Here is a 57,671-nt window from a genome sequence, read left to right on the forward strand (position 1 = left end):
CCACCATCTCGCGGCCCCCCTTGCGCTCCAGCCTCCCGGCAACAGTGATCAGCGGTGCCGGTTCAACCACGTACAGGTGGTCCGGCCAGGGGATGACCACCTTGACCGCACCCTTGCGGGTGTTGCAGGCGCGGTGCGCGAGCCGCTCGGCGACCTTGGCCTTCCGGTCGGCGGTCCGGCTGTCGACGCTCGGCCCCCGCGGGTCGTTCACCGACTCCTCGGGGTCGACCGCTTCGTCGCACACCCAGCATCGCCAGCCGTCGCGCTCTGCCACATCATCAAGGAGACTCATCCGAGCAAACTAGCCTGCCCGGCCGCCGTTCCGGGCACCAGGGCCGCGACCGGTCCCCGCTCAGGCGGGCCCGCCCACGACCGTCAGCAGGTCCACGACGAAGATCAGCGTCGAGTTCGCGGGGATCAGCGAAGAGGGTGACTGCTTCCCGTAGGCGAGACGCGGAGGAACGATGATCTCGCGCCGGCCGCCGGGCCTCATCCCCCGCACTCCACGGTCCCAGCCCTTGATCGCCTTGCCGCCGCCCACGGCGAACTTGAACGGCTGGTCCCGCTCCCAGGAGGAGTCGAACTCCCTTCCGGACGCGAACGTGACCCCCACGTAGTGAACCCGGACGACCCTGCCGGGCTGCGCCTCGGGCCCGTCGCCGATCACGAGGTCCCGGATCGTCAACTCGGTGGGCGCGTCAACCGGGGGAACCTCGACCTCGGGCTTCGTCGGTTCGCTCATCACGGTCCCCTCGCTCGCCACCGGAATCTCCCGCCACGGGGCCGGCCCGCCGGACGGACCTTCCGTGCGGCAGGCGTCCACGCTACGGCAATGCCGTTGCTACGCGGCGCAGTCGTGTCCAGCGGCCGCGCGCGCCTGGTCGCGCCGTCCTGCAGCGCCGTCGCCAGGTCTCCCCGTCGGCCGTGGGAACCGCCCCTCGGCCCCTGTTCGTCACCCGCTTCGATCCGTCGTGCTGCCCTGCGACTAGTTTGGGTGCAGGACGGACGGATACGCAGGCGCGTAGCCACAGGGGTCCACGAGGCAGGGGAGGTCGGGAAGAGTGTCGCTGCGCGGAGGCGATCCAGCCGAGATCGGAGGCTATCCGCTCGAGGCGCGGCTGGGTTCGGGCGGCATGGGCACGGTCTTCCTGGCCCGTACGAGTTCGGGACGGCCCGTCGCGATCAAGCTGATCCACCAGCAGTTCGCCGGGGACGACGAGTTCCGCATCCGCTTCCGGCAGGAGGTGGCGGCGGCGAGGCGGGTGAGCGGCGCGTTCACCGCTGCCGTGGTCGATGCCGCTCCCGAGGCCGAGCAGCCGTGGATGGCCACCACCTACATCGAGGGGGACACGCTCGCCCAGCGCATCGCCGTGAAGGGGCCCCTGAACGGTGCCGAGTTGAGGAGACTCGCGATCGGGCTGGCCGAGGCGCTGCGCGACATCCACCGGGCCGGGGTCGTCCACCGCGACCTCAAGCCCTCGAACGTCGTGCTCTCGCCCGAGGGCCCACGCGTCATCGACTTCGGCATCTCGCGCGCGGCGGACCAGCAGACGCTGACCATGACGGGGCGGGTCATCGGCACGCCGCCCTTCATGTCGCCCGAACAGCTGCAGGCACCGCGTGGTGTGGGGCCGCGGTCCGACGTCTTCTCGCTGGGCACGCTGCTGGTGTATTCGGCGACCGGTCACGGGCCCTTCGACGCGGACAGCCCCTATATGACGGCGTACCAGGTCGTGCACGAGGAGCCGTCACTGGGCGCGGTGCCGGCGGCTCTGCGCGCGGTCGTCGAGTCGTGCCTGGACAAGGAACCCGAGCGGCGCCCTTCGGCGGACGAACTCCTCGTGCTGCTGCGGGACCTGCCTGCCGATCTCGGTGGAGCCGGTCCGTCCGGGGAGGGCCTGTGCGGTCGTACCCGCGACGTGATCACCGAGCATCACCTCGCGACGCATGCCACCCCGGAGCCGGCCGCGCAGGCCACCGGGAACGAAGGAACCGGTGGCACAGGTACCGGCGGCACGGACACCGGGACCGCCGGCCCCTTCGGCCGCCGCCTGCGCCGCCGCTGGCGTCCTGTGCTCGCCGCCGCGGTCGCGGTGGCGGCGATCGGCGGGGGAGTCGCCGCCATGCAGACGGGCGGCTTCGGCGGGAACGGCGGCGGCAAGGGCGAGAGCGCCGCGGCGGCCGGCGCCGTGCTTCCGGACGGCTTCGAGCCGTGGCGTACGACGGTGCCCGGGGGCCAGGAGGACATCCCTGACGAACTGCGGTGCGTCGCCCGCGGTGACGCGCTGTTCTGCGGAGGCGGGGGCGTCGTCGCGACCCGTATGAGAGCCCATGACGGCTCGCGGGTGTGGACGGCGAAGAGCCCGGGTGTTCCCGTCCAGGGCATGCACCTGGTGGGTGCCACCGGCGACACGGTGCTCGGCTATCGCTTCGCCGCCGAGGACGCCCCGCAGGATCCTTTCGGTGAGGTGGTGGCCCTGGACGCGAACGACGGCCGTGAGCTGTGGTCCGTGCCCACCGGCGCCCAGTCGACGGCCGTCACGGGCCGGTCCCGGGACGCCGTCCTGCTCGGCTCCGCCGTCGTGACCGTCGACGGTTCCAACTCCCGCTTCGAGGCCCGGGACGCGCACAGCGGTGAGATCGCCTGGACGACGCCGTTCCCCGCGGACACACGCTGTGCTCCCGTCCCGTCGGGCCCGCGGCTCCTGGCGATGTGCGCGAGGGACGCGGAGATGGACGCCTCCGAGGTGCGTCGTCCCACCCTGCACACCCTCGACCGCTCCACGGGGGCACTGGGCAGGCCCCTCGCGGTCGACGGTCCCGCCGTGCCGGTGGGCACGGCCGACGGCAGCCTCGTACTCCTTCAGGTGCGCATGGAGGGACCGGCGTCGGTCGGCTACGACGGGGTGGTGCGGGTCGACGTGGCCTCACGGAAGGTGGCGTACGCACGCCTGGCCAAGACGTACGCGGGGGCGCCCGGCATGGCGGCCGGGACCGTCTACGTGAGCGGGCATACCGGCCTCGTCACCGCGCTCGACCCCGCTACGGGCCGGAAGAAGTGGTCGCGGCAGACGGGTGTGGAGGGTGCGTCGGGTCCGGCCGCCGGAGCGGACGCGCTGTATTTCAGCTCTGCCACCGGACGGGTGGTCGCACTGTCACCGTCCGACGGCAGGCGCCTGTGGTCGACGGACCCGCAGGCCGACGGTCTGTCGGGCGAGGAGGGCGCGAGCTCGCGCGTGACCGTCGCCGGGCGTGCGGTGATCGTGGCCGCGGCCCGGAACACCGTCTTCGCCTTCGACGCCCGGAAGCCACCGGAATCCGGCTGAGCGGAGTACGGCGACGACACGGTCGGGGGGAGGGCCCGCACGCCTGCGGGCCCTCCCCCCGACGGGGCCCGCTCCGCACGGACGGGCCCCCGTCAGCGGCCGGTCAGACCCGGTCCGCCGCGATGAGCAGGTACTGGAAGGACCCGTCCCTGTAGGAGTTGATGAACGCGTCCTCGATCCCGGTGACCAGGGACGACGTGGCGCGCAACTCCCAGTAGGGCAGGGTGTCCGGGGTGAGGTCGATGACGGCCTGCGGGACGAGCCGGTTGTCGGCCATGGCGCGCATGTACTCACGGCGCGAGTGGATGTTGCACTCGAAGTGCGCGTTGATCTGGGAGACCCACTTGGAGGGCTGGCCGTACCGCGGGTTCCAGCAGCCGGTGATGGTCACGTAGCGGCCGCCGACCTTGAGCATGCGGGAGTGTTCGGCGAAGAGGTCGTCCAGATCGACGTACATGCTCGACTCGTTGTTCCACGACGCGGCGGCCGACCCGGTCTCGAACGGCGTGGCGAGCATGTTGCAGACGCGGGCGCGGACGTGGTCCTGGACGCCGAGATCGCGTGCCCGTGTGTTGGCGAAGTCGGCCTGCTTGGCCGACAGCGTCACGCCCTCCACGTCGCATCCGAAGCGCTGGTGCGCCATCACCATCGAGCCGCCCCGGCCGCAGCCGGCGTCCACCAGGGTGTCGTCCCGCCCGATGTCACCGAGGTGCCCGAGAAGGAATTCGGCCTGTGCCGACTCCAGCCGGTGCAGCTCGGCGATCAGCTTCTTCTCGCTCGCGCTGTCCCCGCTGTCGCCGAGGGCCGCGTGGTCGACCTCACCGATGCCGTAGTGGTGGTGGTAGAGGCCGTCCACATCGCCGAGCCGCAGGTTGACGGGCCTGGCCTCCCCGTCCCAGTAGCGGGCGATGTCCCCCTGGTAGGGCGTCGCCGGGCGGGGGATGCGCAGGGACGTGGAGGAGGTGGCGGTGGCGGTGAGTTCGGTGCTGGTCACGGTTGAGTCCATTTCTCTTACCAGAAGTCGGGCAGGCTGTAGCGATAGGTGTTGGACTGATGCCAGTGGTGGTTGCCGTCGACCCACGCGGCGACGCCCCGTAGGAAGCGCTGGACGTGCGGGGCGGGGCATGCCTCGGCCAGGGCGGAAGCCTCGCTCTCGAAGGCGCGCATGAGGTCGTTGTGGACCTCGACGGACTTCAGATAGGCGTCCTGGTCGGAGAGGCCCTCGCGCTCGGCGATCACGACGGGCAGGTTCAGGTGCTGACCCGGAGCGTCGAGCTCCTTGGTGTACGAGTACAGGTCGTTCACGATGGTCGTCGCGTTTCCCGCAAGAGCGATGACCTTCTGCATGGCGGCCTGGGCGTGCAGGTCCGCCGGCAGTTCGTAGCCGCCGACGGTGTCCGTGATGGTCGGGCAGGGGCGGAAGTTGTTGAACTGGCGCATCGCCAGGTACTCCCACACCTCCGGGACGTGGTCCAGCTGGGCCCAGGCCGCTTCGGCCAGGTACCCCATGTGCAGCCGGGCCATGTCGTGCCGGAGCCGGTCCGCCTGCGACGGACTCGCGGCTTCGACGAAGTACTCCATGGCGGAGCGGTAGGCCCGCCGGGGCGCGTCCGCGTGGAGCGACTTCGCCCACGGCGGCCGGTACTCCTCCGTCGTGTACAGCGGGTCCAGGGCGGTGTGCGCCAGCAGAAGGCGTTCGCCCAGGCCGACGGGCGACCCGCCGTGGTCCTCGCAGTAGCAGTCGTCCACGGCGTTCTCGGCCACCATCAGACGGGTGGCGAGCATGAGGTGGTCGACGGTGGGGGCGTCCGGATGGCAGCCGACCATGTAGCGCCCCACGGAGAAGCCGTCGAACTCCTCCTCCCAGTCGTCCGGATACAGGCTGACCTCGTCCAGGGCCCAGGCCTTGATCCGTCGGCTCACCTCCTCGACGCGCGCCGGATCGGGTTCGGGCACCGGGTGGTAGTAGAGCCCCGGGACCGGCGTGCCCTCCGCCGCGCCCGTGGACGGGGCCGGCAGCACCGGCGCCTCCTCCCGCAGGGTCAGGCGCAGGCCCGCCGTACCCAGGCCGCTGGGGCCCCGCAGGACCCGGCTCAGCGTGGCGCCCGGCACCTCGGCCGCGGGTGCGGCGACGGGGGGTGGAGAGGGGATGGACATCGTGGACGGGGTGGGTGGGGAAGGCACGCCGGGCAGGCCGCCGGCGGCGGCTCCGATGTCGCGCGCGTGGGCCGCGACGGAGGCGAGCAAGTGCTCCCCGAAGCGGGACGCGGACTCCGGCAGGCTCGATCGTGGCGGTGGCAGCTCGGGCTCGGGCATCCATGACTCCTCGGCCTTGGTGGGGTGGACGGCGGTTCCGGAGCCCTCCGGGGCATGGGCGACCGCCCCGAGCGGGTCGGGGGGTCGCGCCAGGCCCTCCGGGGCCGGGACCGCTACCTGGGCCAGTGGGCGATCTGGACGTTCTCCAGCACGCCGACCGCGTCCGGCACGAGGATGGCGGCGGAGTAGTAGGTACTGACGAGGTAGGACGTGATCGCCCTCTCGTCGAGCCCCATGAAGCGGACCGACAGCCCCGGTTCGTACTCGTCGGGCAGCCCGGTCTGGTGCAGACCGATGACGCCCTGGTTCTCCTCACCGGTACGCATCGCGAGGATCGAGCTGGTCTTCTCCGGCGTGACGGGGATCTTGTTGCAGGGGAGGATCGGTACCCCGCGCCAGGCGGGAACCCGCTGGCCGCCGAGGTCGACGTGGTCCGGATAGATCCCGTACGAGTTGAAGCCGCGCCCGATCGCCGCGATCGTCCGGGGGTGCGCGAGGAAGAACTTGGTGCCGCGCCGCCGGCAGAGCAGTTCGTCCATGTCGTCCGGCGTCGGCGGACCGGCGTGCGGCTGGATGCGCTGCTTGAAGTCGGCGTTGTGGAGCAGGCCGAACTCCCTGTTGTTGACGAGCTCGTGCTCCTGGCGCTCGCGCAGCGCCTCGACGGTGAGCCTGAGTTGCTCCTTCGTCTGGTCCATCGGGCCGTTGTAGAGATCGGAGACCCGGGTGTGGATCCGCAGGATGGTCTGGGCGACCGAGAGCTCGTACTCGCGCGGTTTCAGTTCGTAGTCGACGAAGGCGCCGGGCAGTTCGTGCTCGCCCCGGTGGCCGGCCGACATCGCGATCTCCGCCTCGCCGCGATGGTTCTGCCGCTGACGGGAGAGCGCGGAGAACTCGTCGAGGTGGGCCCGCAGACTCGGTGCGGCGGACAGCACCGACGCGAAGTCGGAGCGGGACAGGGTGAGCAGTGTGCCCGAGGTCTCGGCGGTGGCGGAGTGCTCCCACCTGGCGTCCTCGTCCAGCAGGGCGTCGTCGCCGAACCGGTCGCCGTCGGCGAGCACGTCCAGAGCCACCTCGTCGCCGTACTGGCCGGCCGCGGCCCGGCTGATGCGGCCGTGTGCGATCAGATGGAGCTTGTCGGCGGGGGCGCCCCGCTCGACGAGGGTCTCGCCCACGCCGAAGTCGCGCTGCACGCACCTGTCGGCGAGAGCGGTCAGCACCTCCTCGTCGTCGAAGCCGCGCAGCAGGGCGAGTTCGCCGAGTTCGCGGGGGATCACCCGGACGTCGGCACCGTCCTGGACGAAGTCGATGCTCCCGTCGCCGACGGTGTAGGTCAGGCGCCGGTTCACCCGGTAGGCCCCGCCCTGGGTCTCCACCCAGGGGAGCATGCGGAGCAGCCAGCGGGAGGTGATCTCCTGCATCTGCGGTGCGGACTTGGTCGTGTGGGCGAGATTCCGGGCAGCGGCCGTGCCCAGACTGGACTGCCGGGGCACGTCCAGTCCCGCTTCCGGGGTCGAGTCAACAGTCATCGGGCACGCTCTCCTTGGTCGGGGCGGTGAAGCGCGTATGAGGACGTCATCGGGCATCAGGAGGGAAAGGGGGTATGCGGACGGGAACCCGTCCAGATCGCTTGGAACACTACGGGCGGTCTCGCCCCCCGGACCAAGGAAAGCCGCCGACATTAACTCGATGCGATGATCGCGCCCGTGCGATGTTTGTCGGGCTGCCGACGTGTTTCGGCCGTGCCCGGAGACGGTTCCGGACGAGCCGCAGGCCCGGCAGCGGCGGCGCGGGAGCCGTGGGGCGGGGCACGGAAGTGCCTTACGCCCAGGGCTTTTCCGGGTGCCGGGGCGCACGGGACCACCGTCCACCGGAGCCACCGTCCGCACGTGTCGCGGCTGACGCCACCGCACGGCGTTCACATCACGACACCCTCCGGCAGGCAAGGGCCGGGATCTGCCGGGAAAGTGCCCGGCTCACGGGCGGTGTCACGCCGAGACCGGTCGCGGCGTGACGGGAAGGGGTAAACGGGGAACGGCGGACGGCCCGTGGCCGCCCGCCGTTCCCCGTCGCTCAGTGCCCGGCCGGCCTGTGGCCGCCGGGCCGTTCACCGCAGTTCAGCGCCCTGCCTGCAGAGCCGTCCAGGTGGCGGGGCCGACCGCGCCGTCGACGCTCAGCGCACGGCTGCCCTGGTAGTCACGGACCGCCTGCTGGGTTCCCGAGCCGAAGTCCCCGTCCGCCGAGACGGTGCGCCCGAGGGCGGCTGTGAGCGCCCTCTGCAGACGCTGGACCGCGGCGCCGGTGCTGCCCTGGCTGAGCGCCGGTGTGGTGCCCGCCGAGAGGAGCGCCGTCCAGCTGCGTGCGCCCACGACCCCGTCCGCAGTGAGCCCGCGTGCGCGCTGGAAGGACGTGACGGCCGTCGTGGTCTTCGTGCCGAAGCTGCCGTCCACCGTGCCCGCGTCGAATCCCTGCTGGTTGAGGAGCGACTGCACGGCGGACACCTGGGCCCCCGACGAACCGGCGCGCAGGGTGTCGTAGGACGGGAAGGTCAGCTGGACGCCGCCGCCTCCCGTGCTGCCGCCCACCAGTTGCATGTAGTACGTCCAGTTCCAGTTCGGCCCCGGATCGGTGTGGTCGTTGCCCGGTACTTCGGAGTGGCCGACGACGTGGGCCCGGTCCTTGGGTATGCCGTACCGGTTGCACAGGTAGGCGGTGAGCGCCGCGGAGGAGCGGTACATCGAGTCCGTGAACCAGCTCGGATTGTCGACGTACCCCTCGTGCTCGATGCCGATGCCGGACGCGTTGCCCGAACGGGCGTGCCAGGCGGTGTCCTTGTCGCGCACCGTCTGGGTGATCTGGCCGTCCGAGGAGCGTACGACGTAGTGGGCGCTGACCTGCGCCGAGGGATTCTGGAACCAGCTGAGCGTCCCGGCGTACGAGCCCTGGGTGACGTGCACCACGACCTTGCTGATGGAAGCCGTCCGGCCGACCGCGTAGTTCGCCGGGCTGGCCGCGACCCACAGGGCCGGCGGGTAGTCGGGGCTCTGCGCCGTCGCCACCGCGGCGTTCTCGTACGGACCGCGCTCGGGTGCGACGGGGCGGGCACGGACGGTCAGTTCCTCGCCGTCGGGAGTGCGGGCCTTCACGCCCCCGGACAGGAGGGTGTAGACCGTGTCCGCGTAGAGGCGAGCGCCGGAGGGGTCCGGTGCGCCGCCGTACCGCGCCACCAGGGGGTACCAGGCGTCGGCGTCGCGCCGCTCGGTCCGGTCGAGGCCGGCCTCGTCGGCGTAGGAGCGCAGTACGGCCGCTCCGCCGCGGATGTTCGCCGCGGTGTTCTCCCGCAGGGCGGCCGGTGCTTCGCCGGTGAGCCGGGACGCCAGCTCCAGTGTGTGCCGGTCAGGGTTGCTCACCAGGTGCATCACCCCGTAGCCGCCGGCCTGGCTCGGCAGACCGGCGTGACCGTCGAGGTGCGTCTCTCCGTACCCGAGGGCGACCAGGAGGTCGCGCGGGACGCCGTACTCCGCGGCCGCCTCGGTGAAGGCACGGCCGACGGGATCCGGGGCCGCGGTGCTCCCGGTGCGCGCCGTGGCGCCCGCGGGCTGTACAGCGGTGGCCAGGACGGCCAGGGTGCCCAGGACGGACAGGGTGGCGCGTCGCAGGGATGTGCGCGGCGGTCTGCGGTACATCGGTGTGCCTCCGGGAGGAAGGGTGACTCCGGGCGCGCGGTGGCGGAGCCCGGCTGTGCGGTGGCGTGGCCGGTCGTTTCGGGTGCCGTCCGGGAACGTGTTCCGGGTCCCGGGACGGATCGGCGCGGGTCGGCCGGGGGCGGGCCGTCGCGTCTCAGATGGTGCCGCTCTCCCACCACCAGGCCCTGCCGAGGTCGGCACGGCTGTCCACGTGCTGGTGATCGACGGTGTACCGCTCCAGGCCGGAGAACCCGCAGGTCTCCGCCTTCTGGTACACCGTGCGGTTGCTGACGCCGGGCACGCTCAGGTCGGCCGCGGTCCCGTACAGGTGCATGCTGTCGCTCGCCCCGCCGATCTCGGCGTTGTGGGCGATGCTGCGGAAACCCGAGTTGACCGTGATGGCGGTGTTGCCGAGCTTCTTGCGCAGTGCCTCCAACTTGTACATGGCGCGGCGGGCGTTCTCCCGCGTGGTGGCCGCACTCACCTTGCCGCCGTTGAAGGTGCCGCTCGAACGGTCGGTGAACTCACTCCAGTTGAAGTGCGCCGTCGAACCGTCGGACTGCTCCAGGGCGTTGAGCTGGGCCTGGGTGGCGGGCCCCGCGCTGCCGTCGACGGACAGGCCGTAGGCCGCCTGGAATCTGCGCACCGCCGCGGCCGTTCCCGCGCCGAAGTCACCGTCGACGCTCACCCGGGAGTGCGAGGCCGAGTCCGCGGCCCACCCGGCGACACGGATCTGCAGTTCCGTCACGTCGGCGCCGCTCGCACCCTGGTTCATGGTGCGCGTCCAGTTGTAGGCGTGTGCGGTGCCCGACAGGAGCAGCGGGCCCGCGAAGGCACCCACGGTGGCGACGAAGGTGCCGCGCAGGATCGTGCGGCGGTTCGGGGTAGAGGTCATGGGGGCGCTCCTTGTGGTGTGGGGGAGTGGGGTGCGTGAGGGGGGCGGCGTCAGTACGCGAGCTGGAACGGCACGACCTGCGCGTCGGTGTCGTAGGCGTGCACGCGCAGCTTGAAGCGGGTGCCGTCCTTCACGTCGGTGGCGACGGTGGCCCACTGGGGTCCGAAGGTCGAGTAGGTGTTGCCGTGGTTGCACAGCGAGGTGTGGTCGACGAAGACGACACAGGCGTCCAGGTAGACCCCCGGCGTCGACGTGTTGAGCTTGATGTTGATGTCGGTGCACCGCGAGCTCGCGGTGTAGGTGCCGAACTCCACGGCCGCGGCGGAGTACCGGTAGGTGAGCGACTTCGCACCGTCGTAGCAGGAGGCCGCGGCCGCTGTGGACTGTGCGAGGGCGGGTGCCGTGGCGCCGCCGGCCAGGAGGGCGGTCGCGGCGGCGAGCACGGTGACGGTTCTCCGGGTTCGGGTCATGTGAACTCTCCTGTTCGCGTGCGGGGCAGGACGGAGGCAGGGGCCCGGCCGCGGTGGCGCGCTGTCGGACTGCTTCTCGGTTCGGGGTCGGACGGGAGCAGCGGAAAGAGGCCCGAGCGGCGTGTGGTGCGGCGGGGACCGGTGCGACGAAGCGAGTTCATGCTCCGGCCTGCGCCCCGGGCTGTCATGCTCATTCGAACGAGATGAAATGACGCAGGTGGAAAGGGTGATGCAGTGCTTCGCTTCCACTTCTCGGCCGAGGACCTGGCCAGGACCCGGGTCGCGGCGGCACCGCATCCTCTGTGGGAGATCGCTTCCAGCCTGCACCGCTTCCAGACCCCTTCGGGCCGCTGGGCGTACGCGCACTGGTACCGCCCCGCGCGCGAACGGCTCAGGGAGGCGGGGCTGGAGAGCGCTGTGCGCAGGGTCCTGCTGCCCCTCTTCCCGCGCGCTGCCTACTTTCCCGACTTCCTGACCCCGCTGGAGGGAACGGCGGGACTGGAAGCCGGACTGGAGGCGATCCTCGCCACGCCGTCGGACCAGGTCGCTGCCGAACTCGCCGCGCTCGCACGGGTCGTGCGGGTGCCCACCCGGCTGGGCCGGCTGACGGAGCGGGAGGCGCGCGGCGAGCTGGTGGACATCCTGCGCGCCTATCACCGGGCCGTCATCGCCCCCCATGAGCACTGGGTGCACGAAAGCCTGCACACCGAGCGGATCCGGCTGGCCCGCCATCTGCTCGACGGGGGGACGGAAGGCCTGCTGGAGGGGATCGGCCCGGCCGTACGGTGGAAGCACCCGCGCCTCGAGGTCCGCCCGTACCCGACCGAGAACGACATCCGGCTCGAAGGCCGCGGGCTGCTGCTCATTCCGTCGTACTTCTGCTGGAAGGGGCCGATCTCGCTCGCGGATCCGGGGTTACCCCCCGTCCTCATCTACTCCCTGCACCACGAGGTGCCCACCGGACCGGCCAGGAGCGCGGGTCCGTCGTCCCTGCAGGTGCTGCTGGGACGGGCCAGAGCCGAGGTTCTGCAGGCCGCGGCCGCCGGGGCGACCACCACCGAAGCCGCCCGGCGGGCCGGAGTCTCTCCCGCCACAGCGACGCATCACACCACGGCCCTGCGTGACGCCGGGCTCATCACCAGTCACCGCGACGGCAACACCGTCGTCCACACGCTGACCCTGCTGGGAGCGACGATGCTGACCAGCAACCCGAGGGACCCTCTCCAGGGCTTCTCGTCGGCGCAGGGGGCGCGGTGAGAAGCGCGCCGCCGTAGCCCCGCCCCCGGCGAACCCTCCCACCGCCGTGCGGCCCGCACCGCGCCGCTTCCGGCTCCGCTTCCCGCACCGCGCGTGCGGCGGTGGGGCTCACCCCCGGGCGCCTGGGGGCCGCTCGCAGGGGGCGCCGTCTGTGAGTCAGGACATAGGGCCCGGATCACATACGAGGCCGGGTAGGAGGGTATCCCGCGCCGTGCTCGCGCGCCCGGGCCCGCGTCGCGGCGCCCGGGGCTACGTAGGCAGGTAGTAATACCGGTCATTGCCACCCCGCGGCTGTGCCGCTAACCATGGAGCGAGGCCAGGGCGCCGACGCTCCGGACCGGTCGAGCAGCCCCGCGTGTTCCACATGTTCCACATGGGCGCGCCGCCCGATCCGCAGGCCCCCTGGTCCCCCTGTCGTCTTCGCAAGGAGAGTGTTCTATCCGTACGTCCGCTCAGACCCCGACCTCTGCCGTCCGCATCCGAAAGTTCTCGGTTGCCGGGCTGTGCGCCGCCGGAGCCGCAGCAGCGGCCGTGACCCTCGTCCCGTCCCCCGCGCAGGCCTCCGAGCCGGTCTCGCACAGTGTGTCCGCCCCGGCTGCGGCCGGAGTGGCCGCGCAGGCACACGCCGTAGCGGAGAAGGCCTCCACGAAGGCCACCGACCCGGACAAGCTGGACCGTTGGATCCACAAGGCCCTTAAGATCATGAAGGCGGAGGGGATCCCGGGCAGCTACGAGGGCCTGCACCGCAACATCATGCGTGAGTCCGGCGGTGACCCCGAGGCGTCGAACGGCTGGGACGTCAACGCGCAGAACGGCACGCCGTCCATGGGCCTGCTGCAGGTGATCAGGCCCACCTTCGACGCGTACCACGTCGACGGCACCAAGCGGGACCTGACCGACCCGGTCGCCAACATCACCGCGGCCGCCAACTACGCCGCCGACAAGTACGGCTCGATCGACAACGTCGACTCCGCCTACTGAGCAGTCACAGCAGTCACAGCAGTCACAGCAGTCATAGCAGTCAGCGCAGCACCGGCGGTCAGCACTTCACGGCCACGCTCCCTGAGGGGGCGTGGCCGTTTCCGCGTGTGACGGTCCCCGCGCAGCACCCCGAACACCCACGCTGGGCGACCGGCGGTGCGGCGGCGCGCACCGGCGGGTGACACGCCCTGCGCCGCGAGCGCCGGGCGCCGGTGCGCGCGTGCCGCGCGGCTTCCGCATCGCGAGACGCCACGGCATCCGGAGCAACCGCGTCCGTATATTCGCACGCATGTCTGCAGCGGCTCCGTCACTGTGCCTCGCGCTCTTCGCGCATTCGGCGTGGTGTGTCGACGACGGACTCTGACGCGGCGGAGTCCGCGCCCGGCCCGTGTCGAGCGCGACCCGGCCCCAGTGCCCCGTCCGACGTCCCCACACTCCGGAGACCTGCCGTGACCACCGCGCCCCCCGCCGCGACTCCCCGCGCGCTGCCCGCCCTCCTCGTCCCTTCCCCCACCTCTTCGCCGCGGCCGCAGGCACCGGGCCTGCCCCCGGTGCGCAGGACGCCCCTCGTCGTGTCCGGGCTGCTCGCCACGGCACTCACCGCCTACGTCTGGTCCGTGCACGGCGCGAAGCCGGGCGTGCTCCTCCTGCTGGGGCTCGGACTCGGGGTGGCCCTCTTCCACTCCAGGTTCGGTTTCACCTCCGCCTGGCGGCAGTTCATCGCGGTCGGCAACGGAGCGGGCCTCCGCGCCCACACGCTGCTCCTCGGCACCACCGCCACCCTCTTCGCCCTGATCATCGGCACGAGCACCGGACTCTTCGGCGCGCAGCCGGCGCCGTCGGCCGGGCCGATCGGAGCCGGCCTCGCCGTCGGATCGGTCCTGTTCGCGGTCGGGATGCAACTCGGCGGTGCCTGCGCCTCCGGCACGTTGTTCGCCGTCGGCTCCGGCCAGACCTCGGTGCTGCTGACACTCGGCGGATTCATCGGCGGCGCCACCCTGGCCGCATGGCAGTTCGACCTGTGGAAGGACCTGCCCGCCTGGGAGCCGGTAATCCTGTCGGACCACATCGGCTGGTTCGGGTCCTGGGCCGTCACCATCGCCGCGCTGCTGCTGGTGGTTCTGGCTACGCGGCTCGTCCAGGCCCGGCGCAACCCGCCGCCGCTGGGGGCCGTGCCGTCGGCGCGCACCGCGGCCGTCCGCGCGATCAGGGGATCCTGGCCCCTGGCCGCGGGTGCTCTGGCGCTGGCCCTGCTCGGTGCGGGCGTACTGCTGGTGTCAGGCGGGGCGTGGGGGATCACGAGCGCCTTCAGCCTGTGGGGTTCGGAACTCGTGGGTGCTCTCGGCGGTCACCCGGAGAACTGGGCGTGGTGGAAGCAGCCCGGAAACGCGGACGCGCTGGCGGGCCCGGTGCTCGCCGACAAGAACAGCCTCACCGACATCGGCATCATGATCGGTGCGGGGATGGCCGCGGCCCTCGGCGGGACCTGGGCCCTGCACCGCGGCATCCCCTGGCGCACCGCCGTCGCGTCGGCGCTCGGTGGTGTGCTGATGGGCATCGGAGCGAGGCTTGCCGGAGGCTGCAACATCGGTGCCTATCTGGCCGGTATCGCCTCGGGCAGTCTGAGTGGATGGATGTGGGGATTGTTCGCCCTGGCGGGGACCTGGCTCGGGCTCAAGCTGCGCCCGCTGTTCGGCCTGGGCAATCCGAAGCCCGGCGACGGGGTCTGCTGAAGTGCCCTGCCCCGCCGCACCGGTTCGGGGCCTTGCCCCGTCCCGGTGCGGCGGGCGCCGGCGGGCCGCAGGCGCAGGCCTCCCGGTCAGGTGAGCAGCCGGTTGGGGTGGGAGGCGCGGCGGGCCGCGGCGAGCAGGGCGTGGATCTGCGGGCCGGCCTGGTCGATCCGCGTCACCGCCTTCGCGAACGGCAGGCGTACATCGCGGTGGGTGCCCGGGTACTCCAGGCGCAGCGTGACGCCGTAGCGGTCCAGTGCCAGCGGGAGCGCGCGCGTCACGCCCTTCGCGGGCCGGGGCTGCGCGAGGTGCAGCAGCAGGGCGACGAGTTCGCCGTGGTCGTCGACGAGGTGGGTCAGCATCGCCGCCTCGCTGCCGGAGACCGGGTCCGGTTCCGTGGCCTGCAGTTCGTCCAGTGTGACGAAGGACCGGCCCCGGTGGTCCTCGAGTACGGCCTGGCCGAACTCCATGCACGTGCTCTCCGGGGTGTCACCCCTGTACGGGGCCGACAGCAGTCCGGTCACGGTGACACGGGCGCGCATGCGGTCGCGTACGGGGATGGGGGCGACGTCGGTGAACTCCAGACGGACCGGGATCCGCCCGCCGGGTCCCGCGTGGGGGCCGGCTCCGGCGGGTTCGTGCAGGTGGATGTGCCCCATCGCGCTCGTGCCGTCGAGGCGGTGCACCTCGACGGGATCGAGCCCGTCGCTCACCACCGTCATCGAGTGCGCTGAGGTCAGGATCGCCAGTACGCGTTCGGCGGGGGCCGGCTGCGTGACGCGTGACGGGAAAGGACGCATCCAGATTCTCCAGAGGGGGCGAGCGGGGGCACTCCATGGCGTGTACTTAGGTAAGCCTAACCTAATCCATCTGGGATGTCCGGTACCTCGAGGGTTTCCGCTCGCGGTGACCGCGCGTGGGACGGCCGACGCCCCGCCACCCGGTCGGGTGGCGGGGCGTCAGTGGTGCTCGCCGGGGCGGGCGAGGTGTCGGAGGTGACCGCTCGGGACCGTCGTCACCCGACTTCCGGGAATCTCGACACGTGCGACACCTCGCACTTCGTGCCGGCCGGCACCTCGCCCACGCCCTGGGCCTTCTGCTTCGACGTCCGCCCGGGTGCGAGCGCGCTCGTCGAGGCGACGCCCTCGGCGACACGCGTACCGGAGCGGCTCACGAACTCCACGGAGATGATCTAACTCTGCGGGGCGGACGTGCCGTTGGTGATGCTCACGACGACCGACGGCCACTGCGTCAGCGAGTCGATCTCGCACGCGGACAGCGTCACGTCCGACTCGGCGCTGCTCTCCTCCGCGGCGGGGTCCGTGGACGCTTCCACCGGCGGTGCCGGTGCGGCCGCCCGCTCGTCGCACCGCACCGCCTTGCACCGCAACACCGGTGCACGGAAGCCCACTTCGTACGACGAAAGCGCCTCCGGCTGATCCGGCGGGCGGCGTTGAGCTGCGACGACGGTCTGCCGACGGGCGTGCGGCTGTGAGGACCGTTGACAAAAGTGTCACCTGCTAGAAACCTGTCACCCCAGCACCGCAAAATATTGACCGGATCACTCAAAAATCTAGGTAACAGGCGCGTTTTTCCCGGCAGATGGCCTGCTCTCCCTCCTGCCGGCGTTCCTGATCTCCCCTCATCGGTGTACCGGCAGCCCGTACCCGGCCGTCGCCGACCGCCCCGCGCAGCAGGACGTGCCCGGCGGCCGGCGGCTCGTCGCCGTGCCCTCCCGGTCCCCAGGCCCCCCGGAACAGAGGACAGCATGAGATGGAAGCAACTCCGATGGCGTCTCGTCGTGGGTGCGGTGACCACCGCGCTGATGACCGTGGGACTCCTGCCCGTGGCCGCCTCGGCCGCCGTCCAGGCGACCGATCTGGCCTTCGGTAAGCAGGCGACGGCCGGCGGATCGCACGGCGCCTACCCGGCGTCCAACGTCACGGACGGCAGCCAGCAGACGTACTGGGAGAGCTCCGGCGCCCTGCCGCAGTGGGTGCAGATCGACCTGGGCAACCGGTTCGACGTCGACCAGGTCGTGCTGAAGCTCCCGACCTCGTGGGAGGCGCGGACCCAGACGCTCAGCATCCAGGGGAGCACGGACGGGAGCACGTTCAGCGCGCTCTCGGCCTCGGCCGCCAGGGTGTTCAGCCCGTCGTCCGGCAACACGGTGACCATCGGCTTCACCGCCAGGCAGGTGCGCCAGGTCCGCGTGCAGATCACCGCCAACACCGGCTGGAACGCCGCACAGCTCTCCCAGGTGGAGGTCTACGGCGAGGAGGACTCCGGTCCGCCGCCGGCGAACGGCTCCAACCTGGCGCTCAACAAGCCGATCGAGGCCTCGTCGTACACGCAGACCTATCTGGCCGCCAACGCCAACGACGACAGGACCGGCACCTACTGGGAGTCGAACGGCCAGCCCGCGACGCTGACCGTGAAGCTCGGTGCCGACGCCGACGTCGAGGCGGTCGTCCTCAAACTCTCCCCGGACCAGGCGTGGGCCACCCGGACGCAGAGCCTGCAGGTGCTCGGCCGAGCCCAGTCCGCCACCGGCTTCACCTCGCTGAAGGACCGGGCCGACTACGCGTTCAACCCCTCCGGCAACCAGAACACGGTGACGATCCCGGTCAGCGGGCGGTACGCCGACATCCAGCTGAAGTTCTTCGCCAACACCGGCGCGCCCGGCGCCCAGGTCGCCGAGTTGCAGGTCGTCGGAACCGCGGCCCCCAACCCGGACCTGGTCGTCTCCGACCTGACGTGGTCGCCCGCGACGCCGTCGGAGAAGGACGACGTCACCGTGAACGCGACCGTACGCAACACGGGCACGTCGGCCGCCGCCGCGACGGCCGTCGACGTCAGCCTGGAGGGCGTGGTCGCCGGCAGCGCGGCCGTGGGCGCCCTCGCCGCCGGAGCGTCCGCCACGGTGCCGGTCGCCGTCGGGAAGCGGCCGATGGGCTCGTACTCGGTCTCGGCGGTGGTGGACCCCAGCGACACGATCGCCGAGCAGGACAACAGCAACAACAGCCGTACCGCCTCGTCCAAGCTGGTCGTCGGCCAGAGCCCCGGCCCGGACCTGGAGGTGCTGGGGATCACCTCCAACCCGTCGAACCCGGCCGTCGGCGCCGCCGTCACCTTCACCGTCTCCGTGCACAACCGCGGAACCACCGCCGTCAGCGCCTCGACGGTCACCCGCCTCCTCGTCGAGAGCACCACACTGAACGGCACGACGGGAGCCGTTCCCGCCGGAGGCACGGTCACCGTGCCCGTCAGCGGCAGCTGGACGGCCAAGAGCGGCGGGGCCAACCTCACGGCCACCGCCGACGCGACCGGTGTCGTGGCCGAGACGAACGAGAACAACAACGTCTTCTCGCGCGCCATTGTCGTCGGGCGGGGCGCCGCGGTGCCGTACACCGAGTACGAGGCCGAACAGGGCACCTACCAGGGCACGCTGCTGACGTCGGACCGGGAGCGCACCTTCGGGCACACCAACTTCGCCACCGAGTCCTCCGGCCGCCAGTCCGTGCGGCTGAACTCCACCGGACAGTACGTCGAGGTCACCTCGACCGTGCCGTCCAACTCGATCGTGGTCCGCAACTCGGTCCCCGACGCCCCCGGCGGCGGTGGGGCGGAGGCCACGATCAGCCTGTACGTCAACAACACCTTCGCCCGGAAGCTGACCCTCTCCTCCAAGCACAGCTGGCTCTACGGCGACACGGACAGCCCCGAGGGCCTGACCAACCAGCCGCAGACGGACGCCCGGAGACTCTTCGACGAGTCCAACGCCCTGCTCGGGCAGACCTATCCCGCGGGGACGAAGTTCCGCCTCCAGCGCGACGCCGGTGACACGGCGTCCTTCTACGTCATCGACCTCGTCGACCTGGAGCAGGTCGCCCCGGCGGCGTCCCAGCCGTCCGGATGCACCTCGATCACCACCTACGGCGCCGTCCCGAACGACGGTATCGACGACACCGTCGCGATCCAGCGGGCGGTCACGGCCGACCAGAACGGCGAGATCGGCTGTGTCTGGATCCCGCCGGGGCAGTGGCGGCAGGAGCAGAAGATCCTCACCGACGACCCGCTGAACCGGGGCCAGTTCAACCAGGTCGGGATCAGGGACGTCACGATCCGCGGTGCGGGCATGTGGCACTCGCAGCTGTACACGCTCACCCAGCCCCAGAACGCGGGGGGCATCAACCACCCGCACGAGGGGAACTTCGGCTTCGACATCGACGACAACACCAAGATCTCGGATCTGGCGATCTTCGGCTCCGGCACCATCCGGGGCGGGGACGGCAACGCCGAGGGCGGCGTGGGGCTGAACGGCCGCTTCGGCGAGGACACCAAGATCACCAATGTCTGGCTGGAGCACGCGAACGTCGGCGTGTGGGTCGGCCGCGACTACGACAACATCCCCGACCTCTGGGGCCCCGGCGACGGCGTCGAGTTCACCGGCATGCGCATCCGCAACACCTACGCGGACGGCATCAACTTCGCCAACGGAACCCGCAACTCGACCGTGTTCAACTCCTCGTTCAGGAACACCGGTGACGACTCGCTGGCCGTCTGGTCCAGCCGGTACGTCAAGAACCCGTCGGTGGACATCGGCCATGACAACCACTTCCGCAACAACACGATCCAGCTGCCGTGGCGCGCCAACGGCATCGCGGTATACGGGGGTTACGGCAACACGATCGAGAACAACATCATCTCCGACACGATGAACTACCCCGGAATCATGCTGGCGACCGACCACGACCCGCTGCCCTTCTCCGGGCAGACACTGATCGCCAACAACGCCCTCCACCGCACGGGAGGGGCCTTCTGGGGCGAGGCCCAGGAGTTCGGTGCCATCACGCTGTTCGCCGCCGGTCAGGACATCCCCGGCGTCACGATCCGCGACACCGACATCCATGACTCGACGTACGACGGGATCCAGTTCAAGTCCGGCGGTGGCTCCGTACCCGGAGCCCAGATCCAGCGCGTGCGGATCGACAACTCCGTCAACGGGTCCGGAATCCTGGCCCACGGCGGAGCGCGGGGCAGTGCGACGCTGACCGACGTGACGATCACCGGCTCGGCCGACGGAGACGTCGTGGTCGAACCCGGATCGCAGTTCGTCATCAACGGCAGCGCCGCCAGGGCGGCCGCCCGGAAGTAGTCACGGCCCCCGGGCCGTTGCACGACCCGGCCCCCGCCCGGTACGCCGTCGAGCGTGCCGGGCGGGGGCCGCGGTGTCGGCGCCGTGCGGCGGGGCGGCCCCTCCTCAGGTGCCGGCCGTGGCGGGCCGGGACGACGCGGCGATCGTGACGCTGACGTGCTTCATGACCGGCTGATCGCTCTGGGCGCTGTGGTCCACGAGTGCGCACAGCACGTTCATCTCGGGCATGTAACCCGCCGCGCAGCCACGCGGGATGTCGTAGGGGACGGCGAGGTATCCGTTCAGGAACCGCTTGCTCCCGTCCCGCGCGGTACTCGTGATGTCGACGGGAGCGAGGTCGCCGATTCCGCGTTCCCGCATGTCCGCCCTGTTCATGAACACCAGCGTGCGGAGGTTCTCGACACCGCGGTAGCGGTCGTTGTCGGAGTAGATCGTGGTGTTCCACTGGTCGTGGGAGCGCATCGTGCCCAGAGCGAGGGTGCCTGGTGCGGGGACGACGTCGGGGAGCGCGGCCGTGGAGAACTCGGCGCGCCCGGACGGGGTCAGGAAGACCAGCTCGCGGGCCGGCTGCTTGATGCGGAAGCCGAGCGGCAGGCGGACCCGGCGGTTGAAGTCCTCGAACCCGTCGAGGACCCTGGCCATGGTGTCCCGGATGCGGTCGTAGTCCTCGACGTACCACTGCCAGGGCGTCGAGGACTCCGGCAGGGCGGCCCGGGCGATGCCGGCGATGATGGCCGGTTCGGACAGCAGGTCCTTCGAGGCGGGGCGCTTCATGCCGAGCGAGAGATGGACCATGCTCATCGAATCCTCGACGGACGTGCGCTGGACGCCTCTGCGCTGATGGTCCTTCTCTGTGCGGCCCAGGCAGGGAAGGATGAGCGCCCCGGCGCCGTGGACGACATGGCTGCGGTTCAGTTTGGTGCTCACCTGGACCGTGAGATCGCAGGAGCGCAGCGCCGCGTAGGTGACGGGGGTGTCGGGCGCGGCCAGGGCGAAGTTGCCGCCCATGCCGACGAACACCTTCACGTCCCCGCGCCGCATCGCTTCGATGGTGCCGACCGTGTCCAGACCGTGCTCCCGGGGCGGGTCGATCCCGCACACCTCCGCCAGGCGGTCCAGGAACTGCTCGGTGGGGCGGTGGTCGATGCCGCAGGTCCGGTTGCCCTGGACGTTGCTGTGCCCCCGCACCGGGGAGGGGCCGGCACCCTCACGGCCGAGATTGCCGCGCAGCAGGAGCAGATTGACGATCTCGCGCACGGTGTCGACACCGTGCTCGTGCTGGCTGACCCCCAGGCACCAGCTGATGATGGTGCGGTCGGCCTCGCAGTACACGCGCGCCGCCGCGAGGACGTCGTCACGGCTCAGCCCGGACTGCTCCTCGATCTCCTCCCACGAGGTCGTCTCGCACAGCGTGCGGTACTCCTCGTACCCCGTGGTGTAGCGGTCGATGAACTCCTGGTCGAGGACCTTGGGATCGGTCCCCGACTTCTCCAGGATGACCTTGGCCATACCCCGCACCAGAGCCATGTCGCCGCCGATGCGCACCTGCAGGTTCAGGGTGCTGGTGCGTGTGGACTTGAAGAGGGCCATGTCCGTGAAGTCGTGCGGGACGATCGTGCGGGTGGCCGCCGCCTCGACGAGCGGATTGACGTGGACGATGCTCGCGCCCCGGTCGTGGGCCGCGGCGAGCGCGGTGAGCATGCGGGGCGCGTTGGAGGCGGCGTTGACCCCCATGATGAACAGGGCGTCGGCCGTCTCCCAGTCCTTCAGGTCCGCGGTTCCCTTGCCCGTGCCCAGGGACGCCTGCAGTGCGCGGCCGCTCGCCTCGTGGCACATGTTGGAGCAGTCCGGCAGGTTGTTCGTGCCCAGTTCGCGGGCCAGCAGCTGGTAGAGGAACGTCGGTTCGTTGCCGAGGCGGCCCGAGGTGTAGAAGGACGCCTGATCGGGACTGTCGAGCTCGCGAAGGGCACGGCCGACCACCTCGAAGGCGTCCTTCCAGCTGATCGGGACGTAGTGGTCCGACTCGGGGTCGTAGACCATGGGCTCGGTCAGCCGGCCCTGGTTCTCCAGGTCGTAGTCGCTCCACCCGGACAGCTCGGTCACCGAGTGCGCCGCGAAGAACTCCCGCCCCACCCGCTTGTGGGTCATCTCCCAGGTGACGTGCTTGATGCCGTTCTCGCAGATGTCCAGGTGCAGGCCCTTCAGATCGTCGGGCCACGCGCATCCGGGACAGTCGAACCCGGTGTTCTCGTGGTTCATCCGCATGATCGCCCGCGGGCCGTCCACCAGCGCCCCCTCGCGGACCAGGAAGCGGCTCACGCTCTTGGCCGCACCCCAGCCCGCGGCGGGATGGTGGTAGGGGCGGAACCGCGGCTCGCCCTCGGGGGCGGGGCCGACCTCGGATTCTACGGATGGCTGCTCGTCACGGTCGATGCTCACGGATCCCAGTCCTTCACCACGTGGGGCACAAAGCGACAAAATCCATACTTCCGGGCAGGCTATGCAAGCGGGGCCGGACCTGCCACTCGGCCCCCGGGGCGCCGTCCCCGCGTGTCCGGGGCGCTGCGGCCGGGTCGCCGGACCGTGCCACCGGTGCCTTTCGTCCGCTGCGCCCGCCGTGAGGTACGGCCGCCGGACCCGTCCGGTTCCCCGGAAGCCGGGGCCCGCACCGAGATGTGGAGGTGTCGCCCGTGAGTTCCCTGAACCACCGACTGGCGCGCTCGGCCGTGCCGAGGCTCGCCGGAGCGCTGATCGTCGGAGCCGTGATCGGTGGTGTCGCGGGCGTGACGACCGGTCTGCCGCTGGGCTTCCTCGCCGGCATCGCCGCGGCTGAGGCGGCCTTCGTGGTGACGGGCTGGATCGCGCTGTGGCCGATGGACGCGGCGACCACGCACCACAACGTCCGGCGTGAGGAGTTCCGGCCGGTCGCCGAGGAGCTCGCCGTCGTCGCCGCCGCCCTGTGCGGGCTCGTCGGTATCGTGCTGCTGCTCCTGGTCGGCGACGCCGACCTGAGTCACGCCGCTGCGGCGGCAGCGCTCTGCGGGGTGTTCATGGCGTGGGCGTCCCTGCATCTGATGTACGCCACCCGCTACGCCTACCTCTACTACGCGGCGCCCGAGGGCGGAATCGACTTCAACACCGACGAGCGGCCGAGGTACGTCGACTTCCTGTACTTCAGCTACAACCTCGGCATGACCTACCAGGTCTCCGACACGGACGTGTCCAGCTCCACGATCAGAGCGGTCGCTCTCCGGCACTGCCTGCTGTCCTACGTCTTCGGCACGGGCATCCTGGCCACCGCGATCAACCTGGTCATCGGGATCGTGACCGGCTGACCCGGGCCACCGCGGGCCGCGTGGAAAGGGGACGCGCCACGGCCGGTCGTGCCCTGACCCTCGTCAGCGCGTGGCCGCCACCGACGCCTCCGACACACGCCGCAGGACCAGCCGTCCGAGCACCGCGACGGCCGTGGCGCCGAACACGGCCCCCATGGCCTCGACGACCTGGACCGGGCGGGGCGACCACGAGGCGGTCGCGCACAGGAGCGCCACGAACGGGCCCGCGAGGAAGAGGACGCTGCGCCCGCCCGGAGCCAGGACCGGCCCGATCGTCCAGCGGACGAGCGGCACCGCTCCGGCGAGCAGGGCCGCCGACGCGCAGGAGAGCAGCGGGAGGTTCCCGGACCCGGTCAGCAGCGCGGTGACGACCAGGGCCGCGACCACCGCGTAGCCACCGGCCATGGCTGCCCCGAACGCGGCCGAGGTGGTGACACCCGCGGGGGAGTCCCGCAGCCCGAGGGCGATGCCGGAGGTCCGCAGTCCGGCACGCAGATCGACGGCGAGGTCCTTGACGTCCCCACCCGCGACGTCGAACGCGGAGACCACCAGCGCCAGGGCCGCGGCGGTCGACAGGAGCCCTGCGGAAGGCTGCGGGGTGAATGCGACGAGCGGCGCCGCGACGCTGGCGCCCCACAGCAGGTCGAACACGGGCGACGGCAGGGACGAGCGCTTCTGCCGGATGTTGCCCCAGACGGTGACGAGCAGCACGCACCAGAGGAGCCAGGGCCGCGCGCTGGACACGGTGAGGACGGCGAGGGCGAAGACCAGTCCCAGGGCCACCGACAGGGTGACGGCATGAGGGAGCGGAAGGCGTCCCGAGGTCAGCGGACGCCCGGCGCGCTTCGGGTCGCGTGCGTCGAACTCCCGGTCGGCGATGTCATTGCTCGCGCAACTGAGGCCGTGCAGGGCGGCGCCGGCTCCGAACCAGAGGAGGGCGGACGCGGACAGGCCGTCGGGGGACACGGCGGCGCCGAGCAGGAAGGGCGCGGACAGCATCGGCAGACACTCCAGCCGAACGAGTCCCGCGTAGTCGCTCAGCCGCAGGGCCACCCGGCTTCCGGAGCGTGCGAGGTCGCGGGGCCGCGCCCCGGAGCCGAGGTCCGAACCGGTCCTCCCGGTCACCGCGCCCCCCGTCCGTCCGGAGCGCCCGTCAGGGCGTCGAGGGCCTCCTGCAGCATGCGGCGCGCCTGATCAGGACCCGCGGCCGCGAGCACGGAGGCGGGAAGCGGGTCTCCGCGCAGGACGCTGACCGTGCTGAACGGGCGTGGCACCGACTGCCGTTCGAAGGTCCACGAGTGGTCCGCCCGGACGCGGAGCGGGGCGAGCGCTCGGCCCGTGTCCTGGGAGAGGGCTGCCAGGGACCTGCGCACCTGCCCGTTGCGGCGCCCGCCGTCCGTGAAGATCCCCACCGGGCCCGTTCGTTCCCGCAGGAAGTCACGCACCTGGTCGTAGGGGGTGCGTGGCCCCCCGCGGCCGATGCGGAACACGTCCAGGCCTGCCGTGAGGGCGGGGAGCGCGGCCGCGTACCCTCCCACCGTGTTGTCGTTCACCCAGGCGAAGTGACGGAAGGCGCGGGCTGCGAACACTCCGGGCACGAGGTCCGAGTGAGGTGTGTAGTAGAGCACCGGATCGTCGGGCAGCGTCTCCCCGCCGGCCCGTACGGTGGGACGGAAGAGGCCGATGCAGACGGTGTAGTACACCCCGTAGGAATGGCCGAGCAGGCGGGTGCGCCATGGTGGCTCGACGCGGTCACCCCAGATCAGCACGCGTCCTCGTCCTTCCCTCGGCTCGTTCGAGCTGGGCGGTCGCCTGCTTCGTCCAGGCGTCCACCATGCCGAGGACGACGTCGGCGCCGGTCCGGGAAGCGGGCACGCGTGCCCGCTCCAGGCAGCGCAGCGCCAGCCGCAGAACCGCCGCCGCCCCGCCGCTCAGATAGAGCGCGTCCAGTGCGTCGTCCGCCGAGTGCGAGGTGAAGAGCGGAGTCTCCGGATCGCTCCGCCGCATGGCGCGGAACGCGAGCGAGACGGGGAAGGTGACGTTGTGCTGGTCCCAGTCCTCCCGCAGGTCCTGCAGGTCGTCGAGAAGTTGCAGCCCCGAGCAGAGTTCGGTGACCGACCGGGACAGGTCGTCCAGGTGCGCAGGCCGGTGGCACCGCAGGGCCACGACCAGCAGAGCCAGAATCCCCGGGGCCGCCTTGTCACCGAGACGGAACACGTCGTCGGCGGTGTAGTCCTCTCCGGGCCTCTCGCTGTGGGTGATGTCGCGGAGGAGCGCGTCGGCGTACGTCGCGGCGCACGCGGTGTGCGCCGCCAGGAAGTGGCCGCTGCCCGTGCCCAGTCGGGCGCCCCGGTCCAGATAGAGACCGAGTGCGGTGTCCATGAGCACCGCGTGCCGGGGAGGCAGCCCTCCCCTGTCGACGAGTTGGTCGTGCAGGACGTAGTAGAGGTGGCCGAGACCGAACACCGTGGCGACGTCCAGCAGCCAGCCCTCGTCCCGTTCGCCCCAGTCCATGGCCTGGGCGAGGGGCAGGTAGAAGAAGCCGGATTCGAGTCCGAAGGCCTTCCTGGGAAGACTCCGCGCGGTCGTGCCGAGGGCCGGCACGGAACCGGCGATCTCGGCGTGGACCCGGTGGACCACGGTTTCCCAGGGCACGGCGGAGCGCGCCTCGGTCAAGGACGGCATCAGGCGGCCCTCTCCTGTTCGTCGGCCGGCATCGTGACCAGGCGGCGGGTCATCGGCAGCCACGCCGCTGTGAGCAGCGTGACGGTGATGACCCCGGCCGGTGCCCAGAGGAACGCCGAAGCCATCAACGAGAAGAAGTTCAGTCCGAGGTAGAGCTCACGCCCGCGGGGGTCGACGGTCCGGCGCCTGCGGAGCAGGTTTCCCACCGAACACGCGGCGACGGCCTGGAGGGCCACCACGACGACCGCAGCGACCGCGCGCTGCCACCCGGGGGCGGGGGCGGTCGTCGCCAGCGCCAGCAGGGCGGCCGCCGACGCGGCGAGGACCAGGTGGACGAGCACGGTGTACGGGACCGTCGCAAGCACGTGCCGCCCCTCCGTCACGCGGACACCCAGCCGCAGGGCGGTCGTGTCGTCCCCTACGGACCTGTCGTGTTCGAGGTCCTTGAGGTTGCCGGCCACGATGTTGAGAAGGGCCATGTGCAGGCCGAACGCGAGAGCGACCAGGGCTGCCGGCGCGAGGTCCTCGGATGCCGCCACCGTGCAGCACAGCAGGGCCGGGACTCCCATGTTCACCCCGAAGAGCGCGTCCATGGCGAGGGGATGGGCGATCCTGCGCTTCTGGTAGATGTTGGACAAGGTGATGGAGCCGAACAGGGCCGCGACCCCCAGAATCCAGGGCCAACGGGCCCCGTCCCCGGCGGTGAGGGCTCCAGCCGTCAGTACGGCGGCCGCACACAGCTGCACGGCGAGCGCCCCGCGCGCGGCCCCCACGGTGATGGCTCCGCTGACCAGGACGCTCCTGCGTCGCGCGGGGTTCAGGCGGTCCGACGCCAGGTCGGCCAGGTCGTTGACCGTGCAGCCGTAGGTGTGCCCGAGCACGCCGATCAGCGCGACAGCGACCAGGAGGGCGAGCGGCACGTCGCCCCCCGAGCCCACCAACGGGCCCAGGGGGTAGACGAAGGCCGCCGCGCTCGCGGCGTGGACCCGGGTCAGCCGGCTGTACCGGCCGACCCCGACGTCACTCCTCACCAAGCGACGCCGTCGTCGGCGCGTGGTTCGAGCAGGCGACGGCGCTCGCGCGCGCCGGTCGAGGTCTCCCGGCTGTGCCAGTCCACCTCGATCGACTTCACCAGGTCGTCGAACAGTTCGCGGTCCTCCGCTGTGGCCACACGTGTCTGATGCACAACATCCCCCTTGTCGGTGACGCAAAGTCAATACAGTGTGACTGTGTGAAGGATTGGTGTCCAGCTTTGCCCAAAGATCCATATTTGAAAGGTGGTCGAGTGAGGTGAGAGGCGAGCCGAGCAGCCACGGCCCGGACCTCGTGGAGTCCTGCCGCACCTTCAGGACCGGCCGCGGTACCGCCGAGTTCTACGAACGGGTCTTCGGCGAGACGGCCTTCCCGGACGCAGGGCCCGTCCTGGACGTCGGTGCGGGTGACTCGCCCTTCGGGCGTGTCAGGCCCGACGTCGTACGGGTGGATCCCGGCTACGCCTACGACCCTCCGGAGGGGCCGGGGGCGGTCGCCGCACTCGGCCAGACCCTGCCCTTCCGCGACCACGCGTTCTCCACCGTGCTCGGCAGCTTCGTCGTGCAGCACGTCCTGGACGCCGAGGAACTGCTGCACGAACTGCTCCGGGTGCTGCGGCCCGCCGGCACCCTGGCCCTGCACCCGGTCTGGAGGCCGCGCACCGCGCGTCGGACCGTCGACGGGCTCGGCCCCGGGGTGCGGCTGTTCAACGGCGGGCGCCGGCGTGGAACTGCGGCCGGCCTGGGCGTACCGCGCTCGCGCCCCGTGCTGCCGACGCTCGTGGTGCGCCGGCCGCCGGCCGCGTCACCGGCCGAACTGGCCCTGACCGTACGGGCGGTGGCCCGCAGCGGCATGCTCGCCCCGCCCGCCGTCGTCGCGGTTCCGGCCCGCTGGGCGATGGGCGCGCTCGTGCGGGTCCGTGGCACGGCGCGCGTGGCCCTGATCGGCCACCGCGCGGGACAGCCCTCAGGGGGTGCGACTCCCGCCGTCTCCCTCCCCGTCGCTCCGGCCGCCCGTCCGCCGCGCGAGCACGAGGACGGTCAGCGCGAGACACGCGACCTGTAGCGGCGCCCGCAGCACGAAGCGTGCAGCCAGCAGCAGATCGGCGTTCCCGTCGAGATACAGGACGGTCATGACGGCGGCCTCGGCGGCGAAGCGGACCGCCCACAGCAGTGTGAGGGCCGCGTGCGTGCGTGCCGTGCCCGGCGTCCGGAATCTCCACCGCCCGGCGCCCGCCCGGAGTGCCACCCCGATGAGTGGGCGCCCGGCGACGACACTGCCGAACAGGACCACGGCGTAGACGGCGTCGATGGCTATGCCCGGCAGGAAGTAGTCCTGCGCGCGTCCGGTCGCGGCCGCCACGGTGGCCGAGACGGCCATCAGGGCGGTGGCGAGCAGCAGTTTCCGCACATGACCGAGAGGGACGGCGATCAACGTCGCCACGAGACCGGCCGACAGCGCGATGCCGGCGGCGGTCACGAGCGACACCTCCGCGAATCGCCAGAAGCCGTACCAGACGAGGGTCGGAAAGCTCACCAGGACGAGCAGGCAGGCGTCCCGGGCCAGGAGCGTGCGGCGTGGCGTGCTCGGTTCCGTCGCGTCCTGGGGCATGGCGCGCATCGTCGCACAAATCCCTTGTTCTGCAGCGAGGTTGGGCGAAGAGGGTGCCTGCCCTGGGACCCCGCGAGCCGTGCCGGGACGGGTGCCGGGAACCACCGGGCGGTCCGATCCGACTACTGGACCGGCCGATCACGGCCCGTCCACGCCGTCCCGCGCCAAGGAGAGCAGATTTGTCCGTCGAACCAGCGGTCCTCGCCTCGCACGACGACCAGCAGAGCCCGCGACCCGAACCCCCCGGCGGCCGAGGCGGCTGGGCGTCGCTCCGGCCGCTCGTGCTGCGGCTCCACTTCTACGCAGGGGTGCTCATCGCGCCGTTCCTGCTGGTGGCGGCCGCGACGGGCCTGCTCTACGCGGGCTCGTACCAGGCCGAGAAGATCATGTACGCCGATGAGCTGCGTGTCCCGGCCGGCGGTGCCGAACTGCCCGTCTCACGCCAGGTCGCGGCGGCACGGGAGGCGCACCCGGAGGGGACCGTCAGTGCGGTGCGCCCCTCTCCGGAGGACGGGGCGACGACGCGTGTCCTGCTGTCCGGCGTGCCGGGTGTGAATCCCGACCACACCCTGGCCGTGTTCGTGGACCCGTACACCGGCGAGGTGACGGGGGCCCTGGAGCAGTACGGTTCCACCGGCGCGCTGCCCCTGCGCACCTGGATAGACGAGCTCCACCGGGATCTGCACCTGGGGGAGACGGGTCGTCTCTACAGCGAACTCGCGGCCAGCTGGCTGTGGGTGACAGCGGGCGGTGGCCTCGTGCTCTGGTTCGGACGGCGGCGGGCGCGGCGCAAGGTCCGCGGAGCGACCGGCCGGCGGCGCACCCTCTCGCTGCACGGCACCGTGGGCGTGTGGGCGGCGGGCGGCCTCTTCTTCCTGTCGGCGACGGGGCTCACGTGGTCGGCGTACGCGGGACAGAGCGTGTCGGACCTGCGCGAGGCGGTCGGCCAGACGACCCCCGCGGTCTCGGCGGGCCTCGCGTCCGGGGGTGAGCACGCCGAGCACACGGGTGCCGGCGGCTCCGGCGACGCGCGGGGCGCGGACGTGGGCCTCGACGCCGTGCTGGAGCAGGCGCGTTCGCAGCGTCTTTCGGACCCCGTGGAGATCGTGCCTCCGGCCGACGCCTCGTCGGCGTACGTCGTGCGGCAGATCCAGCGGAGCTGGCCGGAGAAGCAGGACGCCGTCGCGGTCGACCCGGCCACCGGCGAAGTCACCGACGTGGTCCGGTTCGCCGACCATCCGCCGCTCGCCAAGCTCACGCGCTGGGGCATCGACGCGCACACCGGCGTACTGTTCGGGCTGGTCAACCAGATCGTGCTGGCCGCACTCACCGCCGGTCTGATCGCGCTGATCCTGCTGGGGTACCGGATGTGGTGGCAGCGCGGGCGCGGCTCGTCGTTCGGCCGCCCGATGCCGCGCGGCTCGTGGCAGAAGGTCCCGCCCCACGTCCTCGTCCCGTCGATGGCGGCCGTCGCCGTCCTCGGCTACTTCGTGCCGCTCCTGGGCATCCCGCTGGCCGCCTTCGTGGCCGTGGACGTCCTGCTGGGCGAGATCGCGCACCGGCGCGGGAAGCGGACGTACACCCCGGCCGGCTGAGTGCGCCGGCCCCGCCGGGACGCCCGGGGCGGTCCGGCGGGACGGGCGCGCCCGCCCGTCAGAGCCAGGCGGCCGCGAGCCAGGCGGCCGCCGCCGCCGTCGCGATGAGCGTGACGTTGAGCCACGTCTCACGGACCTCGCCCCGGGACAGATGCAACGCCGTCCCGCCGACCTGGAGCAGCACGAAGCCGATCGCGGCGGCGACGGCGAGCCACACCGCGATCCCCGTGAGGGGAGGCAGGAGGAGGCCGAGGGCTCCGAGCACCTCGACGGCGCCTATGAGCCGGACCGCGGACATCGGCACGCGGTCCACCCAGCCCATCATCGGCCGCAGTTGCTCCTGGGTCCGGCGAAGTTTCTCGCTTCCCGCGTAGACGTAGAACAGGGAAAGGAGCGCGGCGACGATCCAGTACGCGGCATGCATGGAGACCCCTCGTGTCACTGCCGGAAAGCGGATGGCGTCATCATGAGTCACCTGCGCAACGCCTACAAAAGGCACACGGATGTGCGCAAGGCACAAGGAGCGTCATGTCGCGGTACGAGCACACCTGCATGATCCGAGGCGACGGCGGCCGGACGATCCGCGCCGTGCTGGACCGCATTTGCGACAAGTGGACGCTGCTCGTCGTCGCCACACTCGACGAGGGGCGGCTGCGCTTCACCGAGCTCCACACCGCCATCCCGGGTGTCTCGCAGCGGATGCTGACCCTGACGCTCCGCAACCTCGAACGGGACGGTCTCGTCTCCCGTACCGCCTACGCCGAGGTCCCGCCGCGCGTCGAGTACGCGCTCACGTCCCTCGGGAAGAGTCTCATCGCCCCGGCTCTGACTCTCGCGAGCTGGGCCGTCGCCCACGATGCGGAGATCCGCGCCAGCAGGGCCGCCCATGACGCGCGGGACGAGTGAACTCCGCCCGCGGGCCGTGTTCTTCGCCCGGTGTGTGTCCGGAGGCGACGGTCCGGGACGGGGACCTGCGCGGCGCTCCGGTCGGTGCGAGGATGAGCCCGCCATGAATCCGGGCCGGAGCCACCGCGCCGTACGGGCTGTGCTGTTCGCAGCCGTCTGTGTGCTGCTCGCGGCCACCGGCCACGCGTTCACGTCGGGAACAGCGGTGCCCTGGTGGACGACGGCGCTCGCGTTCGTGGGCACGGCATCGGCGGCCTGGCTCCTGGCGGGCCGTGAGCGGGGACCCCTCGCCGTCACCTCGGCAGCCGTCGCGGTGCAGACCGTGCTCCACACCGCCTTCGCCCTGGCGCAGTCCGCCTCCCAATCCCCGCAGCCGTCACGCGTCTCGTTCGCCCACGAGTGGGCCGGACAGCTCCTGTGCGGCGAGGGCGCGGCCCGGCTCTCCGACCGGGAGGCGGCCGAGGTCGTGCGCGCCGCGGGTCTGGGGAACCTGATCGCCCAGCCACCTCCCGGCCACGGCCCGCACACGGCGCACCCCCTGGGTTCCGACGTGCCGGCCGGTCTCGGATCCGGGGTGCACGTCGGTCACACCATGGACGGCATGCCCTCCGCCGGCATGCTCGTCGCCCACCTGCTGGCCGCCGTCCTGTGCGGTCTGTGGCTCGCACACGGTGAGCGGGCCCTCTTCCGTGTGGTGCGCGCCTTCGCGGGGCGGATCGGGTCGCCCCTCCGCATGCTCCTGCACCTCTGCGCGCCCCCGCAGCGGCCCCGCCCGCGCGTGCGCCGCCGGCGTGCGGTCCGTGCTCCGGCGCTCCTTCTGCTGGTCCACAGCATCACCTCGCGAGGTCCGCCGCCGGGAGCAGCCGTCGCCCGAGTGCCGTCCCGCCGTCTCCGCACGGACCGAGGGGCGGCCTCTGCCGACGGCACGTTCCCCGAGCGCGCACCCCGCCGCGACTCGGGCTTCGGCGCTGCCCGCCCGCAGGCCGAATCCGTCACCGGCCGGCCTCGCGCGCCGCCGGACCACACATGCCCGCAAAGGACCTTGTGGCGATGCCCCATGCCCCGTACCCACCCATCGGCGGAACACCGGACCGGCGTACCGCGGCCCTCGACGAGACGGCCACCAGGCTGGCGCTGGAGGCCCGGGACGGAGATCCCGAGAAGGCCGACCGGCTCGTCCGCGCACTGCACCGCGACGTCTGGCGCTACGTCACCCATCTCAGCGCTGACCCGCAGGCGGCCGACGACCTCACCCAGGAGGTGTTCCTCCGGGCCCTCACCGGACTGCCCGCCTTCGAGGGCCGCTCGTCGGCCCGCACCTGGATACTCTCCATCGCCCGCCGCACGGTGGCGGACAGCTTCCGCCGGGCCGCCGCCCGGCCGCGTCTCGCGGACCGGCACGACTGGCAGAGCGCGGCGGAGCGCGCACAGCCGTGCGACGTGCCCGGTTTCGACGAGGGAGTCGCACTCGCCGAACTCCTGTCGCTGATCCGGGCGGAGCGGCGTGAGGCCTTCGTGCTCACCCAGCTGCTCGGGTTCCCCTACGCCGAGGCCGCCACGGCCGTCGGATGCCCCGTGGGGACCGTGCGCTCACGCGTCGCGCGGGCGCGGAGCTCGCTGATCGCGCTCCTGGCCGACGGGGAAGGAGGCCCTGTCCGCCGTCCCTGACCGCGTCGCCGGGGTGACGCGTCCGCTCGTGGGGAGGCCGGGGCCACGGCCTCCCCACGAGCGATCCGGTCAGAGGGCCCGGCCCGCAGCGGGGGATGCCGCGGGCCGGGCCGGTCCGGGGGCGGGAGGGACTACGACGGTTCGCCGTCACCCTCCCGCAGGGCGGTGAGGACGGCCAGGGGAGTCGCCGCCGCCCAGGCCTGCGGGGAGCAGGAGTGGGGGTACGGGACCGGGCGCGGGTGCTGTTCCCGCGAGTGGCCGGCCATCACCTCGGGCAGCCTGTGCCCGTGGTGCGCCGAGGCGTCGAGCAGTCCGAGGGCGACCGTGCGTGCCTCGTCCTTCAGACCGCAGCGCGCGAGGCCGAGCAGGATCACGGCGTTGTCGTGCGGCCAGGAAGTGCCCCGGTGGTAGGACAGCGGATGGTAGCCGGGCTGCCCCGAGGCGAGGGTGCGGATCGCCCAGCCCGAGAAGAAGTCGGGCTCCAGCAGCCGTTGTCCGACCCGCCGGGCGTGCCGGTCGTCAAGGATGCCGGACCACAACAGGTGACCGGCGTCCGATGCCAGCGAGTCGACCTGCCGGCCCTCGCCGTCCAGGGCGAGCGCCGGAAAGTCGGGCCCGGACATCCAGAAGTCCCGCAGGAAGCGCTCCCGCAGATCCTCGGCGGCCTTTTCGAGCCGCTCGGCGTACGGCGCGTCGTCCCAGAGCCACCGGGCGATCCGCGCGGTGCGCACCAGCGCGTCGTAGGCGTAGCCCTGTGCCTCCGCGACGGCGATCGGGCCCTCGGCCTGGGTGCCGTCCAGGAAGCAGATGGCTCCCTCGGAGTCCTTCCAGTTCTGGTTGACCAGGCCCTGGGGGTCGGGCGAGTAGACCAGGTAGCCGCTGTCGTCCAGGCCGCCGTCCCGGAACATCCAGTCCACGGCCGCGCGGGCCCGGCTCTCCAGCCGGGTCGCGAGGGCCGTGTCACCGGTCGACCGGGTGTAGCTGTCCAGCAGCACCAGGAAGAGCGGGGTCGCGTCCACCGCGCCGTAGTAGCGCCCGTAGGGCACCTGACGGAAGTGCGCCAGCTCGCCGTGCCTGATCTCGTGGACGATGCGCCCGGGCTGCTCGCCCCGGCCGGCGTCGTAGCCGGTGCCCTGCGTCGCCGCGAGTGCGAGCAGCGTCGCCTCGGCGAGTGCGGGCCGGTAGGGCAGCGCGAAGAGCGAGGTGAAGAGCGAGTCCCGGCCGAAGAGGGTGAGGAACCAGGGGATGCCCGCCGCGGGTACCCGCACCTCCTCGCCGTCCGGGCCCGTGGCCGGCACCCGCAGGGCGGCCAGATCGCGCAGCCCCCGCTCGCACGCGGCGGCCAGGCCGACGGGGGTGTCCGGCGGCAGCGGCAGCGGTGCCCCCGTGAAGGCCTCCCTGTCCGCGGCCTGCACGGCGACCGCCTCCGCCGGGGTGCCCACGGCGGCGGGCGTCGGAGCCCCGTGCGCGTGCGCGGTGACGGTGAGCAGGATCTCGGCGGTGCCGTGGGCGGGCAGTTCGAGGCGCCAGTCCAGCCGGTGGGCCGTGGGCTCCCCGTCGGCCGGCCGTACGGAGGCCGGGGCGGGGGACGCGCACACCGTCGTGCGCGAGGTCCACTCGCCGCGCTCGTAGCCGAAGGTGACACCGTCCGGGAGGGCGCTCGCCGTGCGCCGCGCCCCGGACTTGTCGTAGCTGCGCTTGTCGGACCGCAGCTCGAACTGATCGGCGAAGTCGGCGTCCGCGGTCAGCGAGAGGGTCGCGGCGACCGGCTCGGGGCGGTTGTTGACCAGCCGCAGACGCTCCGTCAGTACGCCCGCCCCCAGGGCCTGTTCGCGGAAGACTGCGTACGCGGCCGGTTCGTCCCGGGTGCCGGGCGGCGTGAGCACGCAGCCGGCGGACTCCTCGCCGCTCGACGGCACCAGCACCGTGGGCGCGGTGCCGTCGACGGTCAGTGTCCACCGGCTCAGGTGCCGGGCGTCGCGGTGGAACAGGCCGTCCGGGGACGTGCCGCCGCGGCCGGTGAGACCGCCGTCGGCCCCGAGGACGACGAAGGTGCCCGCGCGGACCAGGGTGGTGTCCGCCGTGCCGTTCACGAGCGTGCTCCGTTCGACGTGGGAAGGGTGGCGTCGCCGCCCGCCGGCCCGGACGCGGCGAGCAGGTCGAGGGTGAGGGCGGCCGTCCAGCCGAACGCCCGGGTGCCGCGTGCCTCGGCGGTGACCGGGTCCACGTACTCGGCGAAGGAGCTGACGCCCGCCGCGCCGAGCATGGCACCGCGCAGCGCGTCGGCCGCGCGTGTCCGCCCGTACTGCCGCAGACCGCGCTCCAGCAGCCAGTTGGTGTTGAACCAGGCGGGTCCCCGCCAGTAGCGCGACGGGTCGAAGGCGTGCCCCTCGAAGTCGTACGAGGGCGCCATCGGGACCTCGCCGAGACGGAAGCCCCGGCCCTCGGCCGTGCTCAGCAGGGCGTCCACGATGTCCTGCGGGAGCCCCGGGACGATGAGCGGGACGAGCCCGGCGACGCTGCGCTCCGCGATCAGCTCGCCGCCGACCAGGTCCCTGCAGAGGAACATGCCGTCGGCGGGCGACCAGAGTCGCTCCACCAGCGCTGCGGTCAGGCGCTCGGCCCGCGCCCGGTGGGGTGCGGGGTCCGCGCCCGTCTCCTCGGCGATCCGGGCGAGCGCGTGCTCCGAGACGATCAGGAGCGCGTTGACGCAGGGGTCCTCGACGGCGAAGGAGTGCGTTCCCCGCACGTCCGCGTAGCCGCTGTCGCGGTAGTCGGCCGCCAGGCGCACATAGCGCCCGTAGTCCAGATCGGTGGGACGCTCCGAGGCCTGGCCGTGGTCGAGGTCGGCACGCCGGTACGAGCCCGGGACGGCCGGTTCGACGCGTTGCAGCGGCCCGTCCCAGCAGGGGCTGTTGTCCATGCCCGGCTCCCACGGGTGGACCATGGCGGCCAGCCCGCCGCCACCGAGGTCGCGGGACCCGGTGAGGTAGTCGTGCCAGGCCACGAGCCGCTCGTACACCCGCGGAAGGAAGCCGCGGCTGCGCGAGGTCTCCGGGTCCGACACGTGGACCAGCCAGGCGGCGAGCGCGTGCACCGGCGGCTGCACGATGCCCGACGTCTCTGTCCCGGCGGGCGCGCCCGCCCCGGTGCCGGCGGTCGACGAGCGCCAGAAGTCGGGGCTGGGGAAGTACGCGTCGAGGGGGACGGAGGGACTGAACACGATGTGCGGCACCCGCCCGTCGGACCACTGCGCACCGAGCAGACTCTCCAGTTCGCGCTGGGCGCGGCGCACCGACAGGTGGCGCAGCCCGATCGCGATGAAGGCCGAGTCCCAGCTCCACTGGTGCGGGTACAGGCCCCGCGACGGGACGGTCGAACCGCCGGTCCAGTTGGCGAGGAGTACCCGTGCCGCGCCGTGCCGAAGTGTCAGGTCATCGGCAGCGGCGGGCACGGGGGTTTCGAGCAGCGACGTCACGCGCCGGACCTCCGCAGGAACGCGGGGATGGAGCGGACGGCCGCGACGGGGTCGCCCGTCAGCCGGCACTCGGCGGCGAGGTAGCCGTCGTAGCCGATGCTGTGGAGCGCGCCGATCCAGGCCGGCCAGTCCAGGTGGCCGGCACCCGGCTGGAACCGGTTCGAGTCGCTGACCTGGGCGTGGCCGATGTACGGGGCCGCCGCGAGGATGGCGGCCGACGGGTCGGTCTCCTCGATGTTCATGTGGTAGCTGTCGATGCCGATGCGCACCGAGTCCAGGCCCACCGTGCGGATCAGGTCGACGGCCTGCTCCAGCCGGTTGACCATGTGGTCCTCGTAGCGGTTGAGCGGCTCCAGGTACAGGGTCACGCCTTCGCGGCGCGCGTGCTCGCCCAGTTCGGAGAGACCGGCCAGCAGCACCTCGCGGTCCTGCTCCTCGGTGCGCGGCGGCTCGAAGGGCGGCAGCCGGCGCGAGAACATCCCGTAGGACGCGGGGGTCTGCACACCCCGGGCCCCGATCTCGGCCGCGACGCTGAGCTGCGACTTCATCTGCTCCAGGGCGTCACGGCGCAGATCGTCGTCGAACGCGGCGAAGAAGTGCAGCATGTCGACGCAGACGGTGGGCATGACGACCCCGTCGGCGAGGGCCTGCTTCAGCTCGGGCAGCCGGTCGCGGAAGTGGAAGTCTCCCTTGGACCGCAGCTCGACGGCGTCGAAGCCGGCGTCCTGGGCGAAGGCCCACTTCTCCTGGAGCGTGTCGCCGGGAAGGAGCTGTTCCTGGCAGGCGGTTTTCAGCATGGGATGCCTTTCGGCGCCGACGGTGGGCGCGCTGGGGTCTGGCGGTTCGTACGGGGTGGGGGACCGCGGGGGTCAGAACTCCAGCACGACCTGGAGGGCGTCGGCGGGGGTCTCGTCGAGCAGCACGTAGGCGTCGGCCGCCTCGGCCACCGGGACGACATGGCTGACCAGGGACTTCACGTCCACCTGGCCCTCGGCGACCAGCGAGAGGAAGGTCTGCTGGAGCCGCTCGACGGTCCAGCGGCCGGCGAGCTGCGGGGGCACTCCGCCGATCTGGGAGCAGATCAGCTGGATACGGTTGTGGTGGAACTCGTCACCGAGCCGCAGACCGGCGCCGTCCCCCTGGTAGAAGCCGGAGGCGACGACGCGGCCGCCGACGGTGACGGAGCGGATGGCCTCGTGCAGCGCCGGGTACACGCCGCTGATCTCGATGGCGACGTCCGCGCCGGCCCCGCCCGTGGCGGCACGGATGCTCTCGGCGACGCTGTCGGCGCGGGCGTTCAGGGTGTGCCGGGCGCCGTACTCCCGGGCTGTCGCCAGCCGGCCGTCGAGTGCGTCGACCGCGGTGACGCGTGCGCCGTTGAGCTGTGCGAGGCGCGTGGTCAGCAGGCCGATGACGCCCTGGCCGAAGACGGCCACGTCCTCGCCGAGGTGGATGTCGGCGGCGAGGATCGCGTTGTACGCGATGGCGCCGACCCGGGCGAAGGCGCCGGCGAGCGGTTCCAGACCCTTGGGAAGGGTGTGGCCGACCATGCGCTCGGCCGGGACGATGCCCTCGCTGCGGTGTCCCCAGATGCCCCAGACCAGGTCGCCGGGGACCGGCATCCCCGGGGTGCCCACGAGCTCGGGCGAGACCTCGGTGACCTCGCCGACCTCGGAGTAGCCCCAGCCGGCGACCGGGTACTCGATGCCTGCCGCGCCGTCGCGGAAGATCCTGGCCTCGGCGTCCCAGGTGCGAGTCAAGTAGGGGTTCGTACCCCTATAGGCGGTGAGTTCGGTTCCTGCTGAAATGCCGGAATAGCGAGTGCGGACTCGCAGATGTCCCGCGGGAAGCGGAGCGCTCTCGTGCTCGGCGACTTCGACCTGGCGGGGGCCGGTGAACTGGACGACGCGTTCCACGGGGAGCTCCGTTGGTGCTGGAAGGGGTGTTGCTCGCTGACTTCAGTCGAAGATATCTCAGAGTTATGTCTTGTCAAGAAGCAAAAGTGATGCTGAGATGCATCAGGAAAGTGCGTAAGTGGCGTGAGGACACAGCATGGTGATGAAGACCCGACGGTCGAAGGCGACCCTGCTCGGGCTCGCCGGGACCCTGGCTGCAGGTCTGCTGGCAGGCTGCTCCGGCAGCACAGGTGCCGAGCGGCCCGACAACAGGATCACGGTGTGGTCCCAGGAGAACCTGCCGCCGCGGATGGCCGCGACCCAGAAGGTCGTCGACCGGTTCGAGAAGGAGACGGGCGTCAAGGTCGACCTCGTCGGCGTCGACGAGACCCAGCTGCCGCAGCTGATCATGTCCGCGGCCGCCGCGGGCAAGCTCCCCGACGTCATCGGGGCGGTCCCGATGGGCCAGGTCTGGCAGATGTACGGCAACGGCCTGCTCAACACCGAGGTCGCCGACCAGGTGGTCAAGGACCTGCACCCGGAGACGTTCAACAGCAACGCGCTCTCGCTCACCGCCGACGGCGGCACCCGGCTCGGGGTCCCCTCCGACGCGTGGCTCCAGATCCTCGTGTACCGCAAGGACCTCTTCGCCAAGGCCGGACTCGACGCGCCCGACAGCTACGCGAGCGCCCTCAAGGCGGCCGCGAAGCTCGACAAGGGCGGCCGGGACGGCATATCGCTGGCCTCCGACCCCTCGGACGTCTTCACCCAGCAGAGCTTCGAGGACCTCGCCCTGGCCAACGGCTGCGAGCTGGTGGACGAGGCCGGCAAGCCCGCCCTCGACTCCCCGGCGTGCCACAACGCCTTCACGGCGTACAACGACCTCGCGCGCAAGCACGGTGCGCCCGGCAGCCAGACCGTCGACACCACCCGCGCCACGTACTTCGCCGGGAAGTCGTCCATGGCGGTCTGGTCCTCCTTCCTCCTGGACGAGATGGCCGGTCTGCGTGACGACGCGCTGCCCAGCTGCCCCGACTGCAAGAAGGACCCGAAGTTCCTGGCCCGCAACACCGGGATCGTGACCTCACTCAAGGGCCCCGACGGCAAGGAGCCCGCCCAGTTCGGCGAGATCACGTCGTGGGCGGTCACCAGGACCGCGGAGACCGGCGCCTCCCGGAAGTTCATCGAGTACATGATGGGCAAGGGCTACGCCGACTGGTTCGGCATGGCCCCCGAGGGCAAGATCCCCGTCCGCACCGGCACCCCGGAGAAGCCCGGCTCCTTCCAGCAGGCGTGGCGCGGCAGCGTCATGGGAGTCGACCACCGGGAGTCCATGCAGAAGGCCTACCCCCCGGCCCTCCTGGACCGGCTCGTCACCGGTGTCGGCGACATGAAGCGATGGGGCCTCACCCAGGGGCAGGGCACCCTCGTCGGCGCCACCAACGGCGAACTCCCCGTCGCCAAGGCCATCGGCGCGATGACCAGTGGTCAGATCTCGCCCGCGCAGGCCGCCAAGGAGGCCAACGACGAAGTGTCCGCCCTCCAGAAGTCCCTCCAGTAGCCGCACGCCGCTCCGTCACCGAGGTAACCGACCCATGAGCTCCATAACGAGCGGCGCGAAGAAGCGCCGCGTCCCACCGCAGAGCAGCAGCAGGCGGGAGAACCGGTCAGGTCTCGCCTTCGTCACGCCCACCTTCCTGGTGGTCCTGGTCGTGGTGATCCTGCCGATCCTGTGGACCGTCCTGCTCGCCTTCCAGAACGCCAAACTCGTCGACATCCAGCAGAACGGCCTCTTCGGCCGCTGGACCCTCGACAACTTCTCGCAGGTCTTCGGTTCCCCCGGATTCTGGAGCAGCCTCGGCACCACGCTCCTCTACACCGTGGGCGCCACCGCGGGGTCCGTCGCCCTCGGGCTGATCGCCGCCCTCGCGCTGCGCAGGCCCTTCCGCGGACGCGGGATCCTGCGGGCCGCGATGCTCCTGCCGTACGTCGCCCCCGTGGTCGCGGTCTCGTTCGTCTGGGAGGTCGCGCTCAGCCCGCAGTACGGCATCGTCAACGAGTGGGGCCGCAAGCTCTTCGGCTGGGACGACCCGATCGCCTTCCTGTCGACCCGGTCCTACGAAGTGGGCCTGCTCGGCGTCCACTTCCACATCCCTCTCGCGCTGCTCACCGTCATCGCCTTCGAGACCTGGCGCTACTTCCCCTTCGCCTTCCTCTTCATGCTGGCCCGCCTCCAGGCGGTACCGGCGGGCCTGGAGGAGGCCGCGGAGGTCGACGGCGCCACGATCTCCCAGCGCTTCCGGCACATCCTGCTGCCGCAGCTGATGCCCGTCATCGCCCTGCTGTCCGTCCTGCGCTTCATCCTGACGTTCAACAAGTTCGACGACATCTACCTGCTCACCGGCGGTGGCTCGGGCACGGACGTCGTGGCCGTCCGCGTCTACGACTTCCTCACCGCGCGCTTCGACGTCGGCGCCGCGTCCGCTCAGGCCCTCGTCCTCGCGGTCGTGCTCATGGTCCTCCTGGGCGTCTATTTCAAGTTCTTCGGCAAGAAGGTCCAGGAGGAATCCGCATGACCACCCCCACGATGACCCGTGAGCAGCCGGGACGCACCGCCCGCCCGGCGACGTCACCCCCGCGTGCCCGGGGCCGCCTGACCCGCGCGCAGTTCGAGAACCGGTTCTTCGGTGTGCTGCGCTGGGTGGTGATCGTCTTCCTCGCGGCGATCACGATCGTGCCCTTCTACTACATGCTCCTGCTGTCGGTGAAGCCCATCGACTCCCTGCTCCTGGAGCCGGGCAACCTCTGGGTGTCGGCGAAGGACTTCACCTTCGACACCTACGAGAGCGTCCTCAAGTCCACCTCCGACGGCGGCCAGGGCTTCCTGGGGATGCTGCTCAACTCGGCGCTCGTGGCGATCGCGACCGTCCTCCTGACCCTCGCGGCGGCCGTGCCCGGCGCCTACGCGGTGAGCCGGCTCAAGTTCTTCGGCAGCCGGCAGGTCAGCGCGCTGTTCCTCGCCGTGTACATGTTCCCGGCGACCCTGCTGGCCGTTCCGCTCTTCGTGATGTTCGCCAAGATGGGCCTGTCCGGAAGCCTCGTGGGACTCGCCATCGTCTACATCGCGCAGACCGTGCCCGTCTCCATCTACATGCTGAAGAACTACTTCGTCACCATCCCGTTCAGCATCGAGGAAGCGGCGGCGATCGACGGTGCGTCACGGCTGCAGACCGTACGGAAGATCATCCTTCCGCTCGCGCTCCCCACGCTCATGGCCACCGGACTGTACGTCTTCATGATCGCCTGGAACGAGTTCCTGTTCGCCCTGCTCTTCCTTGCGGCCGACCCCGACAGGTGGACGGTCTCCCTGGGACTCCAGCAACTGGCCAACGGCATCGAGGTGTCGAAGACCGTACTGATGGCCGGGTCGGTCGTCCTGACCATCCCTGTGGTACTCCTGTTCTTCTCCGCCGAACGGCTCCTCACCGAGGGCCTGACCAGCGGTGCGGACAAGAGCTGACGCCAGGAGCCGGGTTCCCGGGACGACGGCCGGAAGGCCACCGGGGGCAGGCACGGGCACGGGCGAGACGGACAGGGCGAGGACGGCGGGGATGGCAGGAAACCAGGCCAGCGCGGGGCATCTGCTCCAGCTGATTCGCAGCGGCGAGGCGACGACGCGCGGAGAACTCCAGCAGGCGACCGGCCTCTCCCGCTCGACGGTGGGACACCGGCTCGACCAGCTCTTCGGAGCGGGCTGGCTGCGGGGCGCCACCGGCACCTCCACCGGTGGGCGGCCCTCCGCCCGGCTGGAGTTCGACCCCGCGCACGCCGTGGTGCTCGTCGCCGACCTGGAGACCCGGCACGCCCGGGTCGCCCTGCTGGACCTCGCCGGCACGGTCCTCGCCGAGCACACCGGCCCCCTCGTCATCGCGGACGGCCCCGACCGCGCACTGGACCAACTCGCCCGCTGGTTCGGCCCGCTGCTCGCCGAGGCCGCCGTCGGACCCGAACGGGTCTGCGGCATCGGGCTGTCCGTGCCGGGGCCGGTCGACTGGGAGTCCGCGCAGATCGTGCAACCGCCGATCATGCCCGGTTGGGACCGGTTCCCCGTCCGGGAACGCCTGCGCGACGCCTGGACCGAGCACGTCGGCCCGATGCCCGCCGACGGGCCGCTGCCGGTGTTCGTCGACAACGACGCCAACCTGATGGCCCTGGCCGAACAGCGTGCGGGGCACCCGGACTGCAGCGCCTTCGTCCTGGTCAAGGCGTCGACCGGGATCGGCGCCGGCGTCGTCGTGGGCGGTCAGGTCTACCGGGGCATCGACGGCGGAGCCGGCGACATCGGCCACATCCGGCTCCACGACCGCCCCGACGCCCTGTGCATGTGCGGTTCCTACGGCTGCCTCGCGGCGGTCGCCAGCGGCCGGTCCATCGCCGGTCAGCTCACCGCGGCCGGCGTGCCCACCGCTTCGGGGTCCGATGTGCGCGACCACCTCGCCGCGGGCCAGCCCGACGCGGTCCGGCTCGCCCGCGAGGCGGGACAGCGCGTCGGCGAGGTGCTGGTCACCGTCGTCACCCTGCTCAACCCCGGGGTGCTGATGCTGAGCGGAGACCTGGCGAGCACGCCGTTCCTCACCGGCGTACGCGAACTCATCTACCAGCGGGCCATGCCACGCACCACCGCCCACCTGCAGGTCGTCACCTCGGAGCTCGGCGACCGGGCGGCGCTCACCGGAGCCGCCCGCATGGTCGTCGACCACCTCTACGCCCCCGACCGTGCCGACGCCCGGCTCGCGTCCCTCGCCCGGATCGGCGCCTGAGGGGCACATCACGAGGCCACCACCGGTGCGCACCCGCGGGGTGCCCCGCACGGCCGTCACGGCCGTGAACGGACCACCGGTGACCGGCCGCACCACATCCCCCGCAGAACCGACGGAGAGCACCATGTCCAGCACCACCCCCCTCACGCCCACCTGGTCCCACGAGCCCGTCCGCGTCGGTCTCGTGGGCGCCGGCCCCTGGGCGCGCACCATGCACGCCCGCATGCTCGCGACCGGCCCCGAGACGGTGCTCGCGGGGGTCTGGGCGCGTCGCCCGGAGGCGGCCGCCGAGGTCGCCGAGCCCTATGGAGCCCCGGTCGCCGACTCCTTCGAGGAACTCCTCGACACGTGCGAGGCCGTGGCGTTCGCGGTGCCGCCCGCCGTGCAGGCCGTCCTCGCCCCGCGTGCCGCGGCAGCGGGGCGAGCCCTCCTGCTGGAGAAGCCGCTGGGCGCCGACCTCGACTCCGCGCGCGCCGTGGCGGACGCCGTCGCCGAGCACGGGGTGATCTCCCAGCTCGTCCTGACGAAGCGGTACCACCCGGTCACCCGCGCCTTCCTCGCCGAGGCGGCCACCCGCGAGGTGACCGGCGCACGTTCCTGCTATCTGCACGGAGCCTTCCTCGGCGGGGAGTTCGCCACGTCCTGGCGGCTGGAGCACGGCGCGCTGCTCGACCTCGGCCCGCACCTCCTGGACATCCTCGACACCGCGGTGGGGCCCATCGTCTCCGTCCGCGCCGCGGGCGATCCGCGCCGCTGGGTCGAGCTCACCTGCGAACACGAGAACGGGGCGGTCAGCCAGGCGTCCCTGTCCGGCAGCGTGAAGCTGCCCCGGGCCCGGACCCGCGTCGAACTCTTCGGCCCCGGAGAGGAACTGGTCTACGACACCGCGGGGATCGACCACGAGGAGTGCTGGCCCGTGCTGCGCCGCGAGTTCGCCACCGCCGTACGGACCGGCGTGGGCACCGGCATCGACGCGGCCCACGGACTGCGCATCCAGCGACTGCTCGACCAGGCCGCGCAGGACGCCCGCTGAGGTCCGGCGGGCGGGGAGCCGGCGCCTTCACGTCCGCCTCCCCGCCCGTGGAACGGTCTCAGCCCCTGATCACGCGCGGTCCGCCCGCGAGCGGGATGCCCGTGCGGCGGGCCTGCTCCAGCGCGGCGGGGGAGTGCTCGCTGCGCGCCGCGTCCGCGGGGATGCGGGGCCGGGCGGGGACGACCGGGCGGTCCGCCGGCGGTGTGTAGCCCTCCAGCCGGGCGGTCCCCCACACGTAGGGGTCGGCCTGAGCGCTGCCGTAGGGCGCCCAGGCCAGCCGTGTCTGCCCCGTACGGTCCTCGGTGTCGGAGTCGTACACCAGCACGTTCAGCCCGAACCGTTCGGGATCCGCGGCCGCCGGAAGCTCACCCAGGGGAATCTTCACCTCGACGGTGTAGCCCCGGTAGGGCTCGGTGACCGTGCTGACGACCCGCATGCCGGGGGCCGTCCTGGAGGCCGGGCCCTGATGGTTGTCCGCGTCGCGTCCGGCCTCCGGCCCCCCGCCGTCGGCCGTGAGGGGCACGATGCCCGCCTTGAACGTCAGGGACGTGTCGTCCGCGTCGCCCCGCGGGTCCAGGGCGATCTCGACGGAGTCGGCGCGCCAGTGCCGCTTGACGTCGTCCTGGCCGAGGGGTGACCCGGCGCGTTCGTCGGTGACGCGGACGAGCACATACAGGTCGTCGTCGTGCCGGGACAGTTTGGCGGTCGCCGAGCAGTCGTCCGCCGTCGCTGCTTCACCCTGCCAGAACCGCAGGGGCAGTTCGGGGCCCGGATACTCGCCCTCCCCTTCCCGGCCGTTCAGCACGGGTGCGGTGGCCACCGCCGGAACGGTGGTCGTCGGGGGCGCCGGATACGGCGGCTGGACGTTGTTCGCCAGCCACGGCATGCCGACCTCGTGCGCCCAGCTCCGGAACTCCTCGTACAGCGGCAGGAGTCCGTCCTGCCGGTGCACGGGCCTCCGCACGGGGCGGCCGCGGTCCGCCAGCACGGTGAACCACTCGGAGTTCAGGACCTCCGGATCCGACGGGGCCTCGGGCGGGAGCGCCCCCCATCCCTGGGTGCGGTGCAGCCGGGCGGCGCTCAGCTTGGCCTGCGCCCAGGTCGTGCCGTGCTGCTGGGAGCGGTGACCCGACCACACGCCGACGACCGGCAGTCCGGAGTCCGGATCGGTCCGCTGCTGCTCGGCGGCCTCTTCGCCGAGGAGGCCGTCGAAACGGTGGTTCTGGGCCAGCAGCCGCCGGGGCTGCCAGACCGTCAGCCCTTCGTGGGCCAGCTGCCGGGGGAACGCGTGCCGGTCGCCTGCCAGCCGGAAGGCCTCGATCGCGAGCCTCGCCGACAGCTGATGTCCGCCGTGCTGGTCGAACGGCCTGGGGTCCATGGTGACCACCGTGTGCGGCGTGGTCTCCCGGATCAGCCGTACGATGCGTTCGAGGGTGTCCGACTCGTCCCAGACCCGGGCGGTCAGCGGCGCCGACAGGGTGTACCAGAAGTCCGGCTTGTCGAGGTAGAAGACGTTGCGGATTCCGGCCAGGGCGGTGGCGTCGCGTTCCTCGCTCTCCCTGATCAGTCCGAGTTCCGGGCCCTCCTCCAGGCCCACCGCGTTTCCGCCGCCCTCGCCCCGGGTCACGGTGACCACTCCCGTCTCCCAGCCGTACTGCTCGCGCCACCGCCCCAGCGCGCAGAAGCTGAGCAGCTCGTCGTCGGGGTGTGCGCCCACGAACAGGACGTCGTGGTGGGCGGGTTCGTGACCGGGGGGTGGTGCCTGGCGGGCTTGGGCGGCCCGGGCGGTGGGCAGCAGTCCCGCCGAGGCGACAGCGGCGGTCAGTGCGGTCGACAGGACGGTTCTACGGCGAACGCTGCTCATCTGCGGTCAACTCCCGTGTGGTTGCGGCGTACTGAGGACGCCTTGCTCATGGCGCGACGGGGCCCGTGTGGCGGGCGGACGTTCCCCGTCGCAAAAAATTGACTGAGCAAGTAAATATCGCGGCCGGGCGCGCGGTCAAATGGCGACACGGTTCGGGACCCGCCCGCAAATCACCTCACCACGGATGGAGTTGCGCCGGCGAAACCGGGCCGGGGCCGGGGAGACGAGCAGTGGGAGGCCCGGACTGCCGGGTGTGTCACGCCGGTTCGGAGGTGTCCCTCACGGGGGAGCCCTCGACGCGCGAGCCGGGCGCGCCGCGGTCGGACGCCGCCGGGCTGTGCGCACGCTGCGGGGGAGCCTCGTCGGGGCCCGCCCCCACCCCCGCGGCGGGCACCCGCAGGACGAGCAGCGCCACGTCGTCGCCGCTGGGGTCGATGCGGGCGAGCAGTTCGTCGAGGAAGTCCTCGATGTCCAGCCCCGCCAGGTCCGAGGCGTGCCGGCGCAGTGCGGCGAGCCCCGCATCGATGTCCCGGGTGCGGCTCTCCACGAGACCGTCGGTGTAGAGCAGCAGGGTGGAACGCTCCGGGAGCTCCGTCCGCGCGTCCGGCCAGCCCAGATCCATGTGCAGGGCCGAGGTGAGGCCCAGGAGCGGGCCGTGTCCCTCCTCGAGGAAGCGGGTCCGTCCGTCCTGCGTGATCAGCAGGGGCGGAGGGTGCCCCGCATTGACCCAGTTGAAGTGCCAGGGCCCGCCCTCCGGACCTTCTACGCGGCCGAATACGCAGGTCGCCATGGGGGCGTCGCTGGTATGCGTCATCGCCTCGTCGAGCCGGCGCATGATCACGCTGGGAGGCTCCGTGCGGTCCCACGCCAGGGCCCGGAGCATGTTGCGGACCTCGGCCATGTGGGCGGCGGCCTGGAGGTCGTGCCCGACGACGTCCCCGATGACCATCGTCGTCACCCCGTCGCCGAGGAGGAAGGAGTCGTACCAGTCCCCGCCGATCTCCGCCGCGCTCTCGGCGGGACGGTAACGGGCGGCCAGCCGCAGGTGGTTCACCTGGGGGAGAGGGGTGAGGAGCTGCCGCTGCATGGTCTCCGCGACATGACGCTGCTGTTCGAACAGCTCCGCCGCCTCCATCACGAGTCCGGCACGGCGCCCGATGTCGGCCAGCAGGAAGAGCTCGGCCTCCGTGTACGACGATCCGGCCGCCGAGCGCGCCACGGTCAGCGCCCCGAACACATGCCGCCGGGTGTGCAGGGGCACCACGACACCGCAGGTTCCGCCCAGGCGTTCGAACAGCTTTCGGTGCGCGGCCGCGAGCGGGGTGTCAGGCGGCTGAGCCAGAGCCGCCTCGTCCAGCACGACCGGCCGGAAGCCCCACAGCGCCTGGATACCGGCCGAGCCCGACGACTCGGCCAGCGGCGGCAGCGGCCCCTTGAACGCTTCGGCCGCCGCGGGGTCGTCCATGCTGCGGGCGGCGACGCGCCGCATACCGCCCTTCTCGCCGGACGTGCGCACGTCGACGACCGCCCAGTCGCCCATCTCCGGCACCAGCAGCCCGGCCAGCCGGTTCAGCATCTCCGGTGTGTCCGTGGTGGAGATGAGGACCGTGGAGACCTCCGCCACCATCGTCAGCCGCGCGGTGAGTCCCTCCAGGGCCGCGAGATGGGCCGCGGTCTGCTCGGCCGCGTCGCGGTGCAGGCTGAAGTCGTGGAAGACGATCACCACGCCCTTCAGACGCCCCTCGTGCCGCAGCGGGGTGGCGGCCCAGATGACCGGAACCAGACTGCCGTCCCCCCGCAGGAACAGTTCGTCACTGCCCTCGTCCGGCCGGCCGCTCTCCAGCACGGCGAGCATGGCGCACTCGGCGCGGGGAAAGACGCTGCCGTCCTTCCGGCGGTGCAGCAGATCGTGCATGTCGTGGCCGAGCAGCTGGTCCCTCGACCGGCCCAGCATCTGCTGCGCCCGGGGATTGGACGCCGTGAGCAGACCGGCGGTGTCGATGACGAAGACACCCGCACCCAGACTGTCGAACACGGTGCGCATGAGTCCCAGCTCCAGCAGCCCGTCCTCGTCCCTCATGACGTGACCCCGCGAGGCCCGGGACGACGTGCCCCGGGCGCTTCCGGGCGGCCGGCGGGAACCGGCCCAGGCGTCCTGCCGTCCCCCGCCGGAACAGCCGTCTGGGAGGTCATGCGCTCATGCCCTTCCGGTCGATTCGCCGGCCGGACCAGAGACCGTTCCGTCCGGGGAGCGGGCCCGGCCCTTACGCGTGGCCCGCATCGTCTGCCCATCATTCATCCGACCCGCCCGTTCCGCCGCTCGGGACGTGACCTCCGCGGGCCTGCCCGGCGGCCCTGCGGGTAGGCGACCGGGCGACGGGCACGCGCCGTCGCCACCCGCACCGGCCGCCCTGCGCCCGGGTCCGCTCCGGGTGCGGTCGGAGACGGGGGAACAGAGGATGCGAAGGGTGGCGAGCCGCACCGAAGGCCCCCGTCGTACCGAGAAGCCACATCCGAGGGAGACAACCCATGGCGCCCGAGCGAACCTCTTCCGGCAGCACCCGCGACCCCGGGCTCGCTCTTCCCGTGGCGGAACGGGCGGGCTGGACCGACGTCGACGTGCGGGCGGTGGACACCGTCAGGGTCCTGGCCGCCGACGCCGTCCAGAAGACGGGCAACGGCCATCCGGGGACGGCGATGAGCCTGGCACCCCTCGCCTACCTGCTCTTCCAGCAGGTCATGCGCCACGACCCGGAGGACGACCAGTGGCTGGGCAGGGACCGCTTCGTCCTCTCCTGCGGCCACACCAGCCTGACGCTCTACATCCAGCTCTACCTGGCCGGGTACGGCCTGCAGATGGAGGACCTGAAGGCCCTGCGGACCTGGGGATCGGCGACCCCCGGCCACCCGGAGTACCGGCACACCCGGGGCGTCGAGATCACCACCGGACCGCTGGGCCAGGGGATCGGCGCGAGCGTCGGCATGGCGATGGCGGCGCGCAGGGAGCGCGGACTGCTCGACCCCGACGCCGCCCCCGGAACCAGCCCGTTCGACCACCACGTGTACGTGCTCGCGTCCGACGGCGACATGATGGAGGGCGTCGCCTCGGAGGCTTCCTCGCTCGCCGGCCACCAGCAGCTCGGCAACCTCGTGGTGTTCTACGACTCGAACCACATCTCCATCGAGGACGACACGGACATCTCCTTCAGCGAGGACGTCCCGGCCCGCTACGCCGCCTACGGCTGGCACGTGCAGACGGTGGACTGGACCCGTACGGGCGATTACGTCGAGGACGTCGACGCCCTGCTCGCCGCGATCGAGGCGGCCAAGGCGGAACGCACCCGCCCCTCCCTGATCATGCTGCGCACGATCATCGGGTGGCCGGCCCCGACGAAGCGCAACACGGGCAAGGCGCACGGCGCGGCACTGGGCGACGACGAGGTCGCCGGCACCAAGCGGCTCCTCGGCTTCGACCCCGACGAGTACTTCCCCATCGAGGACGACGTCCTCACGCACACCCGGGCGGTGCGCGAGCGGGGCAGGGCGGCCAAGGCGGACTGGCAGAAGGGCTACGAGGCGTGGCGCGGGGCGAACCGCGAGCGGGCCGCGCTCCTCGACCGGCTGCGCGAGCAGGAGCTGCCGGACGGCTGGACGGACGCCCTGCCGGTGTTCCCCGCCGACCCCAAGGGCATGGCCACGCGCAAGGCGTCCGGCGAGGTGCTCACCGCCCTCGCACCTGTGCTCCCCGAGCTGTGGGGCGGCTCCGCGGACCTCGCGGGCAGCAACAACACCACCATGGACGGCGAGCCCTCCTTCGTCCCGTCCGACCGGCAGACCTCCGAGTTCGCGGGCGGCCCCTACGGGCGCACCCTGCACTTCGGCATCCGGGAGCACGCCATGGGGGCCGTCCTCAACGGGATCGGCCTGCAGAGTCTGACCCGCCCGTACGGCGGCACGTTCCTCACCTTCAGCGACTACATGCGCCCCGCGGTCCGGCTGGGCGCCCTGATGAAGCTCCCCGTCACCTACGTCTGGACGCACGACTCGATCGGGCTCGGTGAGGACGGCCCCACCCACCAGCCCGTCGAGCACCTGGCGGCCCTGCGGGCGATTCCCGGCCTCGACGTCGTACGCCCCGGCGACGCCAACGAGACCACCGTCTGCTGGCGGACCATCCTGGAGCACACCGACCGTCCCGCCGGTCTCGTGCTGACCCGGCAGAACCTGCCCGTGCTCGACCGCGGGGACGGCGCCCACGCCTCGGCCGAAGGGGCGGCGCGCGGTGCGTACGTCCTCGCCGACTCCGCCGAGGCCACACCCGACGTCATCCTGGTGGCGACGGGCTCGGAGGTCGAGATCGCGCTCGACGCGCGCGCCCGGCTGACGGGCGAGGGGCTGGCCGTACGCGTGGTCTCGATGCCCTGCCGTGAGTGGTTCGAGGAGCAGCCGCAGTCCTACCAGGACGAGGTGCTGCCGCCCGGGGTGCGCGCCAGGGTCAGCGTCGAGGCGGCGGTCGGCCAGGGCTGGCGCGAGGTGGTCGGCGACGCCGGCCGGATCGTGAGCCTGGAGCACTACGGGGCCTCGGCCGACTACCAGCGGCTGTACGAGGAGTTCGGCATCACCGCCGAGGCGGTCGAGGCCGCGGCACACGACAGCATCCGCGACGCCGCGGAGACCCCGAGGCCCGGCGGCCAGAGGAACTGAGACCGTCCGTCCGGACCGGGCGCTACCTCGGGTGCGCCCGGTCCGGCCCGGAGGGGAACCGCTCAGGCCATCTGCCGTCGCACCAGCTCGTGGAGCCGCCCGCCCGTGTCCGCGAGCAGGCCGGCGGGCGGACCCTGCTCGACGACACGGCCGTCCGCCATGACGATCACACGGTCGGCGTCCAGCACCGTGGACAACCGGTGCGCGATCACGACGCGGGTGGCCCGCAGGGCCCTGGTGCTCTCGATGACCGTCCGCTGCGTCTCGTTGTCCAGCGCACTGGTCGCCTCGTCGAAGAAGAGGATGCGCGGGCGCCTCACCAGCGCCTGAGCGATCATCAGCCGCTGGCGCTGCCCGCCGGAGATCGCCCCGCCGCCGGAGATCATCGTGTGCAGGCCCATCGGCATCCGCTTGATGTCCTCGGCGAGCCCCGCCATGGCCGCGGCCTCCCACGCCTCCTCCTGCGTGAAGACCTCGGCACCGCAGATGCAGTCCAGGATCGAACCCGACAGCGGCTGGGCGTTCTGCAGGACGACCCCGCACTGGCGGCGCACCGCGGCCTGGTCCAGCGAGGCGAGGTCCTGACCGTCGTACAGGACACTGCCCGAGAGGGGCTTGTCGAAGCCGATGAGCATCCTCAGGAGCGTCGACTTGCCGCACCCGCTGGGCCCCACGATCGCGACGAACTCGCCCTGCCGCACGGTCAGCGACACGTCGTCCAGGACCACGGGACCGTCGTCCGTGTAGCGGAAGGTGACACCCCTGGCCTCGATCTCCCCGGACAGCGGCCCCGGCTGCGTGCTGACGCCCCGCACCTCGGGCGCCTCGTCCAGCACCGGTTTGATCTGCTCGAACATCGGCAGGACCGCGGCGGCCGACACGAACGCGCCGGTGAGCTGGGTGACGGCGGTCAGCAGCATCGTCACGGACGTGTTGAAGGTCAGGAACTCGCTCGCCGACAGCGAGCCGCGCGCCGGACCGGCCAGCAGCATGAAGACGGCCAGGGAACAGAGCGGCAGATAGACCGCGTTGAGCACCGTCGTCATGTTCTTGATCCGGCCGGCGCGCTTCTGCAGCTCACGGCTCCGCGCGAACTCCGCCGCCCACGCCCCGTAGGCGAAGCTCTCGGCCGCGGCGACACGCAGCTTCGGCAGCCCGCGCAGTGTCTGGAAGGCCTGGTTGTTGAGCTTGTTGCCCAGCGCTACCAGCCTGCGCTGCCAGCGCAGTTCCCACATGCCCATCGTGAGGAACACCCCGGCGATCACCACCAGCATCGCGACGGCCGTGAGCGCCAGCGGCACGCTGAACCAGAGCAGCAGGCCCAGGTTCATGGCCCCCAGCGTGCCCGCCTGCACCACGACGGGTCCGGTGCCCGACAGCACACGGCGGATCGCGCTGACCCCCATGGCCGCGCTCGCCAGCTCCCCGGTGGACCGCTCGGTGAAGAACCTCGTCGGCAGCCGCAGCAGCCGGTCCCACACCGCGGGCTGGAGCGTGCTCTCGACACGCCCCTCCATCCGCAGGATCGTCAGGTTCTGCAGGAGCATGAAGGCGGCCGACACGACTCCGGTGATGATCACCGCCAGGGAGACCTGCACGATGAGACCGGTCTCGGCCTCGGGCACGTACACCCCGAGCACCCTGCCGGTCGCGACCGGCACCAGTGAGCCCAGCGCGACCGTCACCAGCCCGGTCAGCACCAGTCTCCGCAGATCGGTCCGCGTGCCGAAGAGGCCGAAGCGCAGCAGCTGCCGTCTGCCCAGCGGCCGTTCGGGCAGCGGCCGGTAGAACATCACGGCCCGCTCCTCGAACTCCTCCGCGTTGCCCCCGTCCACGCGGGCGCGCCGCCCGGTCAGCGGGTTCACGGCCTCGTAACGGCCGCGGCGCCACAGCAGCGCCACCGGTGCGCCCGAGGCGGCCCGGCGCCCCACGAGCGGGCCGGCGTCCGTCCGCCACCAGCGGTTGTCCAGCCGCACCGCGCGTGTCCGGATGCGCGAGGCGACGGCGACCTGCTCGACCGGATCGATCCGGTCGCTGACCGCGCCGCCCGTCGCGGGCTCGGACAGGACGATCCCCGAATCCCGCGCGACCAGCCGGCAGGCCGCGTACACCGCGTCGTCCGACGCCCCCGCCGAGCGCGAAGCACCCTTCCCGGACCGGCCCATCGACGTCAGGAGTGCCTGGTCCGCCTCCTTGCGGACGGCCTCACCCGCCTTCATCCCGGCCGCGGTCCGGTCCTCGTGCGCACGCTCCAACTGCTCGATCCACCGGTCCAGCGCCGACAGCAGGCGGAACTGCTGGTTGACCATGCCCTGCCACATCGCGGGGTCGACGAGCAGATCACCGGCCGCCTCGGCGCTGAAGGCGGCGCCGTACTGCACGTCCCCGGGCGACACGGGCAGCCACAGGACGTCGTCGTCGCCGACCGCGTCGTCGACCGTGGTCCGCCCGTCCAGCGGAGCCTCGAACAGGACCCGCCGGCTGCGGCCCACCCCGAGCGAGAAGGCGTGCTCCAGCAGACTGAGCGTCGCGTCGCCGGTGTCGTAGTGGCTGCGGAACTGCCCTTCGAAGCCACCCTGGTCCGGGTGCGCGGGCCGGTACAGCTCCCGCAGCGCGATCCGGCGCAGCTCGCACTGCTGGAGGGGGCGCCCGACCAGGGTGTGCCGGGGACCCTCGACCGGGCCGAGGACGAGGGCACCCGGTTCGAGGCGGCCCAGGAAGTGCCAGTGCCCCTGCGCCGCCGCGTCCACCGCGAACAGGTCGAGGGCGCCGCCCGTGACCAGCCACAGCACCTGCGGACCCTCCAGCGGGAGGCTCCGCAGGCCCGTGCAGTCGACCGGTGCGCCGAGCGCCCCCAGCGCGTCGATGACGGGGTCGTGCCCGGGGGCCGTCGTGGCCGGGAAGGGGTGTGCGGATGTCATCTCAGTGCTCCCTGACCAGCTCGGCGTACGGGCCTCCGGCAGCCACCAGGTGTTCGTGCCGGCCGCGTTCGACCACCGTCCCGTGGTCCAGGACCACGATCTCGTCGCTGTCGCGCACGGTGCTCAGCCGGTGCGCGATCACCACACAGGCACAGCCGCGCCGCCGGAGGTTGTCGATGATGGTCCGCTCCGTCTCGGCGTCCAGGGCGCTCGTGACCTCGTCGAGCACCAGGATGCTGGGACGGCGGACGAGCGCCCGGGCGATCTCCAGGCGCTGGCGCTGGCCGCCGGAGAAGTTGCGGCCGTCCTGCTCGACGCGGCTGTGGATCCCGCGCGGCCGCCGGGCCACGACGTCGTACAGCGCGGCGTCCCGCAGAGCCTCGGTCACCGCTTCGTCGGGGACCGAGGGGTCCCACAGCGCCACGTTGTCCCTGACCGTGCCCTCGAAGAGGAAGACGTCCTGGTCGACGAAGGAGACCGACGCCGCCAGCGCCCCCCTCGGTATGTCCTCCAGACGCTGCCCGTCGATGCGGATCACACCCTCCCACGGGCTGTAGAGCCCCGAGATGAGCCGGGACACCGTCGACTTGCCACTGCCCGAACCGCCGACGAGAGCCACCTGCTGCCCCGGGCCGACCGCCAGCGAGAAGCCGCTGAGGAGCGGCTTGTCGAGCGGGCTGTAACCGAAGGTGATGTCCTCCAGCGTCACATGGCCCTTCAGCCGGCGGGTGCTCGCGGCGGGTTCACGGCGGGAGTACAGCGGGTCGACGGGGAAGTTCTCGACGTCCTTCAGCCGCGCCACGTCGGCCGCGAAGTCCTGGACGCGCCCGGCGACACCGTTGAGCCGGGTGACGGGCGCGGTGAACCGGGTCACCAGCGCCTGGAAAGCCACGAGCAGGCCGATCGAGATGTGCCCCTCGACCGCCCTGAGCCCGCCGATCCACAGGATGAGGGCGCTGTTCAGCGTTGCCAGGAGCGGGGCGACGACACCCAGCCAGGCACTCGGCACCCCGAGGCGCTGCTGCTCCTCCAGGGTCGTCGCGTGCTGGCCGGCCCACCGGCGGAAGTAGCCGTTCTCACCTCCCGTGGCCTTCATCGTCTCGATCAGCTGGAGGCCCGTGTAGGAGGTGTTCGTCAGCCGGGCGCTGTCGGCCCGCAGTTTCTGCGTGCCGGTGGCCCGCAGCCGTACGACGATGCGCATCGCCACCACGTTGAGCAGGGCGATCCCCACCCCGATGACGGTCAGCTGCGGATCGTACGTCCACAGCAGGAACGCGTAGAGGAGGACGACGATGCCGTCCACCCCGGCGGCGGTGAGGTCCCGGGCGAGCGTCTCGGCCACGGCGTCGTTCGACTGCAGCCGCTGCACGAGGTCGGCGGGACTCCGCTGGGCGAAGAAGGTGACCGGCAGCCTCAGCAGGTGCCGGAAGAAGCGAGCGCTGCCGAGCGTGGACGAGATGATGCGTCCGCGCAGCAGGTTCGCCTGCTGCAGCCAGGTCAGTGCGACGGTGAGGGCCACCATGGTGCCCATCGCACCGAACAGCAGGCCGAGCAGCGAGGTCTGCCCGCCGATCAGGAACATGTCGATGTACGTGCGGCTCAGGGCCGGAAGCGTCGCCCCGACGGCGACCAGCAGCAGGCTGGCCAGCAGAGCGACGAGCATCGTGCCGGTGGTGCCCCGCAGCCTGCCGGGCAGGGCGGCGAGGACACCGGGCTTGCGGCCTCCGCGGCGGAAGTCCTCGCCGGGTTCCAGCACGAGGACGACCCCGGTGAAACTGGTGTCGAAATCCTCGGTGGGCACGAACCTGCGGCCCTTGTCCGGGTCGTTGATGTGCACGCCCCGCCGCCCCAGACGGCGTCCCATGCCGTCGTACACGACGTAGTGGTTGAACTCCCAGAACAGGATCGCGGGAGCGGGGACCTCGGCCAGCGCAGCGGGTTCCATCTGCATGCCCTTGGCCCGCAGTCCGTAACTCCGCGCGGCCTTCAGCACGTTGCTCGCGCGGGAACCGTCACGGGAGACCCCGCAGGCGATGCGCAGTTCCTCCAGCGGCACATGGCGGCCGTGGTGCCCCAGCACCATCGCCAGCGAGGCGGCGCCGCATTCCACGGCCTCCATCTGGAGCACCGTGGGGGAACGCACCGTCCTGGTACGTCCCGGTTCCGGGGCGGTACGCGACCGGCGACCGGCCCCCGGCCCGCCCTCCGGCCGGTGTCTGCCCCGGCCGGAGGGCGGCAGCTGCTGGGCGGTGGGGGAGGGGTGGGGTGCGGTCACGGGAGCAGCCAATCGATCGGACGCTGGTCGGCCAGGCGCACCGAGCCGGTGGCCAGGGTCATGGAACCGATCGGGTACGGAGGCCCCTCGGCCGACGACCACCGGTAGCCGGATTCCGTGGACTTCGAGCGCTCGATCCGCACCAGGACGGCCAGCGGCCTTCCGTGCCTGGAGAACTGCGCGCCGAGCTGGGCGTCGCCGAGGAAGCGGGTGATCTGCTGCCGCGTCTGCGCGGCCCTGCCGACCGCGGCCACCCTGCCCCGGAGGACGCCGTACTGCTGGGCGGGCACCGACTGCACGGTGAGGTCGACCCTCGCGCCCACCGGGACCGACGCCGCGCTGCTCCCGGAGACGTACAGCAGGACGACGAGGGGGTCGTCGGCGCCCTCGATCCGTTCGACGCTCGCCACGTCGGCGCCCGTCGCCACGACCGCTCCGATGGTGGCCGTGACGGACGTGAGGCGGCCCGCGCCGATGGTGCGGACGACCTTCTCGCCGCTCTGGGTGCGGACCCTGAGCAGCGGGGCGTCAGCGGGCAGGCTCGCCCCCTCGTCGGCCAGCACCTCGGTGATCTGACCGGCTACCGGACTCTGCAGGACGTAACTGCCGCGCGCGTGCGTCAGGATGCCGGGGGCGTCGAGCGTGCTCGCGACGGAGCCCGTCACGGCCCAGAAGCAGGCCGCGCCCATCACGGCGACGGTGACACAGAGGACGAGCAGGCCCTGGGGGCGGGCGAAGCGCACCGGGAGGTCGAGCTGTTCGGGCGACTGCAGCTTGGAAAGCGCCTGTTGACGGAACTGCACGGAACTCTTCCCTCACCTGTCGACGGTCGGCACCGAGCCCCGGAACCGTCGGGTTCCGGGGCTCGGTGGGTACTGCCGTCTCTCAGAGACCGGCGGTGAGGCCGGAGGCCAGGCCGGTGACCGCGCCCGTGTTCACGCCGGTGGCCGACTCGACGAGACCCGTGACCGAGCCGACGACGCCGGAGACCGGGACGATGCCCTCGACGGTGCCGGTCACGTTGCCGACGAGGCCGCCGACGAGACCGCCCGAGACGTTGTCGAGGTCGTTGTCGGAGATCTCGGCGGTCTCGACCTGGGGGGTGTAGTTCATGATGAGCGCTGCCCTTCGTATGGAGATTGCTTCTATACCGAAACCGGGGGTGCGGCTTCCGTATGGGCCAGGATCAAAGCACGCCGGTGCCGCGTGCAGCGAATCGAACCGTGGTCGCTCCGTCCTTGTCCCGGCCCCGAATTCGACTTTCGTGCAGAAGTGTTCATTTCCTGGCGGCAGGTCCTTCACGAGCTTCACCGCATGAATTCCCGGACGGTGCGGCCCAGGGTCCCCCAAGTGGGGCACTCCCGCCCCAAACGCCTCACGCGGTGGTCCGGACCAGCTGCTATGCGCCGAGGGACGTGATCGCTGTGCGCACGCGGTGTGCAGATTTCCCCGGGCCGACGGCCGGAGGAATGGTGACCCGGTGGGTGTGGGCGGCATGAGGCCCGTTCTGGCGGACGGTCACTTCTGCGGTGTCGCGGAAGATGAACAACGCTCTTTTTCTGCTGAGCCCATTCCATATCGGCCGGGGTGCTCGTACGAAGTATTCCCTCATGAGTGTGCCCACGTTCCCGATTTCTCTTCCGAGATATGGAGGAGCTGTGTCGCATTCAGGTCGCCGGTGAATGATGTGTGCGGCGCGAAATGGACATACGGCTCAGGGTGTGCTGCATTGGAGTGAAGTCATCCGGCCCTGGAGGTGCCCGTGGTGGACGTTGACGTGCTGATCGCGGGGGCGGGGCCGGTGGGACTGACGGCGGCCGCCGAGCTGTGCCGACGGGGCATCGGGTGCCGGGTCGTCGACCGTCTCGCGGAGAGGCTGCCGTATGCCAGGGCCGTGGGAATCCAGCCCAGGACCCTGGAGGTCTGGGACCGGATGGGCATGGCCCGCGAGGCGCTGGAGGCGGCGGTCCCGATGAGGGGGCAGTTGCTCTACGTCAACGGCGCGGAACAGGCCCGGATCGACCTGGAACTGC

At 71.8% G+C, this 57,671-nt stretch carries 47 protein-coding genes (2 of these 47 only partly in view); 18 read left to right on the forward strand and 29 right to left on the reverse strand.

Going from position 1 to position 57,671, the window contains the following annotated elements; translation table 11 throughout:
- Positions 1 to 292, reverse strand: partial view of a hypothetical protein gene (locus ACFYY2_RS30215; protein WP_388748864.1) — the 5' portion only. Its footprint begins 149 nt before the window's first position; only the first 292 of its 441 coding nucleotides appear in the window; it begins with the start codon at positions 290 to 292; its stop codon lies off the left edge, out of view.
- Between the two features lie 60 nt (positions 293 to 352).
- A complete protein-coding gene (locus tag ACFYY2_RS30220) occupies positions 353 to 742 on the reverse strand; it encodes an FKBP-type peptidyl-prolyl cis-trans isomerase (protein WP_388748866.1) in 390 nt (129 codons plus the stop codon).
- Positions 743 to 1,061: 319 nt separating this feature from the next.
- Here ACFYY2_RS30220 and ACFYY2_RS30225 point away from each other — a divergent pair, with 319 nt between their 5' ends.
- Positions 1,062 to 3,326: a serine/threonine-protein kinase gene (locus tag ACFYY2_RS30225; RefSeq protein WP_388748868.1), complete on the forward strand. Its 2,265-nt coding sequence runs from the start codon at positions 1,062 to 1,064 to the stop codon at positions 3,324 to 3,326.
- A 103-nt stretch (positions 3,327 to 3,429) separates the two neighbouring features.
- Here the strand turns inward: ACFYY2_RS30225 and ACFYY2_RS30230 are convergent, their stop codons facing one another.
- The 6 genes from ACFYY2_RS30230 to ACFYY2_RS30255 form a co-directional block, all read right to left on the reverse strand.
- On the reverse strand, positions 3,430 to 4,320 hold the full coding sequence (locus ACFYY2_RS30230; protein ID WP_388748870.1) for a geranyl diphosphate 2-C-methyltransferase: 891 nt from the start codon (positions 4,318 to 4,320) through the stop codon (positions 3,430 to 3,432).
- A 17-nt stretch (positions 4,321 to 4,337) separates the two neighbouring features.
- The gene (locus ACFYY2_RS30235) at positions 4,338 to 5,642 is read right to left on the reverse strand and encodes a family 2 encapsulin nanocompartment cargo protein terpene cyclase (RefSeq protein ID WP_388748872.1); all 1,305 of its coding nucleotides are present in this window, start codon (positions 5,640 to 5,642) and stop codon (positions 4,338 to 4,340) included.
- 113 nt (positions 5,643 to 5,755) lie between these two features.
- The gene (locus ACFYY2_RS30240; RefSeq protein ID WP_388748875.1) at positions 5,756 to 7,168 is read right to left on the reverse strand and encodes a family 2B encapsulin nanocompartment shell protein; all 1,413 of its coding nucleotides are present in this window, start codon (positions 7,166 to 7,168) and stop codon (positions 5,756 to 5,758) included.
- Between the two features lie 588 nt (positions 7,169 to 7,756).
- Positions 7,757 to 9,325 (reverse strand): N-acetylmuramoyl-L-alanine amidase, encoded by a 1,569-nt coding sequence (locus tag ACFYY2_RS30245; protein WP_388748877.1) that lies wholly within the window; start codon positions 9,323 to 9,325, stop codon positions 7,757 to 7,759.
- 154 nt (positions 9,326 to 9,479) lie between these two features.
- A complete protein-coding gene (locus ACFYY2_RS30250; RefSeq protein WP_388748879.1) occupies positions 9,480 to 10,220 on the reverse strand; it encodes a D-Ala-D-Ala carboxypeptidase family metallohydrolase in 741 nt (246 codons plus the stop codon).
- Between the two features lie 50 nt (positions 10,221 to 10,270).
- Positions 10,271 to 10,690, reverse strand: coding sequence for a hypothetical protein (locus ACFYY2_RS30255; RefSeq protein WP_388748881.1), 420 nt, complete (start codon positions 10,688 to 10,690; stop codon positions 10,271 to 10,273).
- A gap of 234 nt (positions 10,691 to 10,924) precedes the next feature.
- Here ACFYY2_RS30255 and ACFYY2_RS30260 point away from each other — a divergent pair, with 234 nt between their 5' ends.
- The 3 genes from ACFYY2_RS30260 (at position 10,925) to ACFYY2_RS30270 (ending at position 14,661) form a co-directional block, all read left to right on the forward strand.
- Positions 10,925 to 11,947 (forward strand): helix-turn-helix domain-containing protein, encoded by a 1,023-nt coding sequence (locus ACFYY2_RS30260; RefSeq protein ID WP_388748883.1) that lies wholly within the window; start codon positions 10,925 to 10,927, stop codon positions 11,945 to 11,947.
- 438 nt (positions 11,948 to 12,385) lie between these two features.
- Positions 12,386 to 12,928 (forward strand): transglycosylase SLT domain-containing protein, encoded by a 543-nt coding sequence (locus ACFYY2_RS30265; RefSeq protein WP_388748957.1) that lies wholly within the window; start codon positions 12,386 to 12,388, stop codon positions 12,926 to 12,928.
- Positions 12,929 to 13,377: 449 nt separating this feature from the next.
- The gene (locus tag ACFYY2_RS30270) at positions 13,378 to 14,661 is read left to right on the forward strand and encodes a YeeE/YedE family protein (RefSeq protein ID WP_388748885.1); all 1,284 of its coding nucleotides are present in this window, start codon (positions 13,378 to 13,380) and stop codon (positions 14,659 to 14,661) included.
- 86 nt (positions 14,662 to 14,747) lie between these two features.
- On the opposite strand, the gene ACFYY2_RS30275 is transcribed toward ACFYY2_RS30270, so the two are convergent.
- Positions 14,748 to 15,458 carry a DUF2470 domain-containing protein gene (locus tag ACFYY2_RS30275; protein ID WP_388748887.1) on the reverse strand — a complete coding sequence of 237 codons (711 nt, stop codon included), beginning with the start codon at positions 15,456 to 15,458 and terminating at the stop codon, positions 14,748 to 14,750.
- Between the two features lie 195 nt (positions 15,459 to 15,653).
- Between ACFYY2_RS30275 and ACFYY2_RS30280 the strand changes: the two genes are divergently transcribed.
- On the forward strand, positions 15,654 to 15,854 hold the full coding sequence (locus tag ACFYY2_RS30280; RefSeq protein ID WP_388748889.1) for a hypothetical protein: 201 nt from the start codon (positions 15,654 to 15,656) through the stop codon (positions 15,852 to 15,854).
- On the opposite strand, the gene ACFYY2_RS30285 is transcribed toward ACFYY2_RS30280, so the two are convergent.
- Positions 15,851 to 16,051 (reverse strand): hypothetical protein, encoded by a 201-nt coding sequence (locus ACFYY2_RS30285; RefSeq protein WP_388748891.1) that lies wholly within the window; start codon positions 16,049 to 16,051, stop codon positions 15,851 to 15,853. The genes ACFYY2_RS30280 and ACFYY2_RS30285 overlap by 4 nt on opposite strands.
- Positions 16,052 to 16,426: 375 nt before the next feature.
- Between ACFYY2_RS30285 and ACFYY2_RS30290 the strand changes: the two genes are divergently transcribed.
- Positions 16,427 to 19,816: a CARDB domain-containing protein gene (locus ACFYY2_RS30290; protein WP_388748893.1), complete on the forward strand. Its 3,390-nt coding sequence runs from the start codon at positions 16,427 to 16,429 to the stop codon at positions 19,814 to 19,816.
- A 105-nt stretch (positions 19,817 to 19,921) separates the two neighbouring features.
- Here ACFYY2_RS30290 and ACFYY2_RS30295 read toward each other — a convergent pair whose 3' ends face one another.
- Positions 19,922 to 22,255, reverse strand: a complete 2,334-nt coding sequence (locus tag ACFYY2_RS30295) for an FdhF/YdeP family oxidoreductase (RefSeq protein WP_388748895.1) — start codon at positions 22,253 to 22,255, stop codon at positions 19,922 to 19,924.
- 251 nt (positions 22,256 to 22,506) lie between these two features.
- On the opposite strand from ACFYY2_RS30295, the gene ACFYY2_RS30300 reads away from it, so the two are divergent.
- Complete coding sequence (locus ACFYY2_RS30300; protein ID WP_388748897.1) at positions 22,507 to 23,151, forward strand: DUF1345 domain-containing protein; 645 nt, start codon at positions 22,507 to 22,509, stop codon at positions 23,149 to 23,151.
- A 63-nt stretch (positions 23,152 to 23,214) separates the two neighbouring features.
- Here ACFYY2_RS30300 and ACFYY2_RS30305 read toward each other — a convergent pair whose 3' ends face one another.
- From ACFYY2_RS30305 to ACFYY2_RS30325, 5 genes are read right to left on the reverse strand one after another with little or no spacing between them, the layout of a single operon-like run.
- A complete protein-coding gene (locus ACFYY2_RS30305; protein ID WP_388748899.1) occupies positions 23,215 to 24,276 on the reverse strand; it encodes a UbiA family prenyltransferase in 1,062 nt (353 codons plus the stop codon).
- The gene (locus ACFYY2_RS30310; protein ID WP_388748901.1) at positions 24,273 to 24,920 is read right to left on the reverse strand and encodes a hypothetical protein; all 648 of its coding nucleotides are present in this window, start codon (positions 24,918 to 24,920) and stop codon (positions 24,273 to 24,275) included. Before ACFYY2_RS30310 ends, ACFYY2_RS30305 begins: the two co-directional genes overlap by 4 nt.
- The gene (locus tag ACFYY2_RS30315) at positions 24,904 to 25,836 is read right to left on the reverse strand and encodes a hypothetical protein (RefSeq protein WP_388748903.1); all 933 of its coding nucleotides are present in this window, start codon (positions 25,834 to 25,836) and stop codon (positions 24,904 to 24,906) included. Before ACFYY2_RS30315 ends, ACFYY2_RS30310 begins: the two co-directional genes overlap by 17 nt.
- Complete coding sequence (locus ACFYY2_RS30320; protein ID WP_388748904.1) at positions 25,836 to 26,867, reverse strand: UbiA family prenyltransferase; 1,032 nt, start codon at positions 26,865 to 26,867, stop codon at positions 25,836 to 25,838. Before ACFYY2_RS30320 ends, ACFYY2_RS30315 begins: the two co-directional genes overlap by 1 nt.
- Positions 26,864 to 27,022: a hypothetical protein gene (locus tag ACFYY2_RS30325; RefSeq protein WP_388748906.1), complete on the reverse strand. Its 159-nt coding sequence runs from the start codon at positions 27,020 to 27,022 to the stop codon at positions 26,864 to 26,866. Before ACFYY2_RS30325 ends, ACFYY2_RS30320 begins: the two co-directional genes overlap by 4 nt.
- A gap of 104 nt (positions 27,023 to 27,126) precedes the next feature.
- Between ACFYY2_RS30325 and ACFYY2_RS30330 the strand changes: the two genes are divergently transcribed.
- On the forward strand, positions 27,127 to 27,933 hold the full coding sequence (locus tag ACFYY2_RS30330) for a methyltransferase domain-containing protein (protein WP_388748908.1): 807 nt from the start codon (positions 27,127 to 27,129) through the stop codon (positions 27,931 to 27,933).
- On the opposite strand, the gene ACFYY2_RS30335 is transcribed toward ACFYY2_RS30330, so the two are convergent.
- Entirely contained in the window at positions 27,835 to 28,479 is a 645-nt protein-coding gene (locus ACFYY2_RS30335; protein WP_388748910.1) for a DUF3159 domain-containing protein, read from the reverse strand. The two genes, ACFYY2_RS30330 and ACFYY2_RS30335, sit on opposite strands and share 99 nt — an antisense overlap.
- Before the next feature lie 179 nt (positions 28,480 to 28,658).
- On the opposite strand from ACFYY2_RS30335, the gene ACFYY2_RS30340 reads away from it, so the two are divergent.
- A complete protein-coding gene (locus ACFYY2_RS30340) occupies positions 28,659 to 30,074 on the forward strand; it encodes a PepSY-associated TM helix domain-containing protein (RefSeq protein WP_388748912.1) in 1,416 nt (471 codons plus the stop codon).
- A 58-nt stretch (positions 30,075 to 30,132) separates the two neighbouring features.
- Here the strand turns inward: ACFYY2_RS30340 and ACFYY2_RS30345 are convergent, their stop codons facing one another.
- Complete coding sequence (locus tag ACFYY2_RS30345; RefSeq protein ID WP_388748914.1) at positions 30,133 to 30,498, reverse strand: DoxX family protein; 366 nt, start codon at positions 30,496 to 30,498, stop codon at positions 30,133 to 30,135.
- Between the two features lie 104 nt (positions 30,499 to 30,602).
- Between ACFYY2_RS30345 and ACFYY2_RS30350 the strand changes: the two genes are divergently transcribed.
- Positions 30,603 to 30,980 (forward strand): winged helix-turn-helix transcriptional regulator, encoded by a 378-nt coding sequence (locus tag ACFYY2_RS30350; protein WP_388748916.1) that lies wholly within the window; start codon positions 30,603 to 30,605, stop codon positions 30,978 to 30,980.
- Between the two features lie 376 nt (positions 30,981 to 31,356).
- Here ACFYY2_RS30350 and ACFYY2_RS30355 read toward each other — a convergent pair whose 3' ends face one another.
- Entirely contained in the window at positions 31,357 to 31,809 is a 453-nt protein-coding gene (locus ACFYY2_RS30355) for a hypothetical protein (protein WP_388748918.1), read from the reverse strand.
- Positions 31,810 to 32,030: 221 nt separating this feature from the next.
- Between ACFYY2_RS30355 and ACFYY2_RS30360 the strand changes: the two genes are divergently transcribed.
- On the forward strand, positions 32,031 to 32,648 hold the full coding sequence (locus ACFYY2_RS30360; RefSeq protein ID WP_388748920.1) for a sigma-70 family RNA polymerase sigma factor: 618 nt from the start codon (positions 32,031 to 32,033) through the stop codon (positions 32,646 to 32,648).
- Positions 32,649 to 32,779: 131 nt separating this feature from the next.
- Here the strand turns inward: ACFYY2_RS30360 and ACFYY2_RS30365 are convergent, their stop codons facing one another.
- From ACFYY2_RS30365 to ACFYY2_RS30380, 4 genes are all read right to left on the reverse strand, one after another.
- Complete coding sequence (locus ACFYY2_RS30365) at positions 32,780 to 34,741, reverse strand: glycogen debranching N-terminal domain-containing protein (protein ID WP_388748922.1); 1,962 nt, start codon at positions 34,739 to 34,741, stop codon at positions 32,780 to 32,782.
- Positions 34,738 to 36,126 (reverse strand): trehalase family glycosidase, encoded by a 1,389-nt coding sequence (locus ACFYY2_RS30370; protein ID WP_388748924.1) that lies wholly within the window; start codon positions 36,124 to 36,126, stop codon positions 34,738 to 34,740. Before ACFYY2_RS30370 ends, ACFYY2_RS30365 begins: the two co-directional genes overlap by 4 nt.
- Positions 36,123 to 36,923 (reverse strand): sugar phosphate isomerase/epimerase family protein, encoded by an 801-nt coding sequence (locus ACFYY2_RS30375; protein ID WP_388748926.1) that lies wholly within the window; start codon positions 36,921 to 36,923, stop codon positions 36,123 to 36,125. Before ACFYY2_RS30375 ends, ACFYY2_RS30370 begins: the two co-directional genes overlap by 4 nt.
- Before the next feature lie 72 nt (positions 36,924 to 36,995).
- A complete protein-coding gene (locus ACFYY2_RS30380) occupies positions 36,996 to 38,042 on the reverse strand; it encodes a zinc-binding alcohol dehydrogenase (RefSeq protein WP_388748928.1) in 1,047 nt (348 codons plus the stop codon).
- 136 nt (positions 38,043 to 38,178) lie between these two features.
- On the opposite strand from ACFYY2_RS30380, the gene ACFYY2_RS30385 reads away from it, so the two are divergent.
- From ACFYY2_RS30385 to ACFYY2_RS30405, 5 genes are all read left to right on the forward strand, one after another.
- On the forward strand, positions 38,179 to 39,582 hold the full coding sequence (locus ACFYY2_RS30385) for an ABC transporter substrate-binding protein (RefSeq protein WP_388748930.1): 1,404 nt from the start codon (positions 38,179 to 38,181) through the stop codon (positions 39,580 to 39,582).
- 34 nt (positions 39,583 to 39,616) lie between these two features.
- Entirely contained in the window at positions 39,617 to 40,597 is a 981-nt protein-coding gene (locus tag ACFYY2_RS30390) for a carbohydrate ABC transporter permease (RefSeq protein ID WP_388748932.1), read from the forward strand.
- 77 nt (positions 40,598 to 40,674) lie between these two features.
- Positions 40,675 to 41,541, forward strand: a complete 867-nt coding sequence (locus ACFYY2_RS30395) for a carbohydrate ABC transporter permease (RefSeq protein ID WP_388748959.1) — start codon at positions 40,675 to 40,677, stop codon at positions 41,539 to 41,541.
- Between the two features lie 91 nt (positions 41,542 to 41,632).
- On the forward strand, positions 41,633 to 42,841 hold the full coding sequence (locus tag ACFYY2_RS30400) for an ROK family protein (RefSeq protein ID WP_388748934.1): 1,209 nt from the start codon (positions 41,633 to 41,635) through the stop codon (positions 42,839 to 42,841).
- A gap of 124 nt (positions 42,842 to 42,965) precedes the next feature.
- On the forward strand, positions 42,966 to 43,874 hold the full coding sequence (locus ACFYY2_RS30405; protein WP_388748936.1) for a Gfo/Idh/MocA family protein: 909 nt from the start codon (positions 42,966 to 42,968) through the stop codon (positions 43,872 to 43,874).
- Between the two features lie 58 nt (positions 43,875 to 43,932).
- Here ACFYY2_RS30405 and ACFYY2_RS30410 read toward each other — a convergent pair whose 3' ends face one another.
- Positions 43,933 to 45,738 carry a sugar-binding protein gene (locus tag ACFYY2_RS30410; protein ID WP_388748938.1) on the reverse strand — a complete coding sequence of 602 codons (1,806 nt, stop codon included), beginning with the start codon at positions 45,736 to 45,738 and terminating at the stop codon, positions 43,933 to 43,935.
- A 256-nt stretch (positions 45,739 to 45,994) separates the two neighbouring features.
- Positions 45,995 to 47,818: a SpoIIE family protein phosphatase gene (locus ACFYY2_RS30415; protein WP_388748940.1), complete on the reverse strand. Its 1,824-nt coding sequence runs from the start codon at positions 47,816 to 47,818 to the stop codon at positions 45,995 to 45,997.
- Between the two features lie 449 nt (positions 47,819 to 48,267).
- Here ACFYY2_RS30415 and tkt point away from each other — a divergent pair, with 449 nt between their 5' ends.
- Positions 48,268 to 50,442: a transketolase gene (gene tkt / locus ACFYY2_RS30420; RefSeq protein WP_388748941.1), complete on the forward strand. Its 2,175-nt coding sequence runs from the start codon at positions 48,268 to 48,270 to the stop codon at positions 50,440 to 50,442.
- A 62-nt stretch (positions 50,443 to 50,504) separates the two neighbouring features.
- On the opposite strand, the gene ACFYY2_RS30425 is transcribed toward tkt, so the two are convergent.
- The 4 genes from ACFYY2_RS30425 to ACFYY2_RS30440 form a co-directional block, all read right to left on the reverse strand.
- Positions 50,505 to 53,363, reverse strand: a complete 2,859-nt coding sequence (locus ACFYY2_RS30425) for an NHLP bacteriocin export ABC transporter permease/ATPase subunit (RefSeq protein ID WP_388748943.1) — start codon at positions 53,361 to 53,363, stop codon at positions 50,505 to 50,507.
- 1 nt (position 53,364) lies between these two features.
- Positions 53,365 to 55,638, reverse strand: a complete 2,274-nt coding sequence (locus tag ACFYY2_RS30430) for an NHLP family bacteriocin export ABC transporter peptidase/permease/ATPase subunit (RefSeq protein ID WP_388748945.1) — start codon at positions 55,636 to 55,638, stop codon at positions 53,365 to 53,367.
- The gene (locus ACFYY2_RS30435; RefSeq protein WP_388748947.1) at positions 55,635 to 56,441 is read right to left on the reverse strand and encodes an HlyD family efflux transporter periplasmic adaptor subunit; all 807 of its coding nucleotides are present in this window, start codon (positions 56,439 to 56,441) and stop codon (positions 55,635 to 55,637) included. Before ACFYY2_RS30435 ends, ACFYY2_RS30430 begins: the two co-directional genes overlap by 4 nt.
- Before the next feature lie 82 nt (positions 56,442 to 56,523).
- The gene (locus ACFYY2_RS30440; RefSeq protein ID WP_388748949.1) at positions 56,524 to 56,751 is read right to left on the reverse strand and encodes a type A2 lantipeptide; all 228 of its coding nucleotides are present in this window, start codon (positions 56,749 to 56,751) and stop codon (positions 56,524 to 56,526) included.
- A 649-nt stretch (positions 56,752 to 57,400) separates the two neighbouring features.
- On the opposite strand from ACFYY2_RS30440, the gene ACFYY2_RS30445 reads away from it, so the two are divergent.
- A protein-coding gene (locus ACFYY2_RS30445; protein WP_388748951.1) for an FAD-dependent monooxygenase crosses the window boundary here: on the forward strand, positions 57,401 to 57,671 show its start. 1,355 nt of this gene lie beyond the right edge of the window; only the first 271 of its 1,626 coding nucleotides appear in the window; its start codon is at positions 57,401 to 57,403; its stop codon lies off the right edge, out of view.

This window comes from Streptomyces sp. NPDC001822 (genome assembly GCF_042892135.1).
Classification (GTDB): Bacteria; Actinomycetota; Actinomycetes; order Streptomycetales; family Streptomycetaceae; genus Streptomyces.

Coding starts and splice junctions, on each gene's coding strand:
- ACFYY2_RS30335 (WP_388748910.1), bottom strand. CDS start 28,479: ATGCCCCAGGACGCGACGGAACCGAGCACGCCACGCCGCACGCTCCTG.
- ACFYY2_RS30255 (WP_388748881.1), bottom strand. CDS start 10,690: ATGACCCGAACCCGGAGAACCGTCACCGTGCTCGCCGCCGCGACCGCC.
- ACFYY2_RS30245 (WP_388748877.1), bottom strand. CDS start 9,325: ATGTACCGCAGACCGCCGCGCACATCCCTGCGACGCGCCACCCTGTCC.
- ACFYY2_RS30350 (WP_388748916.1), top strand. CDS start 30,603: ATGTCGCGGTACGAGCACACCTGCATGATCCGAGGCGACGGCGGCCGG.
- tkt (WP_388748941.1), top strand. CDS start 48,268: ATGGCGCCCGAGCGAACCTCTTCCGGCAGCACCCGCGACCCCGGGCTC.
- ACFYY2_RS30290 (WP_388748893.1), top strand. CDS start 16,427: ATGAGATGGAAGCAACTCCGATGGCGTCTCGTCGTGGGTGCGGTGACC.
- ACFYY2_RS30375 (WP_388748926.1), bottom strand. CDS start 36,923: ATGCTGAAAACCGCCTGCCAGGAACAGCTCCTTCCCGGCGACACGCTC.
- ACFYY2_RS30235 (WP_388748872.1), bottom strand. CDS start 5,642: ATGCCCGAGCCCGAGCTGCCACCGCCACGATCGAGCCTGCCGGAGTCC.
- ACFYY2_RS30220 (WP_388748866.1), bottom strand. CDS start 742: ATGAGCGAACCGACGAAGCCCGAGGTCGAGGTTCCCCCGGTTGACGCG.
- ACFYY2_RS30405 (WP_388748936.1), top strand. CDS start 42,966: ATGTCCAGCACCACCCCCCTCACGCCCACCTGGTCCCACGAGCCCGTC.
- ACFYY2_RS30250 (WP_388748879.1), bottom strand. CDS start 10,220: ATGACCTCTACCCCGAACCGCCGCACGATCCTGCGCGGCACCTTCGTC.
- ACFYY2_RS30385 (WP_388748930.1), top strand. CDS start 38,179: ATGGTGATGAAGACCCGACGGTCGAAGGCGACCCTGCTCGGGCTCGCC.
- ACFYY2_RS30410 (WP_388748938.1), bottom strand. CDS start 45,738: ATGAGCAGCGTTCGCCGTAGAACCGTCCTGTCGACCGCACTGACCGCC.
- ACFYY2_RS30240 (WP_388748875.1), bottom strand. CDS start 7,168: ATGACTGTTGACTCGACCCCGGAAGCGGGACTGGACGTGCCCCGGCAG.
- ACFYY2_RS30440 (WP_388748949.1), bottom strand. CDS start 56,751: ATGAACTACACCCCCCAGGTCGAGACCGCCGAGATCTCCGACAACGAC.
- ACFYY2_RS30425 (WP_388748943.1), bottom strand. CDS start 53,363: ATGACATCCGCACACCCCTTCCCGGCCACGACGGCCCCCGGGCACGAC.
- ACFYY2_RS30315 (WP_388748903.1), bottom strand. CDS start 25,836: ATGCCGTCCTTGACCGAGGCGCGCTCCGCCGTGCCCTGGGAAACCGTG.
- ACFYY2_RS30345 (WP_388748914.1), bottom strand. CDS start 30,498: ATGCATGCCGCGTACTGGATCGTCGCCGCGCTCCTTTCCCTGTTCTAC.
- ACFYY2_RS30360 (WP_388748920.1), top strand. CDS start 32,031: ATGCCCCATGCCCCGTACCCACCCATCGGCGGAACACCGGACCGGCGT.
- ACFYY2_RS30415 (WP_388748940.1), bottom strand. CDS start 47,818: ATGAGGGACGAGGACGGGCTGCTGGAGCTGGGACTCATGCGCACCGTG.
- ACFYY2_RS30275 (WP_388748887.1), bottom strand. CDS start 15,458: ATGCGTCCTTTCCCGTCACGCGTCACGCAGCCGGCCCCCGCCGAACGC.
- ACFYY2_RS30400 (WP_388748934.1), top strand. CDS start 41,633: ATGGCAGGAAACCAGGCCAGCGCGGGGCATCTGCTCCAGCTGATTCGC.
- ACFYY2_RS30390 (WP_388748932.1), top strand. CDS start 39,617: ATGAGCTCCATAACGAGCGGCGCGAAGAAGCGCCGCGTCCCACCGCAG.